This is a genomic window from Paenibacillus sp. (genome assembly GCF_035645195.1).
Taxonomy (GTDB): Bacteria; Bacillota; Bacilli; order Paenibacillales; family YIM-B00363; genus Paenibacillus_AE.
In genome coordinates, this window is the sequence record NZ_DASQNA010000030.1 from 230687 (window position 1) to 288357 (window position 57671).

Genomic DNA, 57671 nt, shown 5'->3' on the forward strand with positions numbered 1-57671 from the left:
CTCCGCGTTCGCTTCGTCGACCGTTTCCCAATAATGCGGGGAAGACGTCTGGTAGAAGAAATCGCGAATCAATTGGTCGCCGAAGTAATAGAACGCCTCGCACGCTTCCCAGCTCGCGTCGTGCGTCGTGCCCGCGCGGCGCGCGGCGCGGCGGTAAAATAGCGTCACGCATCGTCTCCATAACGAGGCGTACAGCTCCGGCGTACGCGCGCGCAAATCTTCGGCGACGACGGAGCGGACGAGGTCGTGCAGCATCCATCCGCGTTCCAGCCTGCGAACGAACGACACTTCGGTCAGCGCTCGAAATTGTTCGTTCGTCACCGGCCGGTCCAAAATATGCGCGAGCAAATCTTGATTGAAGTGGCGCAGGACGGAGGCGGCTTCGACGAGCGGGCGCAGCTCGGGATCCACTTCTTTCATCCAATCGCTGGCGTCGAGCGGCAGGGCGTCCAGCGAAGGGAGCGGTCCCGCCTCGTGCGTCGCCGCCGCGTACGACGCGAGCGACAGCGAGAGCGGATGCCCCTTCGTTTTGTTCCAGATGAGCCGCGTCCATTCCTCGCTGCGGACGTCGTGCAGGCGCAAATACGTTTCGACGTCCTCGTACGTCAGTTCGGCGAGCGGAACCCATGCGATCAAGTTTCTCCACGCCGGGGATTGCTTCCAGGCGCCGTCCAGCGGAAATCGGCCCGCGAACGCGAACAGCACGTTCGGATGGAGCTGCGGAATCCACTGTTCCCGGATCCAGCGATCGAGCGCGCCCATTTCCTCGTACGTGTCGAACGCGACGCATACGCGGCGCTTCGCGGCGGCGGCGTTGATCGCCCGCGCGGCTTCCGCGGGGGAGGGCTCCGCCGCTTCGAACGGATCTCGGTCCTGCAGCAGCTGCAGCGCTCTCGCGGACAGCGCCTGAGGCGTATGCAGGAAGTCGCGGCTGTCGAGCAGGAGAAATAAAGCGCCGCTTTCCGCCGCGATGCGGCGGAACTCGTCGAGCAGGAAGCTCTTGCCCATGCCGCCGATGCCGTACAGATGGATGATCCGTTTGTCGGGGACCTCCCCTTCGAGCATGCGCCGAAACAGCGCCGTTTCTCGCCGCCTGCCGACCATGAACTTGCGTTCGTAACTTTGGATGTCGAATTCGTTCGCGTGTTTCGATCGTTCCACCGCTCTTCCCACCTTGCGACGCTTTTATACAAAAGTATAGGGTCAGTGTATATTATAGGATAATTTATCCACCTCCGACAGGGTGTTATCTTCAAGAGGCTGATAGCAAGCAATGCTAACAAGCCAAAACGGAGGAGGATGACTGCGTTGAAACCATTCGCGAGAAGAGACGAGACGAATACGTTCTTCGCATTAGGGACGAGAGCGACGTTCTTGCTGGAAGGGAAGGATACCGGCGGCCGGTTTTCGTTGATCGAGTTCCTGCTGGTGAGGGGCGCGGATACGCCGCCGCACACGCACGGGAACGAGGATGAGCACTACTACGTCTTGGAGGGGGACATCTCCGTCCAAGTCGGCGGCGAGACGATCGAAGCGACGCCCGGGACGTACGTATTTCTGCCGCGCGGAGTGAAGCATGCGTACCATGTGCGGTCGGATCGCGCGAGGCTGCTCGTCGGCGTATATCCGGCCGGGTTCGAGCAATTTTTCCGTCAGGCGGGAGAGCCGGTCGCGCCGGACTTTATTCCGCCGGCGCCGGAGGGACCGCCTTCGGCAGAGCAGGTTCGCGGCTTAATCGAAGCGGCGGCCAAGTACGGCATCGTATTTTAATCGAAAAACGAAGAGAAAGCGGGAGAGAAGGACATGAGGAAAACGATGATGGCGGCGGCGGTGTTGACGGCGCTTTGGAGCGGCAGCGCATCCGCGCACGGCGTTCCGGCGCCGGCCGCGGCGGCGAAGTACGCCGAACTTACGGTACTGGTGAACGGCGTGGAGGTGCGATCCGAGGCGAACCATATGGCGAACGGCAAAATGTACGTGTCTCTGGACGCGTTCGCGGCGTTGTTCGACATGCCGTACACGTTGTCGGCGGACGGGAAGCAGGCGACGTTGGGCGGCAAGACGATTTCCGGCATTCGGAAAAATCAAGGCGCGGCGACCGCATGGATCCGCGATTTGGCGGCGGCCGTCGGCGCTCAGCAGGTGACGCACGACGCGGCCCGGAACGAGATTTACGTGCTGGCGCTCCCGGCGGGGGCGATCCAAGTTTCGGGCACGGTGCCGGCGATGGGCGAGCATTGGGGGGACCCGCAGTCGGGCGAGCTGCCCGTCGGGCCGTACTACGGCGTGCACGAAGGCCGATTAGTGTTTTTGGAGTACATGTTCGACCTGGAAGATCTGAGGCAAGGGGACAATTGGGTCAACCTGAAGGGCATGAAGGGCGTTCCGTCCCCGGAGGTTGTGCAGGTCGATGTCGAATATCAGCCCGTCGGCCATCCGGGACTAGAAGTGCCGCATTACGACGTGCATTTGTATTTCGTCTCGGACGAGGAACAGCAGAAGATTCAATAACTCGACTCGTCGGTTCGGAAGGAGGTGCGCCGTCATGCTGTGGTGGGATGCGTTGGTCGCCGTTCACGTGCTGGCGGCCGTCGTCGGCATCGGGCCGACGTTCGCGTATCATCTGTTATTGCACAAAGGCCAAGAGGGAAGGCAGCTGCTGGATTCGCTCGAGCTTATGAAAACGTTGGACGCGTTCCCGAAGGTCGCCGGGCCGGCGGCCGTGCTGAGCGGCATCGCGCTGGCCGCGTTTTACGATTACGGCGGATTTCGGCAGCTATGGCTGACCGGATCGCTCGCGCTGTTCGCCGCGATTCAGATCATCGTCATCGGAGCGGCGAGGGCGCCCTCGAAAGTGCTGTACGATTGGCGCGAAGAAGCGCTGTCGCAGCTGGAGCCCGCAGTGCCGGCGGGCGTCGAGGCGGCCGTCGGAAAGCTGAGGTATCTTTTTTGGCTCGTGCACGCGCTGACCGTCGCGCTGCTGCTGTTGATGATTTGGAAGCCTGCAGTGCCGTTATGGTAGACCGCTTCGATAAGCCTGCGCTTTGCGCGGGCTTATCGTCGTTTGCACAGAAAATAGTATCTATGAAAAGGGAAAAAATAGTATACTAGTTCTGGATGCCGCTTACACACGACTGGGGTGGAACCTTGAATGGGTCACACGAACAACGCGATTTTGCACTTCCTTAGAAGCTACAAGCTGAACAAAGAAGTCGTCGAAAAACTATCGGAATTATCCCCGGTCGAGGCGAAGAAGACAGACAACGTCACTTTGCTGATGGAAGCTTTGAAATTAAATAAGGAAATTAGCGACGGCCATTTGAAAACGCTAGAGGTTAAGCGGGAGCTGGGGAAGTTTTGCCGCGACCTGGAAGCGGAAATGGAAGACGCGCACGTCGCCATCATGTTCTGGAGCAAGGAAGAAAACACGTTCTACCACGGGGCGGGACCTTCCGTGCCGATTGAATTCTATAGCATTTTCTCGCTTTACAAAGGGAAATTCGACGAGACTTTCTCTAGCTGCGGCGTCGCCTGCAACACCGGCAAGCTCGCGGTGACGAGCTTCGAGACGTCCGACTGCTGGGAAGGGGTCCGGGAATTTGCCGTCGTCACGCTCCTCGGCTACCGCAGCGTATGGTCGTATCCGTTCCGCGACAGCGTGACCGGCAGCATCGTCGGCACGTTCGCCGTCATGTCGCCGCAATCGCAGCGGGTACCGACGCAGGCGGAGATCGATCTGCTCGACACGCGCGTAAAGCATTACTCCGATGAAATCCGGTTTATCTCCGAACAATTGAAGAAGAGGAACCCGGCGATTGTAGATTTTTAAGGTGGTAGATGGAATGAATTTTGGCGTTCGTTTGAAAGAATTAAGAAAAGAACTCGGCATGACGCTGGAAGAGGCGGCGGGCAAGCTGGGCGTCAGCATTCCCGCTTTGTCGGGCTGGGAGCAGGGGCATCGGCGCCCGAACATCGAAATGATGAAGCAGCTGACGGCGCTGTACGGGACGAGCGCGGACTATATTCTCGGTTTGACGGAGGACCGAGAGCCGAAACCGCTGACGATGAACGCGAAGGAAATTTTGATGAGAAAGGGCCTTCACTGGGACGGTCAGCCCCTGAGCGACGAAGAGCTGCGCACGATGCGGGTGCTGCTCGAATACGTGCTGAACGAAAAAAAGAAGGATAACGCGAACGCAGACGAGCGCAAAGCGCAGGGGGAGTGACCGCACTCTCTCTTTTTTTTTCGGGCAGGCGGCGAAGAAAAACATTCGCGGTTGCGATTGAACTTTGTACAAAGTTGTGACAAAATATGGTTGCCTCCATTGCCCGGCAGGGAACGGATTTCGATGAACAGAGGAGGGACCAGCCATCTTTCATGTACAACGGGGGAATATTCATAAAAGCGTTCCGGAACGGGACGAGTATGCTTCCGATCGATTAGCGGCCGTTGGGCGCATCGCCGCGGGCATCGCTCACGAGGTGCGCAATCCGCTGACCGCCGTGAAGGGATTTCTCCAATTGCTCAAGAGGGAGCGGCCGCATCCTTACTTAGACATCGCGTTCGACGAACTGGAGGTCGCGCTGAACACGATGCAAAATCTTCTCAACGTCTCCAAACCGGACGCCGCGGACGAGCCTTCGACGACCGTCCGCATCGCTCAGGAATTGGAGTCGCTGCTGTTTTTATTTCAGGACCAGATGTATCGCGTCTCCTTGGAAAAACAGTTTCTCGACAAAGACGCTTGCGTGCTCGGCAAGAAGGGCCAGCTTCGACGGGCGTTGTTTAATTTGCTGAAGAACGCCTTCGAATCGATTCCCGGCTCCGGGACGATTACCGTGAGGCAGTGGGTCGAAGGCGAGCACGCGGCCGTCTCGATCGCGGATTCGGGCGTGGGCATTCCGAAGGACAAGCTGCGCATGCTGGGCACCCCGTTCTTTACGTCGAAGGGGTCCGGGACCGGGCTTGGTCTCACCCAAGTGTATGCGGCGATTTACGAGCATGGGGGTTCGGTTCAGGTGGACAGCGAGGTCGGCCGGGGGACGACGTTCACGGTGCGGCTGCCGCTGCAGCGGGGGAGCGAAGCCGCGGCGGACGCGCCGCCGCAGGCGCATCGCGCCGGCCGAAGCTTCGCCGAATTCGTCGCTGCGCAGGAGAGCGACATACGAGAGCGGGCCGAGAGGCTGTTCGCCGCCGAAGGCGTGCGCGGCGATCGGGACGCCTCGATCCGCGCGGCGCTGCGCGCGTTGCGCGCACTGGCCGGGGAAGAGCAAAGCTTGGCCGCGTCCGTCGCCCGCGAACATGGCCGCGAGCGGTCGGCGGCCGGCGTTACGATTCGCGAAAGCTTGGCGTGGTTCCGCTGGATGCGGAAGGTGGCCGTGGACGCCCTTCAGCAGTACGGGGCGGAAGCGGCGATGTCCTCGCAGCAGTTGTCCGGCTTCGAGCGCCAGCTTCATTTTCGATTGGACGGTTACATGGAACGCTTTTATGAAGGGTTCGAAGAGCGCGCAGGGACGAGCGCGGTCGTTCTGGGGCCGGACGTTCGCGGCGGATTCGGGGGAGCGCCGTTCGTCCCGGCGCACGCGGCAGCGCCCGGCCGCCGGTACGATGAGCGGCTGCCTTCGTGCGCGCCGCACCAAGACGGGTAATATCGAACCGTACGCGAGGGAAGGCGACGGCCCATCGGGCGCGTCGTCTTTTTTCTAATATGGCAGAATAGTTAGGTTAGCTATATAATATAAAATAATGGAAAGGAGGCGGTCCGTTGGATTCCCATGTAGAACAATTCGTCGCTGCGCTGCAAACGGTTAACCGGCATTTGCGCTCGACCGCGTTCGATTCGAACCGGCTGCCCGTAACGAAGGTGCAGTGGCTGCTGCTGCGGGCGCTCCACCGGCGGAAGCGGATGACGATCGGCCAATTGGCGGAGCATTTGGCCGTCCGCGCCAGCACGATGTCGCAAATGCTGGACCGGCTGGAGAAAGCGGGGCTCGTGGCGCGGAAGCAGGATGAATCCGACGCGCGCGTCAAGCTGATCACGCTGACGCCCGCCGGGGAAGGCGTTATCGAGCAGGGGGAAGGCGCCTGGAGGGATTCGCTGGCGGAGCCGTTCGCGCATCTGAGCGAGGAGGAGAAAGCGGCCTTAGTGAAGTTGATGAAGCGGCTCGCCGAGCATCTGCCGGGGAAAGGGGAGTGGGACCGATGCCCGCCGCCAAATACGTAAGAAAGTATTGGAGAGGTTTTCTGCTCGCCATCGTGTTCTTGTCGCTCGAATCCGCGGCCGATTTGTTCATGCCGACGATGCTGGCGGATATGATCGACCGGGGCGTCGCGAACGGCGATATGGACTACGTGCTTCGCACCGGCGCTCTGATGCTGCTCATTACGCTCGGCGGCGCCGTGGCCGCGAGCTTCCGCAATATTATCGCCGTCCACGTCTCGCAGCGGTTCGGCGCGGAGCTTCGTTCCGATTTATTTCGAAAAATTCAATCGCTCTCGTTCGAACATATCGATAAATTTGAAAGGGCTTCCCTCATTACGCGGATGACGAACGACATTACGCTCGTGCAAAACTTCGTCGGCGGCCTTATGCGCATTTTCGTCAAAGCGCCGCTGCTCGGCCTCGGCGCGCTCGTGCTGGCGATTCGGCTGAACCCGGAGCTGTCGCTCATCTTCGCCGTCGTCGTGCCGATCGTCGCCGCGCTCGTGGCGCTCAATATGAAAATCGGCTTCGTCCGGTTTCTGAAGGTGCAGGAAACGCTGGACAAGGTGAACGGCGCCGTCCGGGAATATTTGGCGGGCGTTCGCGTCGTGAAGGCGTTCAACCGGTTCGACTTCGAGGTCGACAAATTCGGCCGAAGCAACGAGGAGCAGTTCGACAGCTCGGTGCGCGCGATGCGCGCGATGGCGGTGTTCCAGCCCGCGATCATGCTGGTCGTTAATTTGGGCGTCGTCGCCATATTGTGGATCGGCGGACTTTGGGCGCAGCCGGGAGGCGCCGGCGGCGCCGGCGGCACGCAGGTCGGCGAGCTGGTCGCGTTCATTAACTACATGACGCAGATTTTGTTCTCGCTCATGATGGTGTCGATGGTCTTCAACATGTTCATTCGGGCGCGGGCGTCCGCGAAGCGCATCGGCGAAGTGTTCGCGCAGCGGGACGACTTGACGTGGAAGCCGGAGGGGGCTTTGCCGGAGGCGGTGGAGGGGCGCGTCGCGTTCGAGAACGTCACCTTCTCCTACGGCGATCCGTCCGCGCCTCCGGCGCTGAAGCGGGTGTCGTTCGCGTGCGAACCGGGGGAGACGGTCGGCATTATCGGCTCCACCGGCTCGGGCAAATCGACGCTCGTCCATTTGATCCCTCGCTTTTACGACGCGACGGAGGGCGTCGTCCGCATCGACGGCATCGACGTGCGGGACGTCGATCCGGCGGAGCTGCGGAAGCGCATCGCGATCGTGCCGCAGAAGAGCGTGCTGTTCACCGGCACGATCGAAGACAATATCCGCTGGGGCAGCGAGGAGGCGACGGACGAGGACGTCGCGCTGGCCGCCCGGATGGCCGAGGCGCACGAATTCATCGAGCGGCTGCCGGAAGGCTACCGGTCGCGGCTCGGGCAGCGCGGCGTCAATTTGTCCGGCGGGCAGAAGCAGCGGCTGTCGATCGCGCGGGCGCTCGTGCGGAAGCCTCGCATCTTGATTTTGGACGACTGCACGAGCGCCGTCGATACGGAGACGGAAGCGAACATCAAAGCGTCGCTGAAGCGCTACGCGCAAGGCCTGACCTGCCTCATCATCGCCCAGCGCATCTCGTCGGTGATGGACGCGGATCGCATCGTCGTCATGGATCTCGGCGAAATCGTCGGCGTCGGCACGCACGATTCGCTGCTCGCCGAATGCCGCGTGTACCGCGAAATTTACGAATCGCAATTCGGGAAGGAGGCGGCGTACCATGTCCGCAGCCGATGAACGCAAAGAACGGCTCGCTCCGCTGCCGATGCCGCTGCCGGGCCGGCCGGGCGGATTCGGACCGCCGGGAGGGCCGCCGGGTCGGCCGGTCGTGAAGCCGAAGGACTTCCGCGCGACGATGAAGCGGCTGTGGAGCTTCTTCGGCGGGGAACGCCGGGGCCTTGCGGTCGTCGCCGCGTTCGTTATGCTCGGCGCGGGCCTCTCGGTCGCCGGTCCGTATTTGATCGGCGTCGGCATCGACGCGATTCAAGGCGGCGATATGTCATTGCTGCGCATCATCGCGATCGTCCTCGCCGCCGCGTACGTCGGCGAAGGGGCGCTTTCGCTGCTGCAGGGCTGGTTGATGGCCGGCTTGTCGCAGCGGGTCGTGAAGAAGCTGCGCGCCTCGCTGTTCGCGAAGCTGCAGAAGCTGCCGCTCTCCTTCTTCGACGCCCGCCCGCACGGCGAAGTGATGAGCCGGCTGACGAACGACATCGACAACGTCAGCAGCACGATATCGCAGTCGACGGTGCAGCTCATGTCCGGCGCCTTCGCGATTGTCGGCTCGCTCGCCATGATGCTCGCGCTGAGCCCGCTGCTGACGCTGACCGCGCTCGTCACCGTGCCGCTCGTGTTTCTGCTCGCGCGCACGATCACGAAGCGGACGCGCACGATGTTCCGCGAGCAGCAAGCGCAGCTGGGCACGCTGAACGGGCACATCGAAGAATCGATTACCGGGCAATTTATCGTCAAAGCGTTCAATCGGGAGCAGACGACGATCGAGCAATTCGAGGAAGTCAATAAGAAGCTGTACGACGCCTCGGTCAAAGCGCAGGTGTGGTCCGGCTTCATGATGCCGCTGCTCAGCGTCATCAACAATATCGGCTTCGCGGCGATCGCGCTCGTCGGCGGCTGGCTCGCCGTCCGCGGCGACGTGACCGTCGGCGCCATCGCGAGCTTCGTCGGCTATTCGCGGCAGTTCGTCCGGCCGCTCAACGAATTGGCGCAAGTGTACAACATGCTGCAGGCGGGCGTCGCCGGCGCGGAGCGCGCGTTCGAGGTGCTGGACGAGCGGGAGGAGCCCGAGGATCCGCCGGGCGCGGCGGAGCTTCGTTCGCCGCGGGGCCGCGTCGTATTCGAGAACGTCAGCTTCGGCTACCGTCCCGACGAGCCGATTCTGCGCGGCGTCAGCTTCGAGGCGCCGGCGGAGAGCAGCACGGCGCTCGTCGGGCCGACCGGCGCCGGCAAGACGACGATCGTCAACCTGCTGACCCGGTTTTACGACGTCACCGGGGGGCGTATTCTGCTCGACGGCCGGGACATCCGGGAATATACCCGGGACAGCCTGCGCCGCTGCTTCGGCATCGTGCTGCAGGATACGTACTTGTTCGCCGCATCGGTCAAGGACAACATTAAGTACGGCCGCCCCGGCGCGACGGACGAGGAGGTCGTCGAGGCGGCCCGCATGGCGAACGCCGACGCGTTCATCCGCCGCCTGCCGAACGGCTACGAGACGATGCTCACCGAGAACGGCGGCAACTTGAGCCAAGGGCAGCGGCAGCTGCTCGCCATCGCGCGCGTCGTGCTGGCGGAGCCGTCCATCCTCATCTTGGACGAAGCGACGAGCAGCATCGATACGCGGACGGAGCTGCATATCCAAGAGGCGCTGCTCAACGTCATGAAACATCGGACGACGTTCCTCATCGCGCATCGGCTCAACACGATCCGCGACGCGGACGCGATTCTCGTCGTCGATCGCGGCGAGGTGGCGGAGCGCGGCAGTCATGCTGAGTTGATGGAAGCGAAGGGTACGTATTCTCGTATGTTTTCCAACCAATTCAAAAACATTCCCGTATAGGCGCCGCCCGGAAGCGGCGCGTTCGAAGGAGGCATCAGGCTTATGGAGTCGTATCGCGCATTCGTCGTGCGGAAGGAGGACGGCCGATTTTCCGCCGGCTGGGAACGCCGCCGGTTCGAGGAGCTGCCGGAAGGCGACGTGACGATTCGGACGATCTATTCGAGCGTCAATTACAAGGATGGTTTGGCCGCGGCCGAGCACGGGAAGGTCGTCGCCGCGTACCCGATCGTGCCGGGCATCGACGCCGCCGGCGTCGTCGCGGCATCGAACGACGCGCGGTTCCGCGAAGGCGACCTCGTCCTCGCGACCGGCTACGGACTCGGCGTGTCGCATGACGGCGGGTTCGCCGAATACGTCCGGCTGCCGGCCGACTGGCTCGTGCCGCTGCCGGACGGGCTGACGCTGAAGGAAGCGATGGCGCTCGGCACGGCCGGCTTCACGGCGGCGCTGTCGCTGCAGCGGCTGATCGAGAACGGCGTGCGCCCCGAGGACGGCCCGGTGCTCGTGCTCGGCGCGACCGGCGGCGTCGGCAGCCTCGCCGTGGCGATGCTGTCGCGCGCCGGCTTCCGCGTGACGGCGAGCACCGGCAAGGCGGCGGAGCATGAGTACCTGCGCCGGCTGGGCGCCGCGGAGATCGTCGGCCGCGGCGAGCTGGCGGACGAGAAACAGGCGCCGCTGCGCAAGCAGCGGTTCGCCGCCGCCGTCGATCCGGTCGGCGGGAAGGGGCTGCGCGGCGTGCTCGCGCACATCCGGTACGGCGGCTCCGTCGCGGTGAGCGGCATGGCCGGGGGCAGCGAGTTCGAGGCGTCGGTGTTCCCGTTTATTTTGCGCGGCGTCAGCTTGCTCGGCATCGATTCGGTGCAATGCCCGATGGAGCGGCGCGCGGCGCTGTGGCGGAGCATGGCGGGACCGTGGAAGCCGGAGGGGCTGCTGGCGGACGTCGCGACGGAGGTCGAGGCGGACGCGCTGCAGGAGCGCTTGAGCGACATTTTGCGGGGCGGCGTCCGCGGCCGCATCGTCGTCCGGCTCGGCGAGCCGCCGCACGAATAAGGGGGAGCGTCCGGTGCGGCCGGACATGACTGCCGGCGCGCCATTATTTACGCATGACGTATCTCTGTTGCGTTTCATCTGCAAGTTCGACCGTCCCGTTCACGGGGCGGTTTTTTCTTTTTCTCCAACTGGTTGGTTTTACCATTGACGGTTGTAAGCGATTCATTTACCATAGATCTCAGATAGATCTAAGATGAATCTAAAAGAAATCCCAAATAGATTCAAAGAAGGCTCCCATACGGTCTATCTCGAATCGACGAAACAGGAAGCATGGACGAGGAGGGGCACACGTGGAAGAGCGCGTACTAGCTTCGTACTATATTGAAACCCCTTACCCTCTCGAGCAGGCGGCGGAGGTCATGGCGGGCGAGCAATCGACCGGCACGTTCGTCTCCGTACCCGGAGAGACGGAAGAATTGAAGGAGCGGCACGCCGCTCGCGTCGTGCGGATCGAACCGCTCGACGAGACGGATCGTCCGTCGCTCCCGCACGCGCTGGCGCCCGCCGGATCGCCGAAGTACCGCCGCGCGAACGTGACGCTGTCGTTCCCGCTGCACAACTTCGGTCCGTCGCTGCCGAATTTGCTGGCGACGATCGCCGGCAATTTGTACGAGCTGCGGGAATTTTCGGGGCTGCGTCTGACCGATCTGGAGCTGCCTGCCTCGTTCGCCGCGAAGTATCCCGGACCGCGGTTCGGCATCGCCGGCACGCGGAAGCTGGCCGGCGTGTACGAGAGGCCGATCATCGGCACGATCGTCAAGCCCAGCATCGGGCTGCCGCTGACGGAGTATCGGACGCTCGTCCGGGAACTCGCGGAAGCGGGCCTCGACTTCGTCAAAGACGACGAGCTGTGCGCCGATCCGCCGTACGCTCCGTTCGCGGAGCGGGTGCGGGTCGTGATGGAAGAGATCGAACGCGCAGCCGACAAGACGGGCAAGAAGATGATGTACGCCTTCAATATCACAGGCGATATCGACGAGATGCGGCGCAACCACGATCTCGTCGCGAAGTCGGGCGGCACCTGCGTCATGGTCGGCATCAACAACGTCGGCTTCGCGGCCGTCGCCCATTTACGAAGCTATACGGAACTGCCGATCCATGGTCACCGCAATCAATGGGGCGCCATGACGCGCTGTCCGCAGCTCGGCATGAGCTTCACGGCTTACCAGAAGCTGTGCCGGCTGGCGGGCGTCGATCATCTGCACACGAACGGATTGAACAGCAAATTCGCGGAGCCGAACGAGCAGGTCGCCCGGTCGATCCGGGATTGCCTGACGCCGTTCCTCGGGGGGTACGAGGTAATGCCGGTGCTCTCTTCCGCGCAATGGGCGGGCACCGCGATTCCGTCGTACGAAGCGGCTCAATCGCTCGACGTCATTCAAGTGGCGGGCGGCGGGATTCTGGCGCATCCGGGAGGCGCGGCGGCCGGCGTGCGCAGCATGCAGCAAGGCTGGGAAGCGGCCGTTCGCGGACAGACGCTCGAACAGTACGCCGCGATTCATCCGGAGCTGCGGCAAGCGATCGAGACGTTCGGCAAGAAGGGATAGTCGCAGCAGGAGCAAAGCAGGAGGGTTCGGCATGGCAGACAACACATTACTATTAGCCTTTTACGGCGATGACTTTACGGGGTCGACCGACGCGATGGAGGCGCTCGCGAAGAGCGGGTACCGCACGGTGCTGTTCCTTGCGCCGCCGACGGCGGAGCTGCTGAGGCGCTTCGAAGGCATCCGCTGCGTCGGCGTCGCCGGCACGAGCCGGGCGAAAGCGCCGAAGGATATGGAAGAAGAGCTTCGTCCGATCATGAAGGAGCTCGCCGTGTCCGGCGCGCCGCTAGTTCACTACAAGACGTGCTCCACCTTCGACTCCGCGCCGGAGGTCGGCAGCATCGGACATGCGATCCGCGTGTCTCGGGACTATTTCCCGAGCGGGCAGGTCGTGCCGCTGCTGGTCGGCGCGCCCGCGTTAGGACGCTACACCGTATTCGGCAACCATTTCGCCCGGATGAAAGACGAGACGTACCGCCTCGACCGCCATCCGGTCATGTCGCGGCATCCGATCACGCCGATGGACGAAGCGGACCTTCGCCTCCACCTCGGCAAGCAGATCGACGAATCGATCGGTCTGATGAACATTCTGGAGCTGGAAGGCGCGTTCGTCGACGTGCTGAGACGGTACAAAGCGAAGCTGACCGGCTCCGATTCGATCGTGCTGCACGACGTGCTGGACGACGAGCGCCTGCTGACGAGCGGCGGACTGCTGTGGGAGACGGCCGGCGCCGAGCCGCAATTCGTCGTCGGCTCCTCTGGGATCGAATACGCGCTCACCGCGTATTGGAAGCGCATCGGCCTCGAAGCGACGGCTTCCGCGGCGAAGCAGCCGAACGTTGCGGCCGCGGATCGAATCCTGGCCGTATCCGGCAGCGCGTCGCCGGTCAGCCGTCAGCAGATCGAGACGGCGCTCGCTCAAGGGTTCCACGGCATCCGCATCGCTCCGGAGCAGATCGCGGACGGCGGCAGCGCGCCGGCCGAGCTGATCGAGGAGACGGTGCGCCGCCTCCGAGAAGGGCAGGACGTCGTGCTGTACACCGCGCTCGGGCCGGACGATCCGGCGATCGCCGCCACGCGGGAGAAGCTCGCGGCCGCAGGGCTGCAGGGCAACGAGTCCGGCGAGTTTATCGGCGGCCAGCTCGGACGGTGGACGCGGCGCATCGTACGCGAAGCCGGGCTCCGTCGAGTCGTCATCGCCGGCGGCGACACGTCGGGCTTCGTCATGAAAGAGATGGGCGGATACGGGCTCGAGATGCTTCTTCCGGTATCGCCGGGGGCGCCTTTATGCAAACTGTATTCGGAAGACGGGGAAACGGACGGTCTGGAAGTAGCGCTGAAAGGCGGCCAGTTCGGAAGCCCCGACTACTTTATGAAAGTCAAGACGAGCGCCAGCGAATAACGAGGCCGGTCATGGAAAGGAGGAGACCTATGGAGGAAACGAATTTGACGAATGCGTCGTCCGCGCAGCCTCTGCTGAAGGACATCGCATACGACAAGATCAAAACCTTGATACTAGAAGAACAGTTCGAGCCCGGACGGTTTTTGTCGGAACGCGAGCTGATCGCCCTTCTGAACATGAGCAAGACGCCGATCAAGAACGCGCTGACTCGTCTCGAGTCCGAGGGGTTCGTCACCGTATCGTCGAAGCAGGGCATTATCATCAACGATTTGAGCATCAGCCGAATCATCGACATTTACGATTTGCGCACGGTGCTTGAGGTGTACAACTGCGAAGTCATCGCCGGCAAATTGACGCCGGAGAGAATCGCGCGGCTGGAGAAGAACCTCGACGAAACGGCGGACATCGTGGGACGGCTGTCCGTCCGCGAGTTCGCGAAGGCGGACCACGAGTTCCATCTGCTGCTATGCGAGTTCGCGGGCAACCAAGAGGTGTATCGCGTCCTGTTAAACTACCAGGACCATCTGCTGCGAATCACGTTGAAGCACTTGAACAAAGAGCCCCAGCGCATGGTGCGCTTCCTGCAGGACCATCGAGACATTCTCGAGAGTCTAAAGACAGATCGGGCGGAAGCGGTGGAGCGGATGCGGGCGCATTTGCAAAATTCCAAGAAAAAGCTGTTCGAATAGAAGCAGCAACGAAATAGAGAAGCCATGGAGCGGAGGAAACCGGCGTGAAAGCGGTATATGTGGAAGACGCTTATAAGGTTGTAGTGAAAGAGGTTGACATCCCGGAGCTCGCTCCGAACGAAGTATTGATCAAAGTCGCGGCCGCGGGCATTTGCGGTTCGGACATCCACACGTATAAAGGGCTTCACCCGTTCCGCAAGCCGCCGGTCATTATCGGTCACGAAGTGGCGGGGGAAATCGTCAGCGTCGGCGCTGCGGTAACGAAGTTTCAAGTCGGCGACCGGGTCACGGTAGAGCCGCAAACGGGCTGCGGCAGCTGCGAATACTGCTTGCGCGGCCAGACGAATTACTGCGGCACCCGAGGCGCGCCGGGCATCGGCGGCTGGTACGGCACGATGGCGGAATATTTCGCCGCGCCGGAGCCGACGGTGTTTAAGCTGCCGGACGGCATGAGCTACGATGTCGGCGTCCTCGTCGAGCCGTTCGCGGTCGGCGTGCACGCCGTGCGCAAAGCGGGCATCGAAGTGGGCGACAAGGTCGCCGTGCTCGGCGCCGGACCGATCGGACTGCTCGCGATGGCGGCGGCGAAAGCGGCCGGGGCGACGACGACGTTCGTCTCCGACGTGATGGATTACGCGCTGGATACCGCTTCGGCGATGGGCGCGACGCACACGATGAACATCATGAACGTCGAGAACTGGACGCAACAAGCGAAGGAGCTCGTCGGCGGCGAGTTCGACAAAGTGTTGATCGCGGCCGGCGTGCCGGGCATCATCGACCAGTCGCTGCAGCTGCTCCGCAAAGGCGGCCGCGTCGTGACGATCGCGATGTTCCACGGCACGCAGACGTTCGACATTCACAATCTGCAAAACCAAGAGAAAGAAATTGTCGGCTGCATGACGTACACGCGCGCAGACACGCTGACGGCGATCGACATGCTCGCCGCGGGCGCGGTCAACCACGAGGCGCTCATCTCGCACAAGCTGTCCTACGAGGACGCGGCGGAAGGCTTCCGCCTTGTCGATAAGAAAGAAGATCGTTCCATGAAGGTGCTCGTAACGTTCGCATAAATATAAAAACTCTGGGGGAAAAACACATCATGTCGAAAAAAATTATGTTGTTCGTCATCCTTAGCGCAATGCTCATCGTCATCGCAGGCTGCGGCGGCGCCCAGCCATCGACGGAAGGCGGCGCGGACGGCGGTTCCGCGGCGGCGGAAACGGTGAAGCTTCGTCTCGGCCACATCGCCGGCGAAGGCGACGCTTGGCACAAGGGCGCGCTCAAGTTCGCGGAATTGGTGAAAGAGAAGTCGGGCGGCACGGTCGAAGTCGAAGTGTTCCCGAGCTCGACGCTCGGCAACGACCGCGATTTGATCGAAGGCATGCAGCTCGGCTCGGTCGACTTCGCGCTCGTCGCAGGCGTATTGTCCAACTTCCACCAGCCGATGTCGATCCTGGAGCTCCCGTACTTGTTCCGCGACCAAGCGCACCTCGAGAAAGTGCTTTACGGAGACGTAGGCACGCAGCTGAAGCAGGATCTGCTCGACAACGCGCAAATCCGCGGCTTGGAATTCTGGGTACGCGGTCCGCGCGAATTGACGGCGAATCGTCCGATCAACTCCGTCGAAGACTTGAAGGGCCTGAAAATCCGCGTTCCGGAAATTCCGGCATCGATCGCGGCATGGGAAGCGATGGGCGCGACGCCGACGCCGATGGCCTTCGGCGAAGTGTACTCCTCGCTGCAAACGGGCGTCATCGACGCGCAGGAAAACCCGCTCGCATTCATCGACAGCAACAAACTGCTTGAGGTTCAAGATTATGTCATGCTGACGAACCATGTATACGGTTACGTTCTTCTTACAATGAGCGATCTGACGTACCAAAAGCTGAACGAAGAGCAGCGCAAAGCGGTCGAGGAAGCGGCGAAGGAAGCGACGGAATTCGAAAACAACCTCGTCGCCGAGCAAGAAACGCAGCTCGTACAGAAGTTCAAAGACAACGGCACGCAAGTCATCGAAGTCGATACGGCTCCGTTCATGGAAAAGGCGAAGACGGTCCATGCCGAATTCGCAGAGAAATACGGACAAGAGCTGTACGACAGCATCGTTAACGTTCAGTAACGCACCAATCGACCGGCGCTTCTACCAAAGCTTGACGCGCCGGTCTTTTTCTTGAGGAGGTTCGCGAAATGCAACTGATTGTCAAATGGGTGGATCGGCTGAATCAAGTCGTGTCCGTCGTCGTCTCGGCGATGCTGGCGTTGATGGCGATCCTCATCATCACGCAAGTCTTTTGCCGGTTCGTCATTAATTATCCGCTCCATTGGACGGAAGAGTTATCCCGTTTCTTAATGATTTACGTCGTCTTCCTCGGCTCCGCGCTCGCGCTGCGGCACAATAAGCTGATCGCCATCGAAGCGCTGGCCGAATCGGTCAAACCGAGCATACGGAAATGGTTGAAAATCGGCGTGCTGCTCGTGTCGATCGTCTTCTTCGTGATCCTGATGAAGCAGGGTCTCGATATTCAAAGCGTCGTCAGCCGGCAAACGGCCGCGGGTCTCGGCATTCCGATGTCCATCCCGTACGCGGCGATTCCGATCGGCGCGCTGCTGCTGCTCATTAACGCCGTGACCGTCATCATCGTCACGCTCACGTCGCCGGCGACGGAAGAGACGACGCAACTGGAGGAGAGAATATAATGGGTATCATACTATTCGTCCTTCTGCTGCTGTTCTTTGCGCTCGGCGTGCCGATCGCGGTATCGATGGGGCTTGCTTCCGCGGTCGCGCTCTGGTACGACGGCGGCACGCCGCTCATCGTCCTCGCGCAGCGTTCGTTCACGTCGCTCGATTCGTTCCCGCTCATGGCGATTCCGTTCTTCGTCCTCGCCGGGACGATCATGGAATTCGGCGGCATCAGCAGAAGGCTGGTCGCCTTCGCGAACGCGCTGACGGGCCATTTCTCCGGCGGTCTCGCGATCGTGACGGTCGTCACGTCGATGTTCTTCGCGGCCATCTCCGGTTCGAGTGCGGCGACGACGGCGGCGCTCGGCAGCATCTTGATCCCGGCGATGATCTCGCGCGGCTACCACCGTAACTTCGCGGGCTCCGTCCAATCGGTGTCCGGGGAGCTCGGCGTCATCATTCCTCCGAGCATTCCGCTCATCCTGTACGGCGTCGCGACGGAAACGTCGATCGGCGATTTGTTCATGGCGGGCTTGATTCCGGGCCTCTTGATCGGCCTGTCGCTCATCGCCACCGTCTTCGTCATCGCGAAGAAGCGCAGCTACGCCAAGGAAAACAAAAAGTCCGGCGCGGAGCTGTGGAAGGCGTTCAAAGAAGCGTTCTTCGCGCTGCTCATGCCGATCATCATTCTCGGCGGCATCTACGGCGGCGTGTTTACGCCGACGGAAGCGGCGGGCGTCGCGGTCGCGTACTCCTTCTTGGTCGGGGTGTTCGCTTACCGCGAAATCAAGCTGAAGCATATCTACGAAATTTTGCGATTGTCGTCGATCACGACGGCCATCATCATGTTCATTTTGGCGAGCGCGGGCTTGTTCGGCTGGATCCTGATGCGGGAAGGCATTCCGCAGCTCGTTGCTCAGTTCTTTATCAACATTTCGGATAACCCGATCGTCTTCTTGCTCCTCATCAACTTGTTCCTGCTCGTCGTGGGCATGTTTATGGAGACGAACGCGTCCATTATCATCTTGGCTCCGCTTCTCGTGCCGGTCGCGGTACAGCTCGGCGTCGATCCGGTTCATTTCGGCATCATCATGATCGTCAACTTGGCGCTCGGCATGTGTACGCCGCCGCTCGGCATCAACCTGTTCATCTCCGCCCAAATCGCCAAGATTCGGCTGGAAGACATTACGAAAGGCATGATACCGTTCTATATCGTGTTGATCGCGGTGTTGATGTTGATCACCTTCGTGCCGCAAATCACGATGGCGATTCCGAACTGGCTGTCCAAATAATCGGGAGGGATGAAGGCAATGACGAAAGCGGATGCGGTGCGCAAGGAACTGCAGCATACCGGGAAATATATGATGCAGTACGGCCTTGCCTGGGGCAACGCAGGCAACATCAGCGCGCGGACGGAAGGGGACCGCTACATGATTACGGCGAGCGGCACCTTCCTCGGCGAGCTGGCCGACGACGATTTGATCGAGTGCGATTTGGCGGGCGGCGTATACGGGGCTGCAGGGAAGAAGCCGTCGAAGGAGACGCCGATGCACAGAGCCGTGTACGACAATCGTCCGGAAATCGGCGCCGTCCTGCACGCCTCGCCGTTCTACAGCACGCTGGTCGCCTGCTCGGATATCGAGCTGCCGTCGAACTGGTTCGTCGAGACGATGTACTACCTCGAACGCGTCGAACGGGTGCCTTATTACCACCCAGGCACGGAGGCGCTCGGCGAAGGCGTGCGGGAGAAGGCGAAGAAAGCGAACATTCTGCTGCTCGAAAATCACGGCGTGCTCGTGTACGACACGACGATTCGCGAGGCGCGCATGGCGCTCCAGACGCTGGAGATGGCTTGCCGCATGCTGGTCGAGTCGAAGGCGTCGGGCATCGGCATTCGTCCGATCGCCCGCGACGTCGAGCGAGGCTTCCTCGAAGGCGCCGGATACAAGCCTCGCCGGGAATGGCCGGAATAATCGAATAGCATAAGCGGCCAACGGCGGCGAAACGGCTCGATTCCGAGCAGTCTTCGCCGTCGTTTTTTTGCGTTCGCGCGGTCGGTTCGGCTGGGCGGCCTCGGAGGTTGGGCGTTCGCGCAGTTGACACCGAAAAAAAGGGTGTGTTATATAGAAAATAGATTTAGCACTCGGGAGGATTGAGTGCTAAGATGAGTGAGTAGACGCAACACCATGCGGGAGGAAACCGAACTATGGCCAAGAAGCAGTTCAAGGCGGAGTCGAAGCGGCTGCTGGAGATGATGATCAACTCCATCTATACGCAGAAAGAAATTTTCCTGCGGGAGCTTATCTCGAACGCCAGCGACGCCATCGACAAAATTTATTACAAAGCGCTGACCGACGACAACCTGACGTTCAACCGAGACGACTACTACATCAAAATCACGCCGGACAAGTCGAACCGAACGCTGACGATTGCCGACACCGGCATCGGGATGACGAAGGAGGAGCTTGAAACGCACCTCGGCGTCATCGCGAAGAGCGGCTCGCTCGCCTTCAAGCAAGAAAACGAAATCAAAGACGGCCACAACATTATCGGCCAATTCGGCGTAGGCTTCTACTCGGCGTTCATGGTCGCGGATGTCGTGACGGTAATCAGCCGTGCGCTCGGCAGCGACGAGGCGTACAAGTGGGAGTCGCGCGGCGCGGACGGCTACACGATCGAACCGGCGGAGAAGGCGACGGTCGGCACCGACATCATTTTGAAAATCAAAGGAAACACGGAAGACGAAAACTACGACGAATACCTCGAGACGTACCGTTTGCAGGCGATCGTCAAAAAATATTCCGACTTCATCCGCTACCCGATCAAGATGGACGTCAAGCGGAGCAAGAAGAAGGAAGGCACGGAGAACGAGTACGAGGACGTCATCGAAGAGCAGACCGTCAACAGCATGGTGCCGATTTGGCGCAAAAACAAAAACGAGCTGACGAACGAAGATTACGAGAACTTCTATTTCGAGAAGCGGTACGGGTTCGATAAGCCGATCAAGCATCTGCATATCAGCGCGGACGGGGCCGTGGTGTACAACGCCATTTTGTTCATCCCGGGGCAAACGCCGTTCGATTATTACACGAAGGAATACGAGAAGGGGCTGGAGCTGTACTCCAACGGCGTCCTGATCATGAACAAGTGCCCCGACCTGCTCCCGGATTACTTCAGCTTCGTGAAGGGCATGGTCGATTCGGAGGATTTGTCGCTGAACATTTCCCGCGAAATGCTGCAGCACGACCGTCAGCTGAAGCTGATCGCGAAAAATATCAAAAACAAAATCAAAAGCGCGCTGCTGAGCCTCCTGAAGGACGAACGCGAGAAGTACGAAGAGTTCTACAAATCGTTCGGCCGCCAGCTGAAGTTCGGGGTGTACAGCGATTTCGGCGCCAACAAAGAAGATCTTCAGGATTTGATCCTGTTCTACTCCTCCAAGGAGAAGAAGCTTGCAACGCTCGACGAGTACGTCTCCCGCATGCCGGAAGGGCAGAAGTATATCTACTACGCGACCGGCGATTCGATCGACCGGATCGACAAGCTGCCGCAAACCGAGCTCGTCGCCGAGAAGGGCTACGAAATTTTGTACTTCGTCGAAGATATCGACGAATTCGCGATCAAGATGCTGTCGAAGTACAAAGATAAGGAGTTCAAATCGGTATCGAGCGGCGATCTCGGCCTGGAAGATGCAAAGACGGACGAAGCGGACGACGCGGAAACCGGCGAAACGAAGGAGCTGTTCGAGTACATGCAGAGCCTCCTGACCGACAAGGTCAAGAAGGTGAAGGCGTCCAAGCGGCTCCGCACGCATCCGGTCTGCCTCTCGACGGAAGGCGAAATCACGATCGAGATGGAGAAGGTGCTGAACGCGATGCCGGGCGGCGGGCAAAACGTGAAGGCGGAGAAAGTGCTCGAAATCAACACGAACCATCCCGTGTTTCAGTCGCTGAAAGCCGCGCACGCTAGCGACAAAGAAAAGCTGAACTTGTACACGAACTTGCTGTACAACCAAGCGCTGCTAATCGAAGGCCTGCCGGTGGAAGATCCGGTGGCGTTCACGAACGACATTTGCAAAGTGATGATGTAACCGCGAACCCCGTTCCGGCTTGCGAGCCGAGCGGGGTTTTCGCGTCTATATGATATTTGTCATCCCCGCGTACTGACGTTTATGACTAATCGGCCCGTCGTGCATTTTCTATAATGAAATTAGGAAAACTGCACGTGTGAAGGGCGCGACATGGGGCGCGTCCGTGCATTACGGAATAAAGGGGATGTTGGTCATGTCGCAAAACAAAGCGGCGCAGCTCAAGAAAGAAGTGGCACCTTACGAAAGAACCGATGTCCGGAAAAGCGTCATCCAACTCGTGAACACGATTGTGCCGTTGCTCGTCTTCTGGTACCTCGCGTATGCGAGTCTGGCCGTATCGTATTGGCTAACGCTCGCGTTCGCCTTCGTCGCGGCGGGATTCGTGATCAGGACGTTCATCATTTTTCACGATTGCTGCCACGGTTCGTTCTTTAAGAATCGTCTTGCGAACGATATCGTCGGTACGCTGACGGGCATCTTGACCGTCGTGCCCTACCGGCAATGGAAGCACTCGCATTCCGTTCACCACGCGACGAGCGGCAATTTGGATAAGCGCGGCGTCGGCGACATTTGGGTCATGACGGTGAAAGAATATATGGAGGCGTCGCCTTGGCGCCGGCTCCAATATCGGCTTTACCGCAACCCGCTCGTCATGTTCGGCATCGGCCCGACATTCACGTTCTTGATCGAGTATCGGTTCAACCGCCGCGGCGCGCGTTGGCCGGAGCGGCTCAATACGTACCTCACGAACGCGAGCATCGCCGCGCTGTATGCCGTTCTATGCTGGGCGATCGGATGGGAGGCGTTCCTGCTCGTGCAGGGGCCGATCTTCCTCGTGTCGGGTCTGATCGGCGTGTGGCTCTTCTACGTGCAGCATCAATTCGAAGACTCGTACTTCGAGCCGGAGCACGAATGGAGCTACGTGAAGGCGGCGGTCGAAGGAAGCTCTTACTATAAGCTGCCGAAGCCGTTACAATGGATTACAGGGAACATCGGGTTTCACCATGTGCATCATTTGGCGCCGAAGGTGCCGAACTATTTGCTCGAGGAAGCGCATCGCTCGACTCCGCCGCTGCAGCAAGCGACGACGATCGATTTGCGCGGCAGTCTCCAGTCGCTGAAATTCCGGCTGTGGGACGAAGATCAGAAAAAGTTCATCAGCTTCGGAGATCTTCGCCGCGAGCGTCGCGCACAGCGGAACCGCCCGAGCTTCCAAGGAGAGTAATCGGCTGTAACCAACGGAAGGGAGGATGGACGGATGACGAAATGGAGCCAGTTTTTCCATAAAAACACGGGGCTCAGCCCGTACGTATGGGTCGTCTTCTACATCCTGCCCTTCTATTTTATATTCAGATCGTCTTCGACGTACGAGATCGTCTCGGGCATCGGGATGATTTTGCTTTTTTTCGCCTGCTACGTGTTGTCGTATGTTTCGAAGAAAGGCTGGCTCGTATTTTTCTGGACGAGCGTGCAAATCGCGATCTCCATCGCGATGACGGTGCTGTTCGGATATGTGTATTTCGCGCTGTTTCTTGCGTTTTTTATCGGTCATATTCAAAATCGCGGAGTATTCATCACGCTGTATACGATCCATTTGATCAGCACGATCGTGACGGTGAACGTCGGTTTCGCGATGCAGGGGTCCGTCATGCTGTCGCAGCTGCCGTTCATTCTCGTCTGCTTGATCGGCGTCGTTCTGCTCCCGGTGAGCACGTATAACAAAAACCGGCAAGATAAGCTGCAGGGGCAGCTCGAGGACGCGAATAAGCGCATCTCCGAGCTGGTGAAGCTCGAGGAGCGGCAGCGCATCGCCCGCGACCTGCACGATACGCTCGGACAGAAGCTCAGCTTGATCGGGCTGAAAACCGACCTCGCGGGCAAGCTGCTCGCGATCGATCCGGCGCAAGCGAAGGTCGAGCTGGCCGACATTCGGCGGACGGCCCGCAGCGCGCTGAAGGAAGTGCGGGAGATGGTGACGCGCATGCGGGGGACGCGCCTCGAAGACGAAATGTTCCGGGTACGGCAAATGCTGAAAGCCGCCGGCATCGAGCTGCGCCTCGAGGGCGACCCGCAGCTCTCGGACACGACGCCGATGAGCGAGAACGTGCTCAGCATGTGCTTGAAGGAAGCCGTCACGAACGTCGTCCGGCACAGCCGGGCGACGGCGTGCACGATCCGCATCGACAAGGCGGACGCCGACCTCGTCCTGCGGGTGTCCGACGACGGCGTCGGTCTGCCGGCGAAGCCGGTGCGAGGCCACGGGCTGATTGGGATGCGCGAGCGGCTCGAATTCGTGAACGGGAGCATGGAGCTCTCTTCTTCGGACGGAGGCACGACGGTCGTCATCCGCGTGCCGAACGCCGCCAAACAACCGCAGGAGGTGACCTCTTCATGATTCGAATCGTCATCGCGGAAGATCAGCGCATGCTGCTCGGAGCGCTCTCGTCGCTGCTCGATCTCGAGCCGGACATGGAGGTCGTCGGCCGGGCGGACAACGGAGAAGAGGCCGTTCGGCTCGTGAAAGAGCTGCGCCCGGACGTATGCGTGATGGATATCGAGATGCCGGCGAAGAGCGGGCTCGAAGCGGCTGAGGAGCTGAAAGGCAGCGGCTGCAAAATTCTGATGCTGACGACGTTCGCGCGCTCCGGTTACTTTGAACGGGCGCTGAAGGCGGGCGTTCATGGCTATATGCTCAAGGACAGCCCGAGCGAGGAGCTCGCCGAATCGATTCGAAGCGTGATGGCGGGGCGGCGCATTTACGCGCCGGAGCTTGTGGACGACGCCGGGGAAGAAAATCCGCTCACGGAGCGGGAAACCGAAGTGCTCGAGCTGATGGCCGACGGCAAGAACACGAAGGAGATCGCCAGCCAGCTATATTTGACGACCGGGACGGTCCGCAACTACATCTCGGTCATCCTCGATAAGCTCGGCGTCGGCAACCGGATCGAAGCGATCATGCGGTTTAAGGAGAAGGGCTGGTTTAAGTAAGCGGCATGTTCCCCACATGCCGACAGTCAGAATCGTTATACGTTCGTTCAATTCTGCCCTGCTATACTTTCCTTATCTTCGCGGAAAGGCGGACGGAAGCCAATGAACGAATTGCGGATCGGGGTCATCGGGCTCGGGGGCATAGCCCGCAGCCATATTCGGGGGATTCTGGAAGGGCGGTATATGCGGCTAGCCGCCGTTTGCGACGCGGTTGCCGGCAACCGGGAAGAAGTGGGAGCGCAGTACGGCATCCCCACGTCCCTGCGGTTCGAAGATTACCGGCAGCTGATCGCATGCCCGGAGGTCGATGCGGTCGTCATCGCGCTGCCGAACCACTTGCATTACGAAGCGGCGAAAACCGCCATCCTTCATCGGAAACCGTTCTTACTGGAAAAACCGGTCGCTTTGAACGCGGGACAAGCGAAAGAGCTGCTGGAGCTTCAGCGGGCGCGCCAAGTCCCGAATATGGTCGCTTTTTCGTACCGGTATAAATCGGCGGTGCGCTACGCGAAGCATTTGATCGCCGAAGGCCGGCTCGGGAACATCCGCCATGTGTACGGCCGATATCTTCAAAGCTGGGGCCTCAAGGATTACCCGCTCGTTTGGCGTCTATCTAAGGCGCAATCGGGGAGCGGCGCGTTAGGCGACTTAGGCTCCCACCTGCTGGACTTGACCCGGTATTTGGTCGGAGACATCACGGAAGTCGCCGCGGCCGCCGGCACGATCCGCAAGCGGCGCAAGCGGCTCGACGGCGACGAATGGGGCGAAGTCGACGTGGACGACTACTGTCACCTCCTCGCGGCGATCGACGGGGAGATTTCCGGCTCGTTCGAAATCAGCCGCTTCGCCCACGGGCGCGGGAATTACCAACGCTTCGAAATTTACGGCGAGGAAGGCGCGCTCATCTACGAATTGGAAGCGGAGGATACGCTGTCCGTTTGCTTAGGCCCCGTTTACGGAGAGGCGAGGACGTTCCAGCGCATTCCGATCCCCGACGCGTTCAAGGCGCACCAGATGCGGAGCTTCCGCGATATTGCGCTCGGCGCGTCCGACCCAGATTCGGCCACGCTGGAGGACGGGTACATCAATCAATTGTGGCTCGACAACATCCAGCGATCGTTCGAAGAACGAACATGGGTGAGAGGATGAGGCTGCTTCAGCCCCCGACGGTTCGCGTCGGGGGCTTTTCGCGCGCGTCGCGTGATTTATCAAATTTTTCATATCCAGCCGGTCATGATTCTTATATGGGGCCGTTCGCCGGGCGAACTATACTCTTCTTAGTCGAAAGGGCTTTCATGTTACGGAAGGGGGAGGACGAGGTGGAGATGAACCGCGCGTTCCGCTATGAGCTGCCGACGGCCATCGTGTTCGGCAACGGCGCCGCGGGCGGCCTGGCGGATCATGTCAGGCAGCTGCGAGGCTCCAAAGTGCTGCTCGTGTCGGATCCGGGCGTGCTGAAGGCCGGCCTCGCCGAGCGGCTGACCGCCGTATTGGAGAGCGCATCGATCCCTTACATCGTGTATTCGGACATCGAACCGGAGCCGGACATCGAAGGCGTCATGCGCGGCCGCGACGCCGCGCGGGAGAACGGCTGCGACTGCGTTGTCGGCGTCGGCGGCGGCAGCGCGCTAGATACGGCGAAGGCGATCGGGCTGATGCTGAACAACGAGGGACATATTCGCGATTACGTCGGCATCGGGAAGGTGCCGCGGAAGGGCGCTCCGGTCATCGCGATGCCGACGACCGCGGGCACCGGCAGCGAGCTGACGATCTGGTCGGTGCTGTCGGATAAGCGCCATCGCGTCAAATTGAGCGTCGGCAGCCCCTACAATTGTCCGGACATGGCGTTATGCGATCCGGAGTTGACGCTGACGCTGCCCGGCCCGGTGACCGCCGCCACGGGGATGGACGCGTTGACGCATGCCTTGGAGTCCTATGTCAATAAAGCGACGCAGCCCATTTCGGAAGGGATGTCGCTGCAGGCGATGAAGCTTGTCGCGAGAAGCTTGCGGACGGCGGTGCTGCAGGGGGATCGGCTGCAGGCGAGATACGACATGCTGATGGCGAGCCTGCTGGCCGCGATGGCGTTCCATGCGACGCGCCTAGGCCTCGCGCATGCGCTGGCGATCCCCCTCGGGGCGAGGTTCGGTATTCCGCACGGCGTCGTCAACGCGATTTTGCTGCCGGAGGTCATGCAGTTCAATCTTCCGGGCAGCCTCGAGAAGTTCGCGGAAATCGCCCGATTGTTCGGCATGCCGACGGAGGGGCGGTCGCCGCGGGAGGCGGCGGCGCAAGCCGTGATCGCCGTCCGGCAGCTGAAAGAAGATATCGGCATCCGCCAGACGCTGTCGGACTTCGGCGTGACGGAGGCGGATTTGGACGGGATCGCGGCGGAAGCGCTGCTGTCGGGCAACATCCCGGTCAATCCGGTGCAGCCGTCGGCCGACGACTTGAAGGCGATTTGCCGGAGCGCCATGCGAAGGGAGAGGGAGGCATGAGCGGCCGCGCCATGCAGGAGTGGATCGAGTCGCAGGCGGGGAAAACGTATGCCAATTTCATCGGCGGGGAATGGAAGGGAAGCCGCGGCGGAGGGACATACCCGCTATTCGAAGCGGCCCGCCCGTCGCGAAAGCTCGGCGAATTCCCCGATTCGGACATCGCGGACGTGGACGAGGCCGTAAAGGCGGCGCATGAAGCGTTCCTCCGCTGGCGGACGGCGCCGGCTTCCGCGCGCGCCGCGGCGCTGTACCGGTTCGCCGAGCTGATCGAGCGGGACCGCACCGAGCTGTCGTACATCGTCTCGGCGGAACAGGGCAAGACGCTGGCCGAGTCGCTCGGGGAGACGCGAAGGGCCGCGAACGAAGCGCGGTTTGCCGCCGGGGAAGCGTACCGCATAGACGGCCAGACGCTGCCGGGCGAGACCGAATCGACCCGCGTCGAGGTGCGGCGATCCCCGATCGGCGTCGTCGCGGCGATCGCGCCGTGGAATTTCCCGGTCGTAACGCCCGTGCGCAAAATCGCCCCGGCGCTCGCCTACGGGTGCACGGTCGTCTACAAACCGGCGTCGGCGACGCCTTGGAGCGCGGTCAAGCTGATGGAGCTGCTCGCCGAAGCGGGCGTTCCTCCCGGCGTCGTCAACCTGGTGAACGGGACGGGCGGCAAGGTCGGCGACCCGCTCGCGGCGCATCCGCTCGTGAAGGGCATCAGCTTCACGGGCTCGACCGCGCTGGGCCTTCGCATCAACGCCGCTGCGGCGGCCCGCCTCGCGAAGACGCAGCTGGAGCTGGGCGGCAAGAACGCGGCGCTCGTGCTCGATTACGGCGATTTGGACGACGCCGCCGCGCAAATCGTCGGCGCCGCGTTCGCCTGCTCCGGGCAGCGCTGCACCTCCATCAGCCGCGTCATCGTGCTGAAGCGTCAAGCTTCCGCGCTCATCGCCCGCTTGGCGGACCGAATCGCCGGCATCCGCTTAGGACCGCCCGGGCGGGACGACGCGTCGATGGGTCCGCTCATCGACCGGAGGCAGTACTTGTCCGTCCTCGAATATATCGAAAGCGGGAAAGCCGAGGGGGCGAGATTGGTGTGCGGCGGCACGGGAGCGGAGACGGAGGAGGGCTGTTACGTAGCGCCGACGCTGTTCGCGAACGTGACGAAGGAGATGCGCATCGCCCGTGAGGAGGTGTTCGGCCCCGTGCTGTGCGTGATGGAGGCGGACGGCGAGGAGGAGGCGGCAGAGCTTGCGAACGGGACGATGTACGGGCTCGCCGCTTCCGTGTTTACGGACCGGCTGGACAGCGCGGAGCGGATGAAGGAGGCGCTGGACGCGGGCATGATCCACATCAACCACGGCACGGCCAGTCAAATCCATGTGCCGTTCGGAGGGGTGAAGAGCTCCGGATTCGGCGCGTATTCCATCGGCCATTCGAATCAAGAGTTTTACACGAACGCGAAAGCCGTTTACGTCAAAACCCGATAACCCGTTAACCCGACCTTCCTAGGAGGCTGATGACCATGAACATTGCGATCGGAAGCGATCATTGCGGATACGAATTGAAATTGAAGCTGCTGCCGCTGCTGGAGGCGATGGGGCACGCCGTCACCGATTTCGGCAGCCATTCCGCCGACCCCGTCGACTTCCCGGACATCGCCCGAAGTGTGTGCGACGCCGTTCGCGGGAACGCGTTCGAGCGGGGGATTATGGTTTGCGGCACGGGCGTCGGAGCGGCCATCGCGGGGAACAAAATTCCGGGCATTCGCGCCTCGGTATGCCACGACATCCATTCCGCCCACCAATGCGTCGAACACGACGACGTCAACGTCATGTGCATCGGCGCCCAAATCGTCGGCCCGTGGCTGGCCGAAGATTTGGTTAAAGCGTTCCTCGCCGCCGAGTTCAGCACGGAGGAGCACTTCCGGAGAAGAGTCGGCAAGCTGCGGGATCTGGAAATCGCGTCGGCGAAGGAGCTTGCGCCTGGAAGCTCGACCCCTTGATCTCTGCGAAAGCCGCCGCTCTGCGCAATAGCGGCGGCTTTCCGCGCAACGAAAGCACGGAGTCGGACCGGGCGCGGCATGCTTGTTTTTGGAAGACAAGCACCGTATACTTACTCTAAACCAAAATGTAAGCGCTTATCGCAACCGACTCTGTAATTTCATATGCAAGGGGAGATTCCGGTGAAGCAAGGCTTATTGAACGTATTCCTTTCCTTCGGCGTACTCGTTCTCGGCAGCTTGGCAGGATGTTCCCAACCCGCGAACGTTACGCTTGGGTCCGGTTCTTCGAGAGACGATCCGGCGGCGCCCCCAGAAGTCGTTCGGCTCGAGTTTCTGCAGCAAAAGCGGGAACAGGTCGAAGCGTTCAACGCCCTCATCGCGAAGTTCCAAGCGGAGTATCCGCATATCGTCGTCGAGCAGGTCAGCGTCCCCGACGGGCAGCAGGTGCTGCAGACGAAAATCGCGAACGACAACCCCCCGGATCTGTTTACGCATTTCCCTACCAACGCCAACTTCAAGCTGCTTGCGCAGCGCGGATACGTGATGGAGTTAACGGACGATCCGATGCTCGAGCACGTATCGGACGATATCCTAAGCGACTACGCCATCGAGGGGAAACAATATTTGCTGCCCTTGACGTTGAATACGACCGGCGTTTTTTATAACAAAGCCATCTTCGAAACTCACCGCTTGGCGATCCCCCGAACGTACGAAGATTTTATGGACATCTGTCAAACGCTGCAAGAGGCGAACGTCGTGCCGCTGCTGTTTTCCGATCACGACGAGAACACGATCGGCCATCAGGCCAAAATTTTTTTCATCAACCATTCGTCCAATCGAGACGACATGTTCGTCGACGCCATGAACGGCGTCCGGCGGCTCTCGGAACATCCGGACATGCGCGAGATCGCGGAAAAGCTGCTCCAAATTCGCGCCTACGGTCAGCCGCACCGGCTGCAAACCTCGTACGAGGCGGCGCTGCGCGGCTTCGCGGAAGGCGAAGGGGCTATGTACATCACCGGCAATTGGGCGATCCCGCTCATTCGGAAAGAAAACCCCAGCCTGCGATTCGGGATGTTCCCTCTTCCCGCCGAGCGGGCGGAAGATACGCGCGTCATCGCAGGCATCGACTCCGCGATCGCGATCGCAAGCGGCAGCCGGCATCCGGAGGAAGCGTTAACGTTCCTTCGATTTATGGCCAGGGTGGAAAACGCGCAGCTGTTTTCGGACTTGGACGCGGGGGCTCCGTCTGCCTTCACGAACGTGAGAAGCGGGGAATCCGAGGAAATCGAGCTGATGATGGATATGATCCGCGCGGGGAAGAACATCTCCTGGCCGAACGCCAGATGGAAGTCGGGCATGATGGAGGACGAACGGATTGCGCTGCAAAACTTGGTGGCGACGAAAGACGTCGACCGATTCCTCCGGGAGATCGATGAAATCTTTTATGAAAAATAACGTCCCTACGCTCGCTAAGCCCGGACGCTCCAGCTTCCGCAGGCAGTTTCTGGTCAGTTACGTCATGGTGCTGCTCATTCCCTTCGTCTCCACCCTCGCGGTTTTCGGTTTTCAATCGATGGAGGAGACCAAATCTTCTTACTCCGATTTTATGAGACAGTTGACGAGCCAAACGAATACCGGCCTCGATAACTTTTTTATCAACGCCAACCGGATTACCTTGATGCACATCATCGACGACGAGGTAGCCGACATTTTAGCCAAACCCGATCCGCAGCCCGACGCCGAATATGTGGGGGATTTACGGAAAGTGAAAATTTCCATCGATCATGCCGTTCGGTTGAATCCCGATATTTCCGGCGTCACGTTCGTGGGTAAAAACGGCAACGTCTACAGCAATACGGACGTGGACGAGACATATATGAGGCAGGTTTCCCCATGGTACACGCTCGCGGAACAGTCGGCCGGCGGAGCATTCATTACGCCGGTCTACGACGGCACCTTCTTCCAAAACCGGACGAAGCTCATTTCGATCGTGCGCGTGCTGACGGGGTGGAATACCGAAAAAATCGGCTACGTTAACGTCGACATCCACTTCCAGTCGATTCTTGCAATGATCGGCGAGAAGGATCAGAAGCATTCCGACGTCGAGACGCTGCTGATCGATAAGGAGTCTATTATTTACGATTCTTACCGGGGATTCAATGAGTTGAGCGCCTATCATTACGCAGAAATCGTCGGCACGATTCGAGAGAACCTGAATGCCGGCCGGGACAACGTATTCGAGTACAAAACCGGAGACAACGGATACCTCGTCGCCGCGGCCTTCAACGAAACGACCGGTTGGCTTATCGTCAAATACATGCCCTTGGATGTAATCGTCGACAAGTTCAAAAGCAAAATCAGCTACTTCGTCTCGATCCTGCTCGCGTCGCTGGCGCTGGCGGCGATTTGCGCTTACGGCTTCTCGCTCCGCATCAGCAAGCCCATTACGCGTCTCGTGCGGACGATGAAGATGGCGAAGACGGGCAAATTTACTCCGATCATGGACTTTGCGGACCGCAATGATGAAGTCGGCGAGCTGTTCAACAGCTATAACGCCATGATCAAACGAATCAACGAGGGCATCCAAAAAGAGTACTTGGCCGACATCAACCAGAAGAAAATCGAATTCAAAATGCTGCAGGCCCAAATCAACCCGCATTTCCTGTACAACACATTAAACGTCATCAGTTCGATCGCGGAGCTGAACAATGTCAACGAAATTCAAGACATTACGCATCATCTGGCCAAAATGTTCCGGTACAGCATCACGCCGAGGGACAGCGTGCGGCTCAGCGAGGAGCTTGAACAAGTGAGGCATTACGTCAGCATTCAGCAGGTCCGTTTCCTCGGGAAAATCCAAGTCGTGTACGACATCGAAGAATCGCTGCTGCAGGCGACGGTGATGAAATTTTTGCTCCAGCCGTTCATCGAGAACGCGGTGTACCACGGCATCGAACCGAAAGGCGGCAAAGGGACGCTGCGCCTCACGACTCGAATCGAAGATTCGCTCTTGCTCTTTATCGTAGAGGACGACGGCGTCGGCATGCCGGAGGAGCGGCTGCGCGCGCTGAACGATTCGCTGTCGGCGCCGTCCGCGCCGTCGGCGGGTCGAGGGCACGAAAGCCTCGGCGTGAAAAACGTTCATCAACGCATTAAGGACTATTACGGAGACGACTACGGGATCCAGCTCCGAAGCAGCCCCGGACAGGGAACGTCCGTATATATCCGGATTCCGCTTCCCCGGAGCGAATTAACCATGGAGGTGGCGCCATGAAGGTGTTAATCGCCGACGATGAATATTACACCCGCTTGGGGCTCGCGAAACGCATTCGAGAATGGGACGGCCAAGCGGACATTCGCGAGGCGGAGACGGGGGCGGACGCCTTGAGGCTCATCGAGCGCGACCCGCCCGACATTTTGCTGGCGGATATCCGCATGCCCGAGATGGACGGCCTAACGTTAGTGGAACGGGTTCGCTTGCAGTATCCGGCCGTCACGTCGGTCATGATCAGCGGGTTCGCCGAATTCGCTTACGCCAAACAAGCGTTGGCCTTCGGCGTGAAAGACTATTTGCTTAAGCCGATCGATCGCGGCGAATTCATGTCGCTGCTCGAGCGGTTGTACGAGGAGATCGGCCGACGCAAACGGTCGAACTCGGCGGCGCTGCTGAACCGGTTGTTGTATTCGGCGGCGGAGGATGCGAACGCGAACGCGGGCGCGGGCGATCCCGCATCGCTGCTGCCCGAGGGCCGCCCGTTCGCCGTCATGGCCGTCCAATGCGCGGGAGCGGCGACGGCGGAGGATATCGACGGCTTCCTCGGGGCGCTGCGGGAGGCGAAGCTTCCGGTCGCAGTCGACGGGTATGCCAGCCGGCTGCACGATAACGAGCGGATTGTCCTGCTGTATGCCGCAGACCCGGCGACGGATCTCGAGCTGTTCAACATGCACATGGAGCTGTGCCTGGCGCAGCTGCGAGCCCTGTTTCGAACGATGCCGGAGTCGTTCTCCGCGGGAGTCAGCAGAACGAGGATCGGCGGGAGCATCAAGGAAGCGTACGGGGAAGCGAAGCTTGCGTTGAATTGCCGGTTGCTCAGCGGTTTAAACCGAACGAACTCTTACGAAAAAGAGGCGCAGCGCGGCCGCTACAACATCGAGGGGGCCGAGGAAATCGCAGGCGCGCTCTTCCATAAGCTGACCGCCCTTCGGTGCGAGGAGGCCAAGCAGATCGTAGCGAACGTATTCGAACGGCTGAAGCGGGACAAGGAGCGGCTGACGGTGCAAAGTTTGCAGGACACGTACTGCCGATTCGTCCTGATCCTGAATTCTTCCATTGAATATCTCCGGGGGAAGCACCCCGAGTGCGTCTGCGAATATTTCGAACAGTGCGATATATCCGGCTTTACGTCGTTCGACGAGCTGCCGCTCTCGCTTCACCGAAGCATCGACGCGATCCGCGAACGGTTTCCCCCCGATCCTGCGAACGAAAGCGTAGTGGAGGAAATCAAGCGATTCATCGCCGGCCATTACTACGAGGACATCCTGCTGGACGACATCGCGAGGAAACAATATTACGTCGATCCGTCTTACCTGAGCAGGCTGTTCAAGCACGAAACCGGCGTCAAATTTTCCGAATATTTGTTGTCCGTGCGCATGCAGCGGGCGAAAGAGCTGTTGGAAACGTGCCCGCAGCTGTCGATATCGGACGTCGCCAACGCGGTCGGTTACAACGATTCTTCGTATTTCGTCCAGTTGTTCAAAAAGTACTACGGCCAAACGCCGGGGAAGTTCAGGCAAGCCCAAATGTAACGCAGCAAACCGGGATCGCGGCAGCATCGTCTGCCGCCGGTCCCGGTTTTTTCGTGCGGTCAGCGATCACGATATTCACATTTCCCATCTCAGAATGTTTATACCGAGCCAACGGAGGCGAGGTGTAAGCTATACATGTAAACGTTACCAAACATCCGAGGAAGAAGGTGAATGCTTGGATCGAGCGACCTTGCAAGACAAATTTTACGGCTGCATCGCAGGGGTGCATATCGGTTCGTCCATGGGCGCCATCGTCGAAGGGTACAACGGTTGGGACTATAACCGGATCGAGCGGGAATTCGGCACGTTGGACGATCTGTACTGTTACGAGCATTACGAAAACGGGTGGATCCGTGAGCCGGGCACGACGGAGGACGGCGTAGAGAGACAGAAGCTGATGATCACGGCCGTCATCGAAAAGCAGGACCGGGTGACCGCGGAGGACGTGCGCCGCATTTGGCTTCGCGACATTCGCCCGGAGGCCGCCGGCATGATTTCGGAGAAATTCGAAGCGGCGCTGCTCGCCATGGCAAGGAGCGGCATACCGGCGCGGGATCTCGGAAAATATTGCGACTACGCTGGACTGAACAGCTTCTCCCGGTCGTGCCACCCGATCGGCCTCATCAACGCCGGGGACGAGGCGGGCGCCGTCGAGGACGTCCTCGAGGTCGGGCAGCTGTACCAAACCTCGAACAGCCGAGGGCTCAAGTGGGCCTGCGTCACGGCGGCGGCCATCGCCGCGGCGACCCGTCCGAACGCGACGGCGGACAGCGTGATCGGAGCGATCTACGACTATTGCGACCCGGACGAGGTCGTGCGCGAGCTGGACCGCGGACTGCGGATCGCGAGCGGCTGCAGCGACTTCCGCGAGCTTCGCGCCGCCTTCGACGGCGTGTACAACGGCTGCGGCGTTCCTTACTACATGAGCTACGCGAACGAGGTCGTCACCAAAGGGGTTTGCATTTTCCGAATGACCGGCGGCGTCCTGTACGACGCGATGATCGCGGGCGCGAACATGGGGCGGGACACCGACTGCACCGCCGCCGTGGCGGCGGGCATCGCCGGCGCGTTGTCCGGGATCGCGTCCATGCCGGAGAAGCTGATCCAACAGGTCGACCGCGCGACGGATCTCATCGCCTTCACCAATTCGAAACGAACGATGAAGGAGTCCGCCGACGGGCTGTACGGGGCTTTCCAAGCAAGGCTGCGGCGAATGAAGGAGCATGCAACGCTCATGGGCGAGTTCTCCGGCGCCGCCAACTAAACCGTTACGGGAGGGAACGCAAATGAAATCCACGAAGCTGAAAACTTTCGCGCTCGTGCTGCTCGCCTTCGGTCTCGCGCTCGGCGCATGCTCCGGAGGCGGCTCCGAGCCGACCTCGCAGCCGACCGCCGAGAAGCCGGACGCTGCGGCGAACCAGAAGGATGCCCCAGCGCAAGAAGCGGCGAAAGAGCCGGTCGAAATTACGTTCTGGCACAACTGGGAAACGGGGCCGTCCGGCGAATCGATCAAGCAATCCGTCGCCCGCTTCAACGAGCTGCATCCGCATATCAAGGTGAACGCCGTATACGCGGCGCCGGACGGCAGCAACGATTCCGTAACGAGCAAGCTGATGACGGCCGTCGCCGCGGGCAACCCGCCGGACGTGTTCCTGGCGAGCCGGAACGGGGTCGCGGAATCGATGGCGATCGAGACCGATTTGACGGAGCTGGCCGCGAGGGACGGCATTACGGCCGATCTGTTTTACCCTTGGGCTTGGGCAGAGTCGACGTACGAAGGCAAGCTGCTTGGACTCCCGTACGACGGTACCGCCCGCGCGCTTTGGTATAACAAGGACCACTTCATCGAAGCCGGCCTCGACCCGGAGAAGCCGCCCCGCACGATCAAAGAGCTGGAAGAGTACGCGGCGAAGCTCACGAAGAAGGAAGGCAACCGGTACACGCGCTTCGGATTGATTCCTTGGTGGGGCCAAGGCTGGCTTTACAGCTGGGGCTGGGCGTTCGGCGGCGAATTCATCGACGAGAGCACCGGCAAGGTGACCGCCAACAATCCGAAAATCGTCGAGGCGCTGGATTGGATGGCGAATTTCGGGAAGACGTACGGGATCGAAGACGTCAACAGCTTCGTCAACTCGGCGGGCTCCAACGCGACGGATCCGTTCCTCAGCGGCCAGCTGTCAATGATGATCAACGGCAACTGGATGATCCAACAGGCGGCGCAGTACAACCCGGATCTGAACTACGGATTGGCCTACATCCCGTCGCCGGACGGCAACACCTTAAGCACCTTCGTGGGGGGCCGCGTGCTGCTCATCCCGAAGGGCGCCAAACACCAAGAAGAGGCGTGGGAATTCATCAAATGGATGTGCGCGACGGAGGAAGGCCAAAGCTTCAAGAAAATTACGGGCGAATTCGCAGCGATGCCGAGCGTGAACGACAAGCTGTACGGCGACGATCCGCTGCAGAAGGTGTTCCTCGAGCTGCTGCCGCACGGAAACTATCGCCCCGTAACGCTGGCGGGCAACCTGATGTGGGATGAACTCGCGAAAGCCCCGGACCTCGTCATGCACGGACAGTATACGGCGCAGCAAATTTTGGATCAAATTACGGACAAAGTGAACAAAGAGATCGAAACGAAAAAAGCCCAGCAATAACGTTCGGGAGGGGGAATGCGGCCTCGCCTTCCCCCGAAACCGCCGAAAGGAGGAGTCCGCATGCAGGTATTCCGGCAGCTGCGCAGAACGTCGAACCTGGCCAAAGCGCCGCCCGGCCGCGCTTTCAAATATAGAAACCGCGCCGGCTATTACTTCGTCCTGCCTTGGGCGCTCGGACTGCTCGCCTTCTACGCGTATCCGCTTCTAAGCTCCATCTATTACAGCTTCACGAATTACAGCGTAGTAGGGAGCGTTCGATGGATCGGCGCGGAAAATTACGCGACCTTGTTCCGGGACGACGTGTTCTGGATCGCGATTCGGAATACGCTCGCATTTACCGCCATGACGGTGCCCTTAAGCGTCGTCGTCGGCATCTCCGTCGCGCTGCTGCTCAACAACGACGTGTTCGGCCAAGGCGTCTTTCGGACGATCTTTTTCCTGCCGGTGCTTGTGCCGGTCGTCGCCATCTCGATCATTTGGCAGTGGCTGCTCAACCCGCAATTCGGTCTCGTGAATTATTTGCTCGAATTCGTCGGCATCTCGGGACCGGGCTGGCTCGGCGATCCGGATTGGGCGAAGCCGTCGCTGGTGCTGATGTCGCTGTGGACGATCGGCAACGCGATGCTGATTTACTTGGCGGGGCTGCAGGATATTTCGAAGGAATATTACGAAGCCGCCGAGGTGGACGGGGCGAATTGGTTTTGGAAGATTTGGCATGTGACGCTGCCGCTGCTGACGCCCGTCATCTTTTTCAATACGGTCATGGGTATCATCCATACGCTGCAGGAATTTACGCTGCCTTACACCCTTACCTTCGGCAGCGGCAGCCCGGCCAACTCGCTGCTGTTTTACAACATGTATTTGTACGACAACGCTTTTAAGTATTTGAAAATGGGATACGCCAGCGCGATGGCTTGGATTTTATTCATCGTCATCATGGGTATCACGCTGTTGATGTTTAAGTTCTCCAACAAATGGGTTCATTACGAGGAATGACGGGGAGGTGCATATCGTTGAGACGACGCGGGTTCGCGGCTGCGGCCGCGCTGTACGCTCTGCTGCTGGTCCTAGGCTTCGTATTTTTGCTTCCGTTCCTCTGGATGGTGTCGACGTCGCTGAAACCGACGACTCAACTGTTCGTGTTCCCTCCGCCGTGGATTCCGGATCCCGTGCGGTGGAGGAACTATTACGAAGCGGTGACCTTCGTCGACTTCTTCACCTATTTCCGGAACACACTCGTCATCGCGACGGTGTCCACGATCGGCACCGTGATCGCTTCGCCGCTTGCGGCTTATAGCTTCGCCAGGCTCCAGTGGCGGGGGCGGGATACGATGTTTTTCGTCACCTTGGCCATCATGATGATTCCGTCGCAGGTCACGATGGTGCCGCTGTTCATCGTGTTTTCGAAGCTGCATTTGACGAATACGATTTGGCCGCTCGTGCTGCCGTCCTTCGTCGGGGTCCCGTTCTTTATTTTCCTGATGCGGCAGTTTTTCAAGCAGCTTCCGTCCAGCCTGGAGGACGCAGCTCGCATCGACGGCTGCTCCGAGTTCAAGGTGTACGCCAAGATTATGTACCCGCTCTGTCAGCCCGGCTTGCTGACGATCGCTCTCTTCCAGTTCATGTGGGCGTGGAACGATTTTATCGGGCCGCTGATTTACCTCAGCGACGAGAAGAAGTACACGCTGCAGATCGGGCTGCAAATGTTTCGGCAAACCAATGATACGGCGTGGTCACAGCTGATGGCGGCATCCGTCATCATCGCCCTGCCGATCATTTTGCTCTATTTCTTTATTCAAAAGGCGTTCGTCAAAGGCATCACGTTCGGCGGCGTCAAAGGGTAGCGGCAAGCGTTTGCGCGGAAGTCCAAATTTGATCAAAAGGATGTGTTCGAACATGAGTAAACCGGCAGAGCTGCAGGACAAATTTTACGGCTGCATCGCCGGCGTCCACGTCGGTTCCGCGATGGGCGCGCAGGTGGAAGGCTGGAGCTGGCAAAAAATCGAGGAGACGTACGGCACGCTCGACAAGCTGGTATCTTACCAGCATTACAATAACGGCTGGGACCGCGAGCCGGGCACGACGGAGGACGGCGTCGAGCGGCAGAAGCTGATGATTACCGCCATTATGGAAAAGCAGGATCGGGTCAATGCGGAGGACGTGCGCGCGGCGTGGGTCAAATATATTAAGCCCGAGTCCGCGGGCATGATTTCGGAGCCGTTCGAGGCGGTGCTGCTGGCGATGGCGAAGAGCGGCATCCCCGCCCGCGAACTGGGCCGGTACTGCGATTACGCGGGGCTCAACAGCTTCTCCCGTTCGTGCCATCCGATCGGGTTGATCAACGCCGGGGACGTGACCGGCGCAATCAACGACGTGTTCGAGGTCGGGCAGCTGTACCAAACATCGAACAGCCGCGGCCTCCAGTGGGCGGCCGTTACGGGAGCGGCGATCGCCGAGGCGACGAAGCCGAACGCGACGGTCGACAGCGTCATCGGCGTTATTTACGACCACTGTCATCCCGACATGGTCGTGAAAGAAATCGACCGCGAGCTGAAGCGGACGGCGCACTGCACGGATTTCCGCGAGCTGCGGAGCGCGTTCGATCCGGTATACAACGTTAAGGGCATCAAGTATTCGATGAGCTATGCGAACGAAGTCGTCACGAAGGCGATCTGCCTGTTCAAGATGACCGAGGGCAATCTGCATGACACGTTGATCGCGGCCGTGAACATGGGGCGGGATACCGATTGCGTCGCCGCCGTATCCGCCGGTATCGCGGGAGCGCTGAGCGGCTCCGCCACGATGCCCGAAGCGTACATCAAGCAGGTCGACTACGCGACGAGCCTGCATAAGGTCAGCAATTCGCAGCGGACGATTCGCGAGCATGCCGACGGACTGTTCCAAGCGTACATGGCGAGAATGCACCGGATGAAAGCTTTCGCGGAGCAAATGGCGTATTAATTCATTTTACGATACGGAAGGGGAGAACGGATCCATGAGCCAACCCGTTACTTTGCGAGATAAATTTTACGGCTGCCTGATCGGCGTGCACGTCGGCTCCGCGATGGGAGCCCCCGTGGAAGGGTGGAGCTGGCGAAAGATCGAAGACACGTACGGCACCCTCGACAAGTTAGTCTCCTACGAGCACTACAACAATGGCTGGCAGCGGGAGCCGGGGACGACGGAGGACGGCGTCGAACGGCAAAAGCTGATGATCACGGCGATCATCGAAAAGCAGGATCGCGTCAACGCCGAAGACGTCCGCAAAGCTTGGGTCAAGTATATTAAGCCGGAATCGGCCGGCATGATTTCGGAGCCGTTCGAGGCAGTGCTGCTCGCGATGGCGAAGAGCGGCATCCCCGCGCGCGACCTGGGGAAGTACTGCGATTACGCGGGGCTCAACAGCTTCTCCCGCTCCTGCCATCCGATCGGGCTCATTAACGCCGGCGACGTGCGCGGGGCGATCGAAGACGTCCTGGAGGTCGGGCAGCTGTACCAGACGTCGAACAGCCGCGGCCTTCGGTGGGCGTCGGTCACAGCCGCGGCGATCGCCGAGGCGACGAAGCCGGACGCGACGGTCGACCAGGTGATCGGGGCCATCTACGATCATTGCCACGAGGAGGTCGTGTCGGAGATCGACCGCGAATTGAAGCGTACCGCGGGGATCCAAGATTTCCGCGAGCTGCGGTCCCATTTCGACAACGTGTATTCCGGCTGCGGCGTTCCTTATTGCATGAGCTACGCCAACGAGGTCGTCACGAAAGCGATCTGCCTGTTCCGGATGACGAACGGGAAGCTGAAGGAGACGATGATTTCGGCCGTCAACATGGGGCGGGATACGGATTGCGTCACCGCCGTGTCCGCCGGTATCGCGGGGGCGCTCAGCGGCTCGGCCGGCTTCCCGGAGGAGTACGTGCGGCAGGTCGATTACGCGACGAGCCTGCATACGGTCAGCAACTCCCAGCGCACGATTCGCGAGCATGCGGACGGCGTTTACCAAGCATACGTCTCGAGGCTGCGGCGGATGAGCAAGTTCGCCTCGGCGATGGCGGGCCTGTAAACGCGGTGCCCGCGGCATTCCGGGCGATCGTCGTCGGCACCGGCGGGTTCGGAGCGCAATGGTGCACTGCGTTTTTGCCGCCCTTCGTCCGGGAGGGGCGCATCGACGTCGTCGCCGCCGTCGATGCGAATCCCCTCGCGCTTCAGCATGCGAGCGAGGGGCTCGGCGTCCCGCCATCCCGCTGCTATACGAGCGCGAAGGACGCCTTCGAGCGGCATCCCGCGGATTTTTGCATCTTGGTCGTGCCGCCTGCGTTCCGCGAAGAGCTCGTCCGGTTGGCGCTTGCTCACGGTATGCACATTTTGTCGGAGAAGCCGATCGCCGATACGCTGGAGGCTTCGATCCGCATCGCCCGAAGCGTGCGCAGCGCAGGGAAGAAGATGGGCGTCGCGATGAGCCGCCGGTACGAGCGAGACAAGGAGGCGCTGCGCGGTGCGCTGCGGTCGGGCGCCCACGGCGCGCTCGATTATTTGATCCTTCGCCATACTTGCGATCTGCGCAAGTACGGCAGCTGGGGCGCCTATCGCCACCGGATGCCGGATCCGCTGTTGACGGAGTCCGCGCCGCATCGGCTGGACCTGTTGGCCGATTTGGCCGGCGCGCCTTGCGAGACGGTATACGCGCAAACGTGGAGGCCGCCGTGGGCGGAATTCGCGGGGGATTGCCAAGCGCTGGTCACGATGACGTTCGCGAACGGCGTCCGCGCATTGTTCGAGGGGGGTTACGCCAACGCAGTCGAATTGAACGGCTTCGGCGAGGAGTATATCCGGGCGGAGTGCGAGCGCTCTACGGTCGTGCTGCATCGGAAGCGGGTCGAGGCGTTCCCGCATTCGCCGGAGCGGAGCGGCCCTGCGCAGGAGGGAGAAGGAGCGGAAATCGCCCCTCCGGATCGGGAGCGCTGGGGACATGGCCGGGTGATCGAGCAGTTTTTGGATTGGCTCGAAGGCGGCGAACCGATGGAAACGCGTGTTGACGAAAATTTGAAACTAGCGGCTCTGTGCAGCGCGGCGATCGAGAGCAGCAGGACGGGGAAGCCGATCCGCGTGGAGACGTATTTCGAGGAAACTGATGCGAAAGTGAAGTGAACGCGGCCGCCGTCCGATTTGTCGGGCGGTGGTTTCTTGTTTGTATGTCTGAATATTTACATAATTTAACGCGAGCATTAACGTAACCTTAACAAACCGATGCTATATTGAAGGAAACCTGCAAGCATCGGGAGGGATTCTATGACGGCTTGGGTTTTCGCCGGCATGCTGTCGCTCGTCGGGTTGGGCGGATTGATTTGGTTTTCCGTTCGGCAGCCCGACCGGGATCGGAAGAAAAGGGAGGTCGGCGGCAGCGACGGGTTTATGCCAATCCCGAACGTCGGTGATTCGCATCGGGGGGACGCCGGAGGCAGTTCCGGGGGAGGCGGCGACGGCGACGGCGGAGGAGGCGGCGGGGGCGATTGAGGAGATTGGGAACAAGGCAGCCTTTCTTTGCGGAAGGGCTGCCTTCATTGCGTTGATCCGCGAATCATGCGCGAGCTTCGTACGTCACGGCGACGCGGATGTCTTGGTCGTAGTTGCCGAAGCCCCTGCCGAATAACGTGACGCCGCCGCAATGGCGAGCCGATTCGAGCGAAGCGACGCGAAAGCCGATCGTCTCTCCGTAGGCGATCCCCAGTTCGTCGATCGTGACGTCGGAGAGGCGGACCCCGTCGATGTACGCGCCGGCTCGGCTCACGGAAATCGTCTTCAGCAGCCCGTACTGCGAACGGTTCGTCCACCAATCGGGCGTGTACACGCCCTTCGTCGAACCGTAATCGCCCGGACACGTCCACGTGCCGACGAGGCGGTCGTTCATGTAAAAGCTGATGTCGGACGGCCAATTTTCGTTGTATCCTGGCGCTTCGGAACAAATTTCCAGGGAAATGTCAATATTTACAGGAACTTGGTTTGCTAATAGGTAGTTCGGGATTCGATACTCTACGTACCCGCTGCCGAACCAAAGGTGGCTCGCTTTGACATGGTCCGGGTCGGAAAAATATCTCGGATCGTCGACGATGCCGATCATGCCGTGCTCTGACGCGAGTCCGCACGTCGGCTTTACTTGGCATGCGGAATATTGTCCGACCGGCAGCTCGATTTCGTAACGGTCGGGAGCAGGTGCCGGAACGCTCGGCGTCCGTTTCAGAAGCAACGTCAATTCGTCGAGGGCGAGCCGGCACAGCTTCTGCATGCCGCGTTTGCCCGCGATCGTTTCGGTCGTGACGATGCCGGCTTCTTCGAGCTTCTGGACATGCTTCGTCACGATGGCGGAGGAGAGTCCGACCGCTTCGGCCAGCTCTTTGATGTTCATCGGCCGTTCGTCGAGCAGCTCGATCATATGGAGTCTCGTCTCGGACGAGAAGCATTCGAATACGGCGACGTTCGCCCGTTCGGCGCGCAGCTTCATTGCGTTCCCTTCTTTCTGTTTTTCCTGCGGCGAGAAGTGTTGTTTTCACGATTATATAACCAGTAAGTTAATTAATCAACTTTAATGTTGACGAATCGATGGGTTCCTTATTACAATCGGTGTAGAAATCATAACTTCATCATTGATAGGTTAACCAAATAGTTTACCAAAGGAGTTGTATTACCAATGACATTGCCAAGACCGGATTACCCGCGTCCGCAATTCGTCCGTGACGTCTGGGAAAGCTTGAACGGGGAATGGGAATTTGCGTTCGACGACGAGAATGTCGGTTTGCGGGAGAAGTGGCATCGGGGCGAGCGGGCGCTCGACCGGCGCATTCAGGTGCCATTCGCGTTCGAAAGCCGGCTGAGCGGCATCGGGGAAACAGGCTTCCACGACGTCGTCTGGTACCGGAAGCTGTGGAGCCCGCCGGCGTCGTTCGCGGGGAAGCGGGTGCTGCTGCATTTCGGCGCGGTCGATTACGAGGCTCGCGTCTGGGTGAACGGCGAGCTCGCGGCGTCGCATATCGGCGGCCATACTCCGTTCTCCGCGGACATCACGGATGCGCTGTCGCCGGACGGTCCGAACGCGATCGTCGTGCGCGCCGAGGATCGCGGGAAGGACGTGTTCCAGCCGCGCGGCAAGCAGTTCTGGGAAGAGAAGTCGCGGGGCATTTGGTATACGCGTACGACGGGCATTTGGCAGACGGTGTGGGCGGAGGCGGTGTCGCCGACGTATTTGGCGAAGGTGAAGTATGAGCCCGACATCGACCGGAACGAAATTCGGATTCGCGCGTTTTTCGAGGGACCGGTCGAAGGGCGGGACGCGGCGCTGCGCATTCGGATTACGTTCCAAGGAGAGCCGGTCGCGGAGGAGACGATTCGCGTGCTTCGCGCCGAGGAGCGCCGGACGATCGGGCTGCACGGGCTGAACGATCACGGGATGGACCGGTTTTGGTCGCCGGAGCGGCCGAACTTGTACGACGTCGAGTACGAGCTGACGGTGGACGGCGCGGTCGTCGACCGGGCGGCGGGCTATTTCGGCATGCGGAAGGTATCGATCGAGAACGGCCGGTTCGCGCTGAACAATCGTCCGTATTTCATGAAGCTGGTGCTCGATCAGGGCTATTTCCCGGACGGCAACCTGACGCCGCCGAGCGACGAAGCGATTCGCCTGGACGTCGAGCTGACGAAGGCGATGGGCTTTAACGGCGCGCGCAAGCATCAGAAAGTGGAGGATCCGCGGTATTTGTACTGGTGCGACAAGCTCGGGCTGCTCGTGTGGGGCGAGATGGCGAACGCATGCGACTTCTCGGAGGCGTATTCGCAGCGGATGACCGCGGAATGGCAGGAAGCGGTCGAGCGCGACTATAATCATCCGTGCATCGTCGCGTGGGTGCCGCTCAACGAAAGCTGGGGCGTGCCGAATATCCAGATCGACGCGCGGCAGCAGCAGCATGCGCTGGCGATGTACCATTTGACGAAGTCGCTCGATCCGACGCGTCCGGTCGTCTCGAACGACGGCTGGGAGCTCGTGAAGACGGATTTGTTCACCATTCACGATTACGAGTGGCGTGAGGAGGTGCTGGCCGAACGGTACAGCACCGTCGAAGGCGCCGTGACGAGCATGCCGGCGAACCGGCGGTTGTCCGTCGGCGGCTTCGCCTACGAGGGTCAGCCGATTCTCGTGACCGAGTTCGGCGGCATCGCGTACAAGAAGAGCGAGTGGGAAGGCTGGGGCTACTCGGGCGCTAGCGACGACGACGATTATTTGGCGCGGCTGCGCGCCGTCGTGCTGCCGCTTCGCCGCTCCGGCGTCGTGCAGGGATACTGCTACACGCAGCTGACGGACGTCGAGCAGGAGATTAACGGGCTGCTGACGTACGACCGGGTGCCGAAGGTGCCGATCGAGAAGATTAAGGAAATTATCGATATGAGGTAATTGGGTGCAGCCGCGCGGGCGTTTTGTCCGCGCGGCTGTTTGTTGTTTTTGCGAGCGCTGGGGGCTTCGGCGGGTGGGATGTAGCCGCAAAATTGCGGCTAAGGAGCCGTTGGCGGTGGCGTCGGCGGGCTGTAAGGAGCAAATGTTCTTATTCGGCGGTTGGCGGGGCTGGCGGCGGTGTGTAAGGAGCAAATGTTTCTTATTCAGCGGTTGGCGGGGCTGGCGGCGGGCTGTAAGGAGCAAATGTTTCTTATTTGGCGGTTGACGGGGCTGAAGGCGGGCTGTAAGGAGCAAATGTTTCTTATTCGGCGTTTGGCGGGGGTGTAGGCGGGCTGTAAGGAGCAAATGTTTCTTATTCGGTGGTTGGCGGGGCTGAAGGCGGGCTGTAAGGAGCAATTGTTTCTTATTCGGCGGTTGGCGGGGCTGAGGGCGGGCTGTAAGGAGCAAATGTTCCTTATTCGGCGGTTGGCGGGGCTGAAGGCGGCAACCCACCAACCGCCGCGAGGCTTAACCCGACGCGCGGACGACGAGGCGCGCGGACAGCAGCACCTTCTCCGGCTGGGCGCCGGGCTGCGCGCGGCGGCGAGCGAGCTGCTCCACCGCGCGGCGGCCGAGCGCCTCATTGGCGAGCTCGACGGTCGTGAGCGCCGGGTCGGCATCGGCGGACGCTCCGATGTTGTCGAAGCCGGTGACGGCGCAATCGTCCGGCACGCGCAGCCCGCGCTGGCGCAAGCCGCGCAGCAGCTCCAGCGCGATCTGGTCGTTCGCGCAGACGAACGCGTCCGGCCGATCCGCTGGATCGAGGCCGGCCAGCTTCGCGTGCAGCGCGTCCGACCAGCGGCGTTCGGGATACGGGTACGTCCATTTGCGCAGCCGCGTATCCCCGCCGAACGCCTCCACCGCGCTGCGGCAGCCGAGCCATCGTTCGCGGAAGCTCGGCGCGAAGTCGTCGTTGCCGACGAAGACGAACGACCGCCGCCCGCCGTACAGCAAATGGCCCGCAAGCAGCACGGCGCCGTCCGCGTTCGCGTTCATGACCGCGTCCGCTTCGACGAGCGGCTCTTCGTGGTCGAGCAGCACAAGCGGTCCGCCCATCGCCTGCAGCGCGACGAGCGTCCCCGTCGGCAGGCTGCCGACGGCGATATGTCCGAGACAGGCGCTCCGGTCCATGTACGCGGGGAACGACGGCCCTTCGCCGTTCGCGCCCGACCGAGGCGCGACGACGGCATGCTCCCAGCCGAATTCCGCGCAGCCGTTCGCGACGCCGGTCAGTACTCGCGCCCAATAGGAAGCTTCGCTTTGAATGGAGGGGTCCATCCACACCAGCACATAGCCGCGGGACGCGGCGAACGAAGCCGAATCCGCTGCGACGGCAGCTCCCGCAACGCCGGGCGCGCCTGCGACCGCCGCCCCGGCCGGCAGCCGGTAGCCGAGCGCGCGGGCGGCGGCGAGCACGCGCTGGCGCGTTACGTCGCTGACGCCCGGCTTGCCGGACAGCGCGCGCGAGACGGCGTATTTGGACACGTGCAGCGTATCGGCAATCGTTTGGAGCGAGACGCGGCGAGCCATAACAACACTCCTTGACAGAACGTTAGGGTGTACCTAGAATATAGCAAATTTCGGCTAACAGCAACATAACAAACCTAACAAACAAAGGCGAGGAATGAACCGGGTGTCGCGGGGCAGGGCAAGAAAAACATACGGGAGAGTGCAAAGTCATGGCAATGAGCGAGAACAGCAAAACGGTATTTTTTTACGATGCGTCGTTTCCGTACGACGGGGCGAGGCCCGGCGACACGGAAGTCCAACGTTTGCAACAAATAGGTCGAGTCGTCTCCGCCGACCAACTTGAAAGCGCGCTGGAAGAGGCGGACGCGTTCGCGACGCTGCACGGCCCGTACTTCCCGAAGGAGGCGTGGCCGGCGGTGCTGCGCTTCCTGAAGCGCGGCGGCGGCCTCGTCCTGGTCGGCGGCGCGCCGTTCCGCGTGCCCGTGTTCAAAGACGACCAAGGCAGCTGGGCGCTCGAGCGCGAGCAGACGGCGTACCACCGCCAGCTGCTCATCCACGAGGCGCTCCGCGCGGACGGGTCCCGCATCGCGCAACTGCAGGCGAACCCCGACATCCCGCTGTTCGCGGGCAAGGAAGCGTTGTTCGCGCCGAGCGACACGTACGGGCTCGTGCTGCACGTCACGCGGCAGAGCGACAACCCGCGCGAGCACGGCTCGGGCGGTCCGATGGACGCCTTCGTCTACCCGCTGCTGAAGGGCGTCTCCAGAGACGGCCGCGAAACCGCCGCGCCGGCGGTGCTGCTCGAGCACGTGAAGGGGGATTTTGCAGGAGGACGCTGGGTACTCGTCGCCCAACCCGTCGCGCCCGCCTTCTGGGAGCGAGGCGGCGCGGACGCGCTCGCCGAATGGGCGGCCTTCGCCGCCAAAGGCGCAACCGAGCTGTGGCTGAAGCCGAACTACGGCTGCTACGAGGTCGGCGAGCGCCCGAGCCTCGCGCTGACGGCGCAGGCGGTCGGCGGCGCGAGGCCGCGCGCGTGGACGTTCCGCATCCGGGCGGCGATCGAGCGGAACGGAGGCGCGCCGCAGCCGGCGTGGGAGCATACGGTCCGGCTGCAGGCGGACGGGGCTTTGCGCATCGAGCGGTTCCAAGCGCCCGACCCGGTCGAGCCCGGCTGCTACAGCATCGAATGCGAGGCGACGGCCGAAGACGGCGAAACGCGCATCCTCCGGCAAGGCTTCTGGGGCATGGACCGCGCCCTGCTCGAAGCCGGCGAGCCGCTGACCGCGGGGCGCGATTATTTTTATAAGAACGGCAAACCGCTGCCGATCGTCGGCATGACGTACATGACGAGCGACGTCGCGCGCAAATATTTGTTCCTGCCCAACGTCGCGGCATGGGACAAAGACATGGCCGAGATGCGGCGCGCCGGCATCAACCTCATACGCACCGGCGTCTGGACCGGCTGGCGCCAAATGGCGTTCGTCGACGGCCATTTCTCGGAGGAGGTGCTGCGCGCGATCGACGCGTTCCTGCTGACGGCGAAAAAGCATGAACTCGAAGTCACGTTCAACTTCTTCTCGTTCACGCCGGAGACGTGGGAGGGCGCGAACCCGTACCTCGACCCGCGCAGCGTGGAGGCGCAGAAGCGGTTTATCGTCTCGCTCGTCTCCCGGCACCGAACGAGCACGCACGTCCATTGGGACCTCATCAACGAGCCGTCGATGTTCGATCCGTCGCGCATCTTCCAAGGCCCGCGGACGGCGAACGACCGGTTCGAACGCGAAGCGTACGTCGAATGGCTGAAGCGCCGCCACGGCTCGATCCGTTCGCTGCAGGAGCGTTGGAACATGACGCCCGAGGAGCTGCCGAGCTTCGAAGCGGCGCGCCCGCCGGAGCGAAGCGACATCAACTTCGACGTGCAGGACGTCAGCCGCCCGAAGAAAGGGCTCGTCTGGCTCGACTACGCCTTATTCACGATGGAGATGCACAACCGCTGGGCGCGAGAGCTTGTCGGCGCGATTAAGGCGGCCGCGCCGAATCAGCTCGTGACGGTCGGCCAAGACGAGGGGCTCGCGAGCGGACGCCCGTCGCCGTTCTTCTACGCGGAGGCGGTCGACTACACGACGGTGCATACCTGGTGGAAAATGGACGCGCTCGTGTGGGACGGCATTTTCACGAAAGACGGGCACAAGCCGAACCTCATCCAAGAGACGGGCATTATGTACGTAGAGGCGGCCGATGGGCGGGCGAAGCGCAGCGAAGAGGAGCTGCGCAATATTCTCGAGCGCAAATACGCGTACGCCTTCTCGACCGGCGGCGCGGGCGCCGTGCAGTGGATTTGGAACACGAACTTCTACATGGACAACGTCAACGAATCGAACATCGGCGCGCTGCGGGCGGACGGGACGCAGAAGCCGGAGGCGGACGTGTCGTACGATTTCGGCTCGTTCTTCGCCGCCGTCGGACGCAAGCTCGAGGATCGCGCCCTCGAGGACATCGCGGTCGTCTTCCCGTACTCGAACGACTTCTCGAACCGCAGCTTCGCCTATGACGCGACGGCGAAGCTGACGCGCGTGCTCGCCTACGACATGAAGCGGCCGTTCCGCGGCGTCTCCGAGTACCATCTCGACCGGCTGACCGGCCCCGCGCCGAAGCTGTGGATCGTGCCGAGCGCGCACAATATCGAAGACGAAGCGCTCGCCGCGCTCGCCGACATCGTGCGCCGCGACGGCGGCACGCTGCTCGTGACCGGGCCGCTGCGCCTCGACGCCTACTGGGGACCGAACCGCTCGCGCCTCGCGGACGTCGTCGGGCCGACGCGGATCGAGAATGTGCTGCGCGAGGAGCTGCTCGACGTCGACGGCCGGGCGTATCCGGTCTCGTTCGGCGGCAGCGGCATCGCGGCGCTGAATAAGGAGCGCCCCGAAGACGGCGCGCCCTTGCGGCTCGCCGAATACGCGCTCGGGCGCGGCAAGCTGCTCTGGTGCCCGCTGCCGATCGAGCTGAACGAGCGCAGCGAAACGATCCGCGCGGTATACGCCAAAGCGATCGCGACGGCGGGCGTCGCCGACGAGCTGCTGTGGGAGCAAGGCGGCGATCTGCCGGGCGTGTACGGCCGGAAGCTCGCGTTCCGGGACGGGGCGCTGTTCGTGTTCGTCTCGGAGCTCGGCCAGGACGCCGACGTGAAGGTGAAAGATCCCGCGACGGGCCGTTCCTACGCGTTCTCCCTCGAGCGGGAGCGCAGCGTTCTGTTCTTCGCGGACCGCGAGGGCGCGGTCGAAGCGGCGTACCGACCGGATCAAAACGTCATTCGCGTCGAATAAAAGGGCTAAGTCTCGTCCCGAATGGGTAATATGAAAGATAGCATATTCACCCAGAAGGAGAGAGCATCATGCCGCTAACGCCGGAGCAACGCATTACGCTGCACGGTTTCAACAATTTGACGAAATCGCTGAGCTTCAATATGTACGATATATGCTACACCCAGACGAAGCAGGAGCGGGAAGCGTATCTCGAATATATCGACGAGCAGTACAACTCCGACCGGCTGCGCTCGATTCTGAAACACGTCGCGGACATCATCGGCGCGCATGTGCTGAACGTGGCGCAGCAGGACTACGTACCGCAAGGGGCGAGCGTCACGCTGCTCGTGTCCGAAGGGCCGATCGTCGAGGTGCCGCAGGAGTCGTATACCGAATCGCCGGGGCCGCTCCCGGAATCGGTCGTCATGCAGCTCGACAAAAGCCACATCACGGTGCACACGTACCCGGAGTACCATCCGGACGAAGGCATCAGCACGTTCCGCGCGGACATCGACGTGTCCACGTGCGGCGAAATTTCGCCGCTGAAGGCGCTGAACTATTTGATCCGCTCGTTCGACACGGACATCATGACGATCGACTACCGCGTGCGCGGTTTTACAAGGGATATCGAAGGGAACAAGCTGTTCATCGACCATGACATCAGCTCGATCCAAAACTATATCCCGGAAGAAATTAAGGACCTCTACCATATGATCGACGTCAACGTTTATCAGGAGAACATTTTCCACACGAAATGCAAGCTCAGGAAATTCGATTTAAACAATTATTTGTTCGGGTATACGAAGGATAAGCTGAGACCGGAAGAAGTGGAAAGCATCACGGACCGGCTGCAGACGGAGATGGACGAAATTTTTTACGGTCGAACGATTTCGAGCGGTTCGATCGACCAAATGATGTGACTTCAGCGGCGGCCGGTTACGGTCCGCCGCTTTTCGCCGTTCCGCCGCGCCGCCGGTAGCCGCTCGGACTGACGCCGTACCGTTTGCGAAACTGCTGCAGGAAATGGTTGTAGTTGCGAAAGCCGACCTCGTAGGCGATCTCCGCCGCGCCGAGCGCCGTCATTTCGAGCAGCATGGCCGCATGACGAATCCGCATCGCGTTCAGCGCGTCGATAACCGACTGGCCGGTCGTCTCCTTGAACAAATGAGACAGCCGCGACGGCGACATGCCGACCGCCCCTGCCACCGTTGCGACGCGCACCTCTTCGCGCATATGCGCCGAGAGCCAGCGGAGCGCTTCGGCCGCGCGCGGGTCCGATCCGCGGCCGCCGCAGCGGGCGGCGAGCGCGAGCGCCTCCCGCAGCGAGGCGAGGCACAGCTCGTCCCAGAACGGCCCCTGCGCCCTGGCGTCGTCCACCACCCGCAGCATCGCGCGGTACAGCCGCCGCCGATCGCCGGGGGAGACGATGCGCACGACGCTTGCTTCTCCGTCGGGCAGCAGTCCGGCTTCGACCCGATCCCCGGGGAAATGCGCCCAGATGAAATGCCACGTCTCCCCGGGACAAGTGCCGTAATGATGAGGCGCGCCGGGTCGGAGCAGGACGACGTCGCCCGCTTCGCACCGCCGCTCGCCGTCCGCCGTTCGGAAATACCCGCTCCCGCCGAGCGTGAACGCGAGCAGCCAATCGGGCCGGCCGCGCGGTCGAACGGTTTCGTATCGATCGGATTGGCGGAACAGCCCCGCAATGACCGCGCCTTCGCCTTCGCCTCCGTAAATTTCCATATGGCCGACTTCTCGAGCTCTCGCCATTAGGCCAGCCTCCTCGCTCCTTCGCGATTTTTCGAATGCAGCAGGATCGTGTGATGTTTTAGCATGATCCATACTTCATTGTACCTGCGAATCGGCGCTAGAATAAAGGGAAATCGCAACAACAATACGGTGCTCGGGGGGATGAACGTGGACGGCAGAGCAGTCGGATTGACGGAGGAGCAGCGGAAACGTTTCGAGGAAGAGGGCTATTTGCTCGCGAAAGGGTTGTTTACGAAGGAGGAGCTGTCCGACATCGAGCGGACGTTCGAGCGCATCGCGGAGCGGACGGTGCCCGGCCATTTCGAGCCGGATTTCGCGGCGGACGGGACGGACCCGCTGAAGCGGTATCCTCGCGTCATGCACCCGCACCGGTTCGACGCGACGGCGAAACGGTACATGCTGCATCCGCCGGTTATGGCGGCGCTCGCGGATTTGTTCGGCGAGGAGGCGCTCGCCGCGCAAAGCATGTTTTATTATAAGCCCCCGGGTTCGCGCGGGCAGGCGCTGCATCAGGACAATTTCTACCTGAAGGTGGAGCCGGGCAACTGCATCGCCGCGTGGACGGCAGTCGATCCGGCCGACGAGGAGAACGGGGGCTTGCTCGTCGTGCCGAAGACGCAGGCGCACGAGATCGTCTGTCCGGAGCGGGCGGACGCGCGGGAATCGTTCACGACGCATTTCGTGAAGCCGCCCGAAGGGAAGAAACCGGTGCCGATCGTCATGGAAGCGGGGGATGTGCTGTTCTTCAACGGCAACTTGATACACGGCTCGTACCGGAACAAATCGAAGGACCGGTTCCGCCGCTCGTTCATCTGCCATTACGCGAACGCGTCCGCCGCGCGCATCTCGAGTTATTACCGGCCCTTGTACCGCGCCGACGGCACGGAGGTCGAGCTCGAAACGAATCCGGACGGCGGCCCGTGCGGCGTGGAGTACGCCTACTACGGCGCGCACTGACGTTTTCAAAAAAATAACGCCGTCTTCCCGCTAAGGGAAGGCGGCGTCCTTACGTTTTATAAAAACTTAATGCACACGGGCTTCGATACGTTCAGCCGGTGGCCGGTCGGGCGCAGCTTGCCGGTGGCGGCGTTGCGGCGGAATACGACGACGTCGTTCGTATCCCGGTTCGCCGCCAGCACGTACGAGCCGTCCGGCGTCAGCGCGAAGTTGCGCGGATGCGCTCCGAGCACGCTCGCGTGCTCGACCCAGCTCAGGCGGCCGTCGACGTCGATCCGGTACACGACGATGCTGTCGTGGCCCCGATTGGAACCGTACAAAAATTTGCCGTCCGGGGAAACGTGAATGTCGGCGCACGCGTTGTCGCCGCGGAAATCGTCGGGCAGCGTCGCCACCGTTTGGATTTCCGACAGCTCGCCGCTCATTTCGTCGTAAGCGTATACGGCGACCGTCGAGTTCAGCTCGTTGATGGCGTAGCCGAGCATGCGCGACGGATGGAACGCGAAGTGGCGCGGTCCCGCGCCCGGCGCGGCGGCCACGCTCGACGCGTACGTCAGCTTGCCGGACGCGTCGTCGAGCCGGTAGGTCACGATCCGGTCGGCGCCGAGATCGCACACGACGGCGAACCGGTTGTTGCGGTCGATCGTCGCGGAATGCGCCCGCGGCCGATCCTGCACCGGCAGCACGCTCGAGCCTTCGTGGCGCTGAATATCGGAGGCGGGCCCGACTTCCCCTTCCTCGTAGACGGGCGTCACGCCGACCATGCCGCCGTGGTAGCTCGACGTCAGCAGCCAGCGGCGCGTCCGGTCGAGCTCCACGTGGCAGGTGGGGGCGGGCACCGTCCCCTCGATGTTGAGCAGCGACAGCCCGTGCGACTCGTCGATCGCGAACGCGGCGAGCGCGCCGCGCTTGCCGCCGTCCGGGCCGGGCAGCTCCGCGATCGCGTACAGCCTCCGGTCGACCGCGTCGACGGACAGGAACGTCGGATTTTGCAGGCCGGCGTAGCTGCCGAGCAGGCGTACTTCGCCGGTTTCGTTATCGAATTCGGCGGCATAGACGCCGGTTTCTTCCGCTTTCGCATATGAGCCTATAAAAAAGATTTCCTTCATGGGGAAGACACCTCGCTAAGTCGATTGAAACGATACTTTCCTATTATCGCCGAAATAGCGGAGGAAAGACAAATCGAATTGCAAGAAATAGGAGCCTAAGAACCGGGTAATATGCAAAGAAATCGCTCCTTCCCCGGAGAGACGGGGGAGGAGCTTTCTTGTATGATAGGGACGAGAACACACGAAGCAAAGGGGGACGAAGCATGCAGCCGTTCACGCGGCGCGCCGTCGCCGTCATTCGCTCCATTCCCGCCGGGAAGGTCATGACGTACGCACAAATCGCCGAGGCGGCGGGAAGCCGCAGAGGGGCGCGGCAGGTCGTCCGCATCCTCCATTCGTTAAGCGAATCCCAAAGACTGCCGTGGCATCGGGTCGTAGACGCTCAGGGGCGCCTCGTCATCGCCGACGAGGAAGCCCGATTTACGCAGCGAATTCGCCTCTTGGAAGAGGGCGTCGAGGTCGGCGCCGACGACCGGATCGACCTCGCGACGTACCGGCATTTCCCGGACGTTCCGCTGCCGGAAGACGCACCGCCGGAAGACGCGCTTCCGGACGAGCTCGACGACGACGAAATCTAACTAGGACCGCAGCAGCGCCATGTCGAACGCGGGCACGAGCCCTTCGGCCGCGGCCCGGCCGAGCAGCGCCTCTACCGCGGCGTAGCCTTCCTCGCCGAGCTCGGCGGTGAAGCGGTTGACGTACAGCTCGATATGCGATTTCGCGACGTCCGGATCCATCTCCTGCGCGTGCTCCATCACGTATGCCCGGGACGCATCGGGATGCGCCCACGCGTATTCGACGGACGCGCGCGCCCACCGGGCGATCGCGTCCTTGTCGAGGGAACGCTTCGCGATGATGGCGCCGAGCGGAATCGGCAGCCCCGTGTCCTCCTCCCACCACTCGCCGAGGTCGGCCAGCTTCGAGAGGCCGTACGACGGGTAGGTGAACCGGGCTTCGTGAATGACGAGGCCCGCGTCGACGGCGCCGTCGCGCACGGCCGGCATAATGTCGTGGAACGGCATGACGACGATGTCGAGGCCGCCGTTCGGCACGCGCTGCGCCGCCCATAAGCGGAACAGCAGGTAGGCGGTCGAGCGCTCGCTCGGCACGGCGACCCGCTTGCCGGCGAGCTCGGCAGGTTCGCCCCCCGACTTCGTCAGCACGAGCGGGCCGTTGCCGCGCCCGAGCGCGCCGCCGCAAGGCACGAGCGCGTATTTGTCCAGCACCCAAGGCAAGGCGGCGTACGAAATTTTCATGACGTCGAGCCCGTTCGCTCCGGCGGCCAGCGTATTCGTAATATCGATATCGGCGTACATGACGTCGAGCCCCGGAGCGCCCGGAATAAGGCCGTGCACCCAAGCGTGAAACACGAACGTGTCGTTCGGGCAAGGCGAGAATGCGATCTTCATTGGTCGCTAAGCACCTCCGCGAGTATGGCGCAGGCGGCTTCGAGCGCCGCGAGCGCGTCTTTGATGCGCCAGGCCGCGCGGTCGCGCGGACCGACGGCGTTGGATATGCCCCGGACTTCGAGGACGGGGACGCCGGCGCGCGCCGCGGCGGCGGCGACGCCCGCCCCCTCCATCGCTTCGGCGGCCGCGCCGGGGACGCGCGCCGCGACGGCCGCCGCAGTCGCCGCGGTGCCGGTCGCCGTCGAGACGGTCGCGATCGGGCCGAGGACGGCGTCAAAGCCGCGCTCGCGCATCGCCTCGGTCCACCGCGCCGCAAGCGCCGCGTCGACCGCGAAGCGGGAGCGGCCGAAGCCGAGATCGTCGACGCTGGCGAAGCCTTCCGGCGTCTCCGAGCCCCAGTCCGCGGCGTGGATCGCGTCGGCGACGACGGCCGCGCCGATCGCCGCGCGGCCGGGGAAGCCGCCGCCGATGCCGGCGCTGACGGCGAGCGCATAGCCGCCGGCGGCGAGCTCGAACGCGGCGCCCGCCGCGGCGTGCGCCGGTCCGACTCCGGCCGCGACGACATGGAAGCGCGGATCGCCGCGGAAGCCGCGCAGCGCGGCCTCGCGCTCGGCGTCGACCGCCGTCACGACGAGCACGCGCTTAAGGGGATGATCGTTCATCGCAAGGAATCGCTCCTTTATCGGTTCTGTTCCGGTTTTCCCCGGTAAATTGCATGGACGAAAGCGTCGATGGACAAGTACGTTTAATGTTAACTATACCGGATAAGGGGGCAGGGAACAAACGATGAAGGCACCGTTGTTCAGAGATCCGATCTATGACGGAGCGGCCGATCCGGTCGTCGTTTGGAACGAACCGGCACAGGAGTGGTGGATGGTTTATACGAACCGGAGGGCGACGGCGGAAGGGCCGAAGTTCGCCTGGGTGCATGGCACCGACCTCGGCGTCGCGTCGTCCGCGGACGGCGGCCGCACGTGGAAATACCGGGGGACGCTGCAGGGGCTCGACACCGAATGGGGGCGCAACACGTTCTGGGCGCCTGAAATCATTCGGCGCGAAGGGCTGTACCACATGTACGTCAGCTACATTCAAGGCGTGCCGGACGATTGGCCGGGACATCGGCGGGACATTCGCCACTACACGAGCCCGGATCTCATCCGTTGGAAGTATGTAAGCACGCTGGAGCTGAGCTCCGACCGCGTCATCGACGCATGCGTCTATCCGCTGCCGGACGGCCGGTTCCGCATGTGGTACAAGGACGAGGCGAACGGCTCGCATACGTACGCGGCGGACAGCGACGACTTGTACCGATGGAGCGTCGTCGGTCCCGTCATCGCCGATCGGCCGCATGAAGGGCCGAACGTGTTCCGGCTCGCAGGAGCGTATTGGATGATCGTGGACGAATGGCGGGGGCAGGGCGTCTACCGGTCCGACGATTTGGAACGGTGGGAGCGGAACGGGCTCATCCTCGATACGCCCGGTTCGCGCGAGGACGACGGCACGATCGGCTTGCATGCCGACGTCGTCGTGCAGGGAGAGGAAGCGTACATTTTTTATTTCACGCATCCCGAGCGGGGCGGCGCGCTGTCGTCGCCGTCCGGCATCGCGGCGTACGCGGACCGGCGCTCCTCGATTCAAGTCGCGAAGCTGCGCGTCGCCGACGGCAAGCTCGTCTGCGACCGGGACGAGCCGTTCGAGCTGCGCTTGACCGCGCCATGAAGAAAAGAAGGCCGACGTCGGAATGTCCGGCGCCGGCCTTCTTTCTTCATGTTCTTATTCGATGAAAGGCAGCGAGATCGAAACCGTCGTTCCTTCGCCGGGGCAGCTGTCGATTCGCATCGTTCCGCCGTGGCTCTCCAGGATCCGGTGGCAGATCATCAAGCCGAGCCCCGTGCCGGTCGATTTGGTCGTGAAGAACGGCTCGCCGATTCTCGGGAGCAGCTCCTTCGGAATGCCAGGTCCTTCGTCGCGGATGCAGGCGACCGCCAGATCTTGCGAGCGGAGGACGGACAGGTGGATCGTACCGCCCTGCGGCATCGCGTCGATCGCGTTCTTCAGCACGTTCAGGAACACCTGCTTGATCCGATGCTCGTCGCACAAGACCGGCGGCAGCTCCTCGCAAATGTCCCACGCGAACAGGACGTTGTGCAGGATCGTTTCGCTCTCCAGCACGAACAAGACGGAGCGAAGCATGTCCGCGAACCCGACGGGGGCGATGGTCGTCATCTGCGGCTTCGATAAACTCATGAAATCGTTCACAATTAAGTTGATCCGATCGATTTCGCTCAGCATCGTATCCAAATAATGCTGCTTGTGCGCGACCAAATCTCTGCGCAGCAGTTGCGTGAACCCGCGGAGCGACGTGAGCGGGTTCCGAATTTCGTGGGCGACGCCCGCGGCCAGTTGGCCGAGGAAGCTCAGCTTCTCGGAACGCAGAAGCATATCTTCCGATTGTTTGCGCTCCGTCAAATCCCGGAGCACGCTTAACGTCACCGATTTCCCCTTATAGTCGTGAATTTGGATGCTTGAGATTTCTACCGTAATGACGACGCCGTCGCCGCAAACGAGCCTCCGTTCCTGGAACGGCGACGGGTCCTCGGTTTGCATGATGTCCCTGACGACCTGTGCCGAAGCCTCGTGATCGTCGGGATGAATAAACCGGAAAATGCTTTGCCCGACGATGTCTTCCGTTCGCTCCATCCGGACGAGCTTGACGGTCGATTTATTGCAGTACACGATTTGTCCCATATCCGTAATCACGAGCGGCTCGGGCAAAAATTTAATCAAGCGCTCCAAGCTCTCCGAATATTTCCGCAGCCGTTCCTCCTGCGCGACGCGTTCGGTGACGTCCCGGAGCACCGTCTGCACGCAGTTCTCGTTCTCGATGTCGCGAATCGCGACGCTGGACACCTCGGCGTCGAACAACTCTCCGTCGACGCGCATCATTTTGTAAACGGTATAGTTCAGCCGTTCCTTGGA

At 61.3% G+C, this 57671-nt stretch carries 52 protein-coding genes (2 of these 52 running past the window's edge); 44 read left to right on the top strand and 8 right to left on the bottom strand.

All coding sequences use genetic code 11. From position 1 onward, the window contains the following. A protein-coding gene (locus VE009_RS16005) for a LuxR family transcriptional regulator (RefSeq protein ID WP_325009312.1) crosses the window boundary here: on the bottom strand, positions 1 to 1161 show its 5' portion. It extends 861 nt beyond the left edge of the window; only the first 1161 of its 2022 coding nucleotides appear in the window; its start codon is at positions 1159 to 1161; its stop codon lies beyond the left edge, outside the window. A gap of 147 nt (positions 1162 to 1308) precedes the next feature. Here VE009_RS16005 and VE009_RS16010 point away from each other — a divergent pair, with 147 nt between their 5' ends. The 37 genes from VE009_RS16010 to VE009_RS16190 all read left to right on the top strand — a co-directional run bounded on the left by VE009_RS16010 (position 1309) and on the right by VE009_RS16190 (position 41710). Further along, positions 1309 to 1770, top strand: a complete 462-nt coding sequence (locus VE009_RS16010; RefSeq protein ID WP_325009314.1) for a cupin domain-containing protein — start codon at positions 1309 to 1311, stop codon at positions 1768 to 1770. 33 nt (positions 1771 to 1803) lie between these two features. Then, positions 1804 to 2511: a hypothetical protein gene (locus VE009_RS16015; protein ID WP_325009316.1), complete on the top strand. Its 708-nt coding sequence runs from the start codon at positions 1804 to 1806 to the stop codon at positions 2509 to 2511. A 34-nt stretch (positions 2512 to 2545) separates the two neighbouring features. Continuing rightward, the gene (locus tag VE009_RS16020; RefSeq protein WP_325009318.1) at positions 2546 to 3022 is read left to right on the top strand and encodes a DUF2269 family protein; all 477 of its coding nucleotides are present in this window, start codon (positions 2546 to 2548) and stop codon (positions 3020 to 3022) included. 129 nt (positions 3023 to 3151) lie between these two features. Further along, positions 3152 to 3829, top strand: coding sequence for a hypothetical protein (locus VE009_RS16025; RefSeq protein WP_325009320.1), 678 nt, complete (start codon positions 3152 to 3154; stop codon positions 3827 to 3829). Positions 3830 to 3842: 13 nt separating this feature from the next. After that, complete coding sequence (locus VE009_RS16030) at positions 3843 to 4226, top strand: helix-turn-helix transcriptional regulator (RefSeq protein WP_325009322.1); 384 nt, start codon at positions 3843 to 3845, stop codon at positions 4224 to 4226. A gap of 232 nt (positions 4227 to 4458) precedes the next feature. Further along, the gene (locus VE009_RS16035; RefSeq protein ID WP_325009550.1) at positions 4459 to 5649 is read left to right on the top strand and encodes an ATP-binding protein; all 1191 of its coding nucleotides are present in this window, start codon (positions 4459 to 4461) and stop codon (positions 5647 to 5649) included. 116 nt (positions 5650 to 5765) lie between these two features. Next, positions 5766 to 6224, top strand: a complete 459-nt coding sequence (locus VE009_RS16040; protein ID WP_325009324.1) for a MarR family transcriptional regulator — start codon at positions 5766 to 5768, stop codon at positions 6222 to 6224. Continuing rightward, complete coding sequence (locus VE009_RS16045; RefSeq protein WP_325009326.1) at positions 6203 to 7963, top strand: ABC transporter ATP-binding protein; 1761 nt, start codon at positions 6203 to 6205, stop codon at positions 7961 to 7963. The genes VE009_RS16040 and VE009_RS16045 overlap by 22 nt, the downstream gene beginning before the upstream one ends. After that, positions 7947 to 9800, top strand: a complete 1854-nt coding sequence (locus VE009_RS16050) for an ABC transporter ATP-binding protein (RefSeq protein WP_325009328.1) — start codon at positions 7947 to 7949, stop codon at positions 9798 to 9800. The genes VE009_RS16045 and VE009_RS16050 overlap by 17 nt, the downstream gene beginning before the upstream one ends. A 42-nt stretch (positions 9801 to 9842) precedes the next feature. Then, positions 9843 to 10850: an acryloyl-CoA reductase gene (locus VE009_RS16055; protein ID WP_325009329.1), complete on the top strand. Its 1008-nt coding sequence runs from the start codon at positions 9843 to 9845 to the stop codon at positions 10848 to 10850. A 290-nt stretch (positions 10851 to 11140) separates the two neighbouring features. Then, a complete protein-coding gene (locus VE009_RS16060) occupies positions 11141 to 12397 on the top strand; it encodes a ribulose-bisphosphate carboxylase large subunit family protein (protein WP_325009331.1) in 1257 nt (418 codons plus the stop codon). A gap of 31 nt (positions 12398 to 12428) precedes the next feature. Continuing rightward, positions 12429 to 13796, top strand: a complete 1368-nt coding sequence (locus VE009_RS16065; RefSeq protein WP_325009333.1) for a four-carbon acid sugar kinase family protein — start codon at positions 12429 to 12431, stop codon at positions 13794 to 13796. Positions 13797 to 13825: 29 nt separating this feature from the next. Further along, positions 13826 to 14485 (top strand): GntR family transcriptional regulator, encoded by a 660-nt coding sequence (locus tag VE009_RS16070; protein WP_325009335.1) that lies wholly within the window; start codon positions 13826 to 13828, stop codon positions 14483 to 14485. Positions 14486 to 14529: 44 nt separating this feature from the next. Further along, the gene (locus VE009_RS16075; RefSeq protein ID WP_325009337.1) at positions 14530 to 15555 is read left to right on the top strand and encodes a zinc-dependent alcohol dehydrogenase; all 1026 of its coding nucleotides are present in this window, start codon (positions 14530 to 14532) and stop codon (positions 15553 to 15555) included. Positions 15556 to 15584: 29 nt separating this feature from the next. Continuing rightward, positions 15585 to 16604 (top strand): TRAP transporter substrate-binding protein, encoded by a 1020-nt coding sequence (locus tag VE009_RS16080; RefSeq protein ID WP_325009339.1) that lies wholly within the window; start codon positions 15585 to 15587, stop codon positions 16602 to 16604. Positions 16605 to 16672: 68 nt separating this feature from the next. Beyond that, positions 16673 to 17182, top strand: coding sequence for a TRAP transporter small permease (locus tag VE009_RS16085; RefSeq protein WP_325009341.1), 510 nt, complete (start codon positions 16673 to 16675; stop codon positions 17180 to 17182). Further along, the gene (locus VE009_RS16090) at positions 17182 to 18459 is read left to right on the top strand and encodes a TRAP transporter large permease (RefSeq protein WP_325009343.1); all 1278 of its coding nucleotides are present in this window, start codon (positions 17182 to 17184) and stop codon (positions 18457 to 18459) included. Before VE009_RS16085 ends, VE009_RS16090 begins: the two co-directional genes overlap by 1 nt. An 18-nt stretch (positions 18460 to 18477) precedes the next feature. Continuing rightward, the gene (locus VE009_RS16095) at positions 18478 to 19140 is read left to right on the top strand and encodes a class II aldolase/adducin family protein (RefSeq protein ID WP_325009345.1); all 663 of its coding nucleotides are present in this window, start codon (positions 18478 to 18480) and stop codon (positions 19138 to 19140) included. A 233-nt stretch (positions 19141 to 19373) separates the two neighbouring features. After that, complete coding sequence (gene htpG / locus VE009_RS16100) at positions 19374 to 21257, top strand: molecular chaperone HtpG (RefSeq protein WP_325009347.1); 1884 nt, start codon at positions 19374 to 19376, stop codon at positions 21255 to 21257. A gap of 193 nt (positions 21258 to 21450) precedes the next feature. Beyond that, on the top strand, positions 21451 to 22482 hold the full coding sequence (locus VE009_RS16105; protein WP_325009349.1) for a fatty acid desaturase: 1032 nt from the start codon (positions 21451 to 21453) through the stop codon (positions 22480 to 22482). Positions 22483 to 22515: 33 nt separating this feature from the next. Continuing rightward, a complete protein-coding gene (locus VE009_RS16110) occupies positions 22516 to 23652 on the top strand; it encodes a sensor histidine kinase (RefSeq protein ID WP_325009351.1) in 1137 nt (378 codons plus the stop codon). After that, complete coding sequence (locus VE009_RS16115) at positions 23649 to 24245, top strand: response regulator transcription factor (protein ID WP_325009353.1); 597 nt, start codon at positions 23649 to 23651, stop codon at positions 24243 to 24245. Before VE009_RS16110 ends, VE009_RS16115 begins: the two co-directional genes overlap by 4 nt. Before the next feature lie 102 nt (positions 24246 to 24347). Beyond that, entirely contained in the window at positions 24348 to 25394 is a 1047-nt protein-coding gene (locus VE009_RS16120) for a Gfo/Idh/MocA family oxidoreductase (protein ID WP_325009355.1), read from the top strand. 176 nt (positions 25395 to 25570) lie between these two features. Next, positions 25571 to 26743 carry an iron-containing alcohol dehydrogenase gene (locus VE009_RS16125; RefSeq protein ID WP_325009552.1) on the top strand — a complete coding sequence of 391 codons (1173 nt, stop codon included), beginning with the start codon at positions 25571 to 25573 and terminating at the stop codon, positions 26741 to 26743. Further along, on the top strand, positions 26740 to 28221 hold the full coding sequence (locus VE009_RS16130; protein WP_325009357.1) for an aldehyde dehydrogenase family protein: 1482 nt from the start codon (positions 26740 to 26742) through the stop codon (positions 28219 to 28221). Before VE009_RS16125 ends, VE009_RS16130 begins: the two co-directional genes overlap by 4 nt. Positions 28222 to 28256: 35 nt before the next feature. Then, positions 28257 to 28736, top strand: coding sequence for an RpiB/LacA/LacB family sugar-phosphate isomerase (locus VE009_RS16135; RefSeq protein ID WP_325009358.1), 480 nt, complete (start codon positions 28257 to 28259; stop codon positions 28734 to 28736). A 180-nt stretch (positions 28737 to 28916) separates the two neighbouring features. Further along, complete coding sequence (locus VE009_RS16140) at positions 28917 to 30194, top strand: ABC transporter substrate-binding protein (protein ID WP_325009360.1); 1278 nt, start codon at positions 28917 to 28919, stop codon at positions 30192 to 30194. Then, a complete protein-coding gene (locus VE009_RS16145) occupies positions 30184 to 32013 on the top strand; it encodes a sensor histidine kinase (RefSeq protein ID WP_325009362.1) in 1830 nt (609 codons plus the stop codon). The genes VE009_RS16140 and VE009_RS16145 overlap by 11 nt, the downstream gene beginning before the upstream one ends. After that, a complete protein-coding gene (locus VE009_RS16150) occupies positions 32010 to 33545 on the top strand; it encodes a response regulator transcription factor (RefSeq protein ID WP_325009364.1) in 1536 nt (511 codons plus the stop codon). Before VE009_RS16145 ends, VE009_RS16150 begins: the two co-directional genes overlap by 4 nt. A 175-nt stretch (positions 33546 to 33720) precedes the next feature. After that, entirely contained in the window at positions 33721 to 34809 is a 1089-nt protein-coding gene (locus VE009_RS16155; protein ID WP_325009366.1) for an ADP-ribosylglycohydrolase family protein, read from the top strand. A gap of 22 nt (positions 34810 to 34831) precedes the next feature. Beyond that, complete coding sequence (locus VE009_RS16160; protein WP_325009367.1) at positions 34832 to 36199, top strand: ABC transporter substrate-binding protein; 1368 nt, start codon at positions 34832 to 34834, stop codon at positions 36197 to 36199. 60 nt (positions 36200 to 36259) lie between these two features. Next, entirely contained in the window at positions 36260 to 37195 is a 936-nt protein-coding gene (locus VE009_RS16165; RefSeq protein ID WP_325009369.1) for a sugar ABC transporter permease, read from the top strand. Positions 37196 to 37212: 17 nt separating this feature from the next. Then, on the top strand, positions 37213 to 38043 hold the full coding sequence (locus tag VE009_RS16170) for a carbohydrate ABC transporter permease (protein ID WP_325009371.1): 831 nt from the start codon (positions 37213 to 37215) through the stop codon (positions 38041 to 38043). A gap of 52 nt (positions 38044 to 38095) precedes the next feature. Further along, positions 38096 to 39160 (top strand): ADP-ribosylglycohydrolase family protein, encoded by a 1065-nt coding sequence (locus tag VE009_RS16175; RefSeq protein ID WP_325009373.1) that lies wholly within the window; start codon positions 38096 to 38098, stop codon positions 39158 to 39160. Positions 39161 to 39194: 34 nt separating this feature from the next. Further along, complete coding sequence (locus tag VE009_RS16180) at positions 39195 to 40259, top strand: ADP-ribosylglycohydrolase family protein (RefSeq protein ID WP_325009374.1); 1065 nt, start codon at positions 39195 to 39197, stop codon at positions 40257 to 40259. A gap of 5 nt (positions 40260 to 40264) precedes the next feature. Then, positions 40265 to 41344 carry a Gfo/Idh/MocA family oxidoreductase gene (locus VE009_RS16185; protein WP_325009376.1) on the top strand — a complete coding sequence of 360 codons (1080 nt, stop codon included), beginning with the start codon at positions 40265 to 40267 and terminating at the stop codon, positions 41342 to 41344. A 141-nt stretch (positions 41345 to 41485) separates the two neighbouring features. After that, entirely contained in the window at positions 41486 to 41710 is a 225-nt protein-coding gene (locus tag VE009_RS16190; protein ID WP_325009378.1) for a hypothetical protein, read from the top strand. A gap of 64 nt (positions 41711 to 41774) precedes the next feature. Here VE009_RS16190 and VE009_RS16195 read toward each other — a convergent pair whose 3' ends face one another. Beyond that, entirely contained in the window at positions 41775 to 42695 is a 921-nt protein-coding gene (locus VE009_RS16195) for an ArsR/SmtB family transcription factor (RefSeq protein ID WP_325009380.1), read from the bottom strand. A 186-nt stretch (positions 42696 to 42881) separates the two neighbouring features. Between VE009_RS16195 and VE009_RS16200 the strand changes: the two genes are divergently transcribed. Together VE009_RS16200 and VE009_RS16205 are read left to right on the top strand one after the other, a co-directional pair. Continuing rightward, positions 42882 to 44636, top strand: a complete 1755-nt coding sequence (locus VE009_RS16200) for a glycoside hydrolase family 2 protein (protein ID WP_325009381.1) — start codon at positions 42882 to 42884, stop codon at positions 44634 to 44636. Positions 44637 to 44813: 177 nt separating this feature from the next. Next, on the top strand, positions 44814 to 44963 hold the full coding sequence (locus VE009_RS16205; RefSeq protein ID WP_325009384.1) for a hypothetical protein: 150 nt from the start codon (positions 44814 to 44816) through the stop codon (positions 44961 to 44963). Positions 44964 to 45143: 180 nt separating this feature from the next. Here the strand turns inward: VE009_RS16205 and VE009_RS16210 are convergent, their stop codons facing one another. Next, a complete protein-coding gene (locus VE009_RS16210; RefSeq protein WP_325009385.1) occupies positions 45144 to 46205 on the bottom strand; it encodes a LacI family DNA-binding transcriptional regulator in 1062 nt (353 codons plus the stop codon). A 155-nt stretch (positions 46206 to 46360) separates the two neighbouring features. On the opposite strand from VE009_RS16210, the gene VE009_RS16215 reads away from it, so the two are divergent. Together VE009_RS16215 and speD are read left to right on the top strand one after the other, a co-directional pair. Beyond that, positions 46361 to 49468 carry a beta-galactosidase gene (locus VE009_RS16215; RefSeq protein ID WP_325009554.1) on the top strand — a complete coding sequence of 1036 codons (3108 nt, stop codon included), beginning with the start codon at positions 46361 to 46363 and terminating at the stop codon, positions 49466 to 49468. Positions 49469 to 49536: 68 nt separating this feature from the next. After that, complete coding sequence (gene speD / locus VE009_RS16220; RefSeq protein ID WP_325009387.1) at positions 49537 to 50367, top strand: adenosylmethionine decarboxylase; 831 nt, start codon at positions 49537 to 49539, stop codon at positions 50365 to 50367. Between the two features lie 16 nt (positions 50368 to 50383). Here the strand turns inward: speD and VE009_RS16225 are convergent, their stop codons facing one another. After that, positions 50384 to 51217 carry a helix-turn-helix domain-containing protein gene (locus tag VE009_RS16225; RefSeq protein WP_325009389.1) on the bottom strand — a complete coding sequence of 278 codons (834 nt, stop codon included), beginning with the start codon at positions 51215 to 51217 and terminating at the stop codon, positions 50384 to 50386. Between the two features lie 147 nt (positions 51218 to 51364). On the opposite strand from VE009_RS16225, the gene VE009_RS16230 reads away from it, so the two are divergent. Then, positions 51365 to 52174, top strand: coding sequence for a phytanoyl-CoA dioxygenase family protein (locus VE009_RS16230; protein ID WP_414694874.1), 810 nt, complete (start codon positions 51365 to 51367; stop codon positions 52172 to 52174). Positions 52175 to 52230: 56 nt separating this feature from the next. On the opposite strand, the gene VE009_RS16235 is transcribed toward VE009_RS16230, so the two are convergent. Next, entirely contained in the window at positions 52231 to 53283 is a 1053-nt protein-coding gene (locus tag VE009_RS16235) for a lactonase family protein (RefSeq protein WP_325009390.1), read from the bottom strand. A gap of 203 nt (positions 53284 to 53486) precedes the next feature. Between VE009_RS16235 and VE009_RS16240 the strand changes: the two genes are divergently transcribed. Further along, positions 53487 to 53861: an MGMT family protein gene (locus VE009_RS16240; RefSeq protein ID WP_325009392.1), complete on the top strand. Its 375-nt coding sequence runs from the start codon at positions 53487 to 53489 to the stop codon at positions 53859 to 53861. Here the strand turns inward: VE009_RS16240 and VE009_RS16245 are convergent, their stop codons facing one another. After that, positions 53862 to 54692, bottom strand: a complete 831-nt coding sequence (locus tag VE009_RS16245) for a 1,4-dihydroxy-6-naphthoate synthase (RefSeq protein ID WP_325009394.1) — start codon at positions 54690 to 54692, stop codon at positions 53862 to 53864. After that, the gene (locus tag VE009_RS16250) at positions 54689 to 55354 is read right to left on the bottom strand and encodes a futalosine hydrolase (protein WP_325009396.1); all 666 of its coding nucleotides are present in this window, start codon (positions 55352 to 55354) and stop codon (positions 54689 to 54691) included. The genes VE009_RS16245 and VE009_RS16250 overlap by 4 nt, the downstream gene beginning before the upstream one ends. 124 nt (positions 55355 to 55478) lie before the next feature. Here VE009_RS16250 and VE009_RS16255 point away from each other — a divergent pair, with 124 nt between their 5' ends. Further along, entirely contained in the window at positions 55479 to 56411 is a 933-nt protein-coding gene (locus VE009_RS16255) for a glycosyl hydrolase (protein WP_325009398.1), read from the top strand. Between the two features lie 54 nt (positions 56412 to 56465). Here VE009_RS16255 and VE009_RS16260 read toward each other — a convergent pair whose 3' ends face one another. Continuing rightward, positions 56466 to 57671 carry the 3' portion of a PAS domain S-box protein gene (locus VE009_RS16260; RefSeq protein ID WP_325009400.1) on the bottom strand. It continues 615 nt past the right edge of the window, so the window shows 1206 of its 1821 coding nt (coding positions 616-1821); its start codon lies beyond the right edge, outside the window; it ends in the stop codon at positions 56466 to 56468.

Bases quoted from the DNA above. Each gene is read 5' to 3' on its own strand.
- htpG (WP_325009347.1), top strand. From the start codon at position 19,374: ATGGCCAAGAAGCAGTTCAAGGCGGAGTCGAAGCGGCTGCTGGAGATG.
- VE009_RS16130 (WP_325009357.1), top strand. From the start codon at position 26,740: ATGAGCGGCCGCGCCATGCAGGAGTGGATCGAGTCGCAGGCGGGGAAA.
- VE009_RS16250 (WP_325009396.1), bottom strand. From the start codon at position 55,354: ATGAACGATCATCCCCTTAAGCGCGTGCTCGTCGTGACGGCGGTCGAC.
- VE009_RS16090 (WP_325009343.1), top strand. From the start codon at position 17,182: ATGGGTATCATACTATTCGTCCTTCTGCTGCTGTTCTTTGCGCTCGGC.
- VE009_RS16190 (WP_325009378.1), top strand. From the start codon at position 41,486: ATGACGGCTTGGGTTTTCGCCGGCATGCTGTCGCTCGTCGGGTTGGGC.
- VE009_RS16095 (WP_325009345.1), top strand. From the start codon at position 18,478: ATGACGAAAGCGGATGCGGTGCGCAAGGAACTGCAGCATACCGGGAAA.
- VE009_RS16225 (WP_325009389.1), bottom strand. From the start codon at position 51,217: ATGGCGAGAGCTCGAGAAGTCGGCCATATGGAAATTTACGGAGGCGAA.
- VE009_RS16215 (WP_325009554.1), top strand. From the start codon at position 46,361: ATGAGCGAGAACAGCAAAACGGTATTTTTTTACGATGCGTCGTTTCCG.
- VE009_RS16195 (WP_325009380.1), bottom strand. From the start codon at position 42,695: ATGAAGCTGCGCGCCGAACGGGCGAACGTCGCCGTATTCGAATGCTTC.
- VE009_RS16240 (WP_325009392.1), top strand. From the start codon at position 53,487: ATGCAGCCGTTCACGCGGCGCGCCGTCGCCGTCATTCGCTCCATTCCC.
- VE009_RS16245 (WP_325009394.1), bottom strand. From the start codon at position 54,692: ATGAAGATCGCATTCTCGCCTTGCCCGAACGACACGTTCGTGTTTCAC.
- VE009_RS16255 (WP_325009398.1), top strand. From the start codon at position 55,479: ATGAAGGCACCGTTGTTCAGAGATCCGATCTATGACGGAGCGGCCGAT.
- VE009_RS16045 (WP_325009326.1), top strand. From the start codon at position 6,203: ATGCCCGCCGCCAAATACGTAAGAAAGTATTGGAGAGGTTTTCTGCTC.
- VE009_RS16115 (WP_325009353.1), top strand. From the start codon at position 23,649: ATGATTCGAATCGTCATCGCGGAAGATCAGCGCATGCTGCTCGGAGCG.
- VE009_RS16085 (WP_325009341.1), top strand. From the start codon at position 16,673: ATGCAACTGATTGTCAAATGGGTGGATCGGCTGAATCAAGTCGTGTCC.
- VE009_RS16180 (WP_325009374.1), top strand. From the start codon at position 39,195: ATGAGCCAACCCGTTACTTTGCGAGATAAATTTTACGGCTGCCTGATC.
- VE009_RS16120 (WP_325009355.1), top strand. From the start codon at position 24,348: ATGAACGAATTGCGGATCGGGGTCATCGGGCTCGGGGGCATAGCCCGC.
- VE009_RS16110 (WP_325009351.1), top strand. From the start codon at position 22,516: ATGACGAAATGGAGCCAGTTTTTCCATAAAAACACGGGGCTCAGCCCG.
- VE009_RS16080 (WP_325009339.1), top strand. From the start codon at position 15,585: ATGTCGAAAAAAATTATGTTGTTCGTCATCCTTAGCGCAATGCTCATC.
- VE009_RS16165 (WP_325009369.1), top strand. From the start codon at position 36,260: ATGCAGGTATTCCGGCAGCTGCGCAGAACGTCGAACCTGGCCAAAGCG.
- VE009_RS16055 (WP_325009329.1), top strand. From the start codon at position 9,843: ATGGAGTCGTATCGCGCATTCGTCGTGCGGAAGGAGGACGGCCGATTT.
- VE009_RS16065 (WP_325009333.1), top strand. From the start codon at position 12,429: ATGGCAGACAACACATTACTATTAGCCTTTTACGGCGATGACTTTACG.
- VE009_RS16150 (WP_325009364.1), top strand. From the start codon at position 32,010: ATGAAGGTGTTAATCGCCGACGATGAATATTACACCCGCTTGGGGCTC.
- VE009_RS16020 (WP_325009318.1), top strand. From the start codon at position 2,546: ATGCTGTGGTGGGATGCGTTGGTCGCCGTTCACGTGCTGGCGGCCGTC.
- VE009_RS16235 (WP_325009390.1), bottom strand. From the start codon at position 53,283: ATGAAGGAAATCTTTTTTATAGGCTCATATGCGAAAGCGGAAGAAACC.
- VE009_RS16145 (WP_325009362.1), top strand. From the start codon at position 30,184: ATGAAAAATAACGTCCCTACGCTCGCTAAGCCCGGACGCTCCAGCTTC.
- VE009_RS16025 (WP_325009320.1), top strand. From the start codon at position 3,152: ATGGGTCACACGAACAACGCGATTTTGCACTTCCTTAGAAGCTACAAG.
- VE009_RS16105 (WP_325009349.1), top strand. From the start codon at position 21,451: ATGTCGCAAAACAAAGCGGCGCAGCTCAAGAAAGAAGTGGCACCTTAC.
- VE009_RS16050 (WP_325009328.1), top strand. From the start codon at position 7,947: ATGTCCGCAGCCGATGAACGCAAAGAACGGCTCGCTCCGCTGCCGATG.
- VE009_RS16135 (WP_325009358.1), top strand. From the start codon at position 28,257: ATGAACATTGCGATCGGAAGCGATCATTGCGGATACGAATTGAAATTG.
- VE009_RS16030 (WP_325009322.1), top strand. From the start codon at position 3,843: ATGAATTTTGGCGTTCGTTTGAAAGAATTAAGAAAAGAACTCGGCATG.
- VE009_RS16210 (WP_325009385.1), bottom strand. From the start codon at position 46,205: ATGGCTCGCCGCGTCTCGCTCCAAACGATTGCCGATACGCTGCACGTG.
- VE009_RS16160 (WP_325009367.1), top strand. From the start codon at position 34,832: ATGAAATCCACGAAGCTGAAAACTTTCGCGCTCGTGCTGCTCGCCTTC.
- VE009_RS16200 (WP_325009381.1), top strand. From the start codon at position 42,882: ATGACATTGCCAAGACCGGATTACCCGCGTCCGCAATTCGTCCGTGAC.
- VE009_RS16125 (WP_325009552.1), top strand. From the start codon at position 25,571: ATGAACCGCGCGTTCCGCTATGAGCTGCCGACGGCCATCGTGTTCGGC.
- VE009_RS16175 (WP_325009373.1), top strand. From the start codon at position 38,096: ATGAGTAAACCGGCAGAGCTGCAGGACAAATTTTACGGCTGCATCGCC.
- speD (WP_325009387.1), top strand. From the start codon at position 49,537: ATGCCGCTAACGCCGGAGCAACGCATTACGCTGCACGGTTTCAACAAT.
- VE009_RS16070 (WP_325009335.1), top strand. From the start codon at position 13,826: ATGGAGGAAACGAATTTGACGAATGCGTCGTCCGCGCAGCCTCTGCTG.
- VE009_RS16015 (WP_325009316.1), top strand. From the start codon at position 1,804: ATGAGGAAAACGATGATGGCGGCGGCGGTGTTGACGGCGCTTTGGAGC.